This is a genomic window from Aeromicrobium sp. 9AM, from assembly GCF_902506105.1.
Lineage (GTDB): Bacteria > Actinomycetota > Actinomycetes > Propionibacteriales > Nocardioidaceae > Aeromicrobium.
Window position 1 is genome coordinate 1225762 of sequence record NZ_LR733304.1, and the last position, 57671, is coordinate 1283432.

55 protein-coding genes (2 of these 55 only partly in view) are annotated in these 57671 nt (G+C 68.4%); 18 read left to right on the top strand and 37 right to left on the bottom strand.

Annotated elements, in window-relative coordinates; translation table 11 throughout:
- The 9 genes in view from BOSE46_RS12320 to BOSE46_RS12360 are tightly spaced (at most 47 nt apart) and all read right to left on the bottom strand, a layout consistent with a single transcriptional unit that may run on beyond the window.
- Positions 1-184, bottom strand: the 5' portion of a protein-coding gene (locus BOSE46_RS12320) for a metal-sulfur cluster assembly factor (RefSeq protein WP_159540517.1). It extends 179 nt beyond the left edge of the window; 184 of the gene's 363 nt are visible here — the first part of the coding sequence; it begins with the start codon at positions 182-184; its stop codon lies beyond the left edge, outside the window.
- The gene (sufU, locus tag BOSE46_RS12325) at positions 181-645 is read right to left on the bottom strand and encodes a Fe-S cluster assembly sulfur transfer protein SufU (protein WP_159542707.1); all 465 of its coding nucleotides are present in this window, start codon (positions 643-645) and stop codon (positions 181-183) included. Before sufU ends, BOSE46_RS12320 begins: the two co-directional genes overlap by 4 nt.
- 14 nt (positions 646-659) lie before the next feature.
- Complete coding sequence (locus BOSE46_RS12330; protein ID WP_159540518.1) at positions 660-1916, bottom strand: cysteine desulfurase; 1257 nt, start codon at positions 1914-1916, stop codon at positions 660-662.
- Positions 1913-2677, bottom strand: coding sequence for a Fe-S cluster assembly ATPase SufC (gene sufC, locus BOSE46_RS12335; RefSeq protein ID WP_159540519.1), 765 nt, complete (start codon positions 2675-2677; stop codon positions 1913-1915). Before sufC ends, BOSE46_RS12330 begins: the two co-directional genes overlap by 4 nt.
- A gap of 5 nt (positions 2678-2682) precedes the next feature.
- The gene (locus BOSE46_RS12340; RefSeq protein WP_159540520.1) at positions 2683-3000 is read right to left on the bottom strand and encodes a non-heme iron oxygenase ferredoxin subunit; all 318 of its coding nucleotides are present in this window, start codon (positions 2998-3000) and stop codon (positions 2683-2685) included.
- The gene (gene sufD / locus BOSE46_RS12345) at positions 2997-4169 is read right to left on the bottom strand and encodes a Fe-S cluster assembly protein SufD (RefSeq protein WP_159540521.1); all 1173 of its coding nucleotides are present in this window, start codon (positions 4167-4169) and stop codon (positions 2997-2999) included. The genes BOSE46_RS12340 and sufD overlap by 4 nt, the downstream gene beginning before the upstream one ends.
- The gene (sufB, locus tag BOSE46_RS12350; RefSeq protein ID WP_159540522.1) at positions 4166-5611 is read right to left on the bottom strand and encodes a Fe-S cluster assembly protein SufB; all 1446 of its coding nucleotides are present in this window, start codon (positions 5609-5611) and stop codon (positions 4166-4168) included. The genes sufD and sufB overlap by 4 nt, the downstream gene beginning before the upstream one ends.
- The gene (locus BOSE46_RS12355) at positions 5608-6294 is read right to left on the bottom strand and encodes a metalloregulator ArsR/SmtB family transcription factor (protein WP_159540523.1); all 687 of its coding nucleotides are present in this window, start codon (positions 6292-6294) and stop codon (positions 5608-5610) included. Before BOSE46_RS12355 ends, sufB begins: the two co-directional genes overlap by 4 nt.
- 47 nt (positions 6295-6341) lie before the next feature.
- Positions 6342-8465 carry an MMPL family transporter gene (locus BOSE46_RS12360; RefSeq protein WP_159540524.1) on the bottom strand — a complete coding sequence of 708 codons (2124 nt, stop codon included), beginning with the start codon at positions 8463-8465 and terminating at the stop codon, positions 6342-6344.
- 61 nt (positions 8466-8526) lie between these two features.
- On the opposite strand from BOSE46_RS12360, the gene BOSE46_RS12365 reads away from it, so the two are divergent.
- Positions 8527-9012, top strand: coding sequence for a YbaK/EbsC family protein (locus BOSE46_RS12365; protein ID WP_159540525.1), 486 nt, complete (start codon positions 8527-8529; stop codon positions 9010-9012).
- A gap of 7 nt (positions 9013-9019) precedes the next feature.
- Here the strand turns inward: BOSE46_RS12365 and BOSE46_RS12370 are convergent, their stop codons facing one another.
- The gene (locus BOSE46_RS12370; protein ID WP_159540526.1) at positions 9020-10339 is read right to left on the bottom strand and encodes a DUF2786 domain-containing protein; all 1320 of its coding nucleotides are present in this window, start codon (positions 10337-10339) and stop codon (positions 9020-9022) included.
- Positions 10340-10489: 150 nt separating this feature from the next.
- Here BOSE46_RS12370 and BOSE46_RS12375 point away from each other — a divergent pair, with 150 nt between their 5' ends.
- Both BOSE46_RS12375 and BOSE46_RS12380 read left to right on the top strand, forming a co-directional pair.
- On the top strand, positions 10490-11554 hold the full coding sequence (locus BOSE46_RS12375) for a DNA polymerase domain-containing protein (protein ID WP_159540527.1): 1065 nt from the start codon (positions 10490-10492) through the stop codon (positions 11552-11554).
- 70 nt (positions 11555-11624) lie between these two features.
- The gene (locus BOSE46_RS12380; RefSeq protein WP_236551741.1) at positions 11625-12404 is read left to right on the top strand and encodes a GTP pyrophosphokinase family protein; all 780 of its coding nucleotides are present in this window, start codon (positions 11625-11627) and stop codon (positions 12402-12404) included.
- Between the two features lie 86 nt (positions 12405-12490).
- Here the strand turns inward: BOSE46_RS12380 and BOSE46_RS12385 are convergent, their stop codons facing one another.
- Complete coding sequence (locus BOSE46_RS12385) at positions 12491-13588, bottom strand: ATP-dependent DNA ligase (protein ID WP_159540528.1); 1098 nt, start codon at positions 13586-13588, stop codon at positions 12491-12493.
- Positions 13589-13638: 50 nt separating this feature from the next.
- On the opposite strand from BOSE46_RS12385, the gene BOSE46_RS12390 reads away from it, so the two are divergent.
- From BOSE46_RS12390 to BOSE46_RS12400, 3 genes are read left to right on the top strand one after another with little or no spacing between them, the layout of a single operon-like run.
- A complete protein-coding gene (locus BOSE46_RS12390) occupies positions 13639-14559 on the top strand; it encodes an ABC transporter ATP-binding protein (RefSeq protein ID WP_236551742.1) in 921 nt (306 codons plus the stop codon).
- Positions 14556-15332, top strand: a complete 777-nt coding sequence (locus BOSE46_RS12395; protein ID WP_159540529.1) for an ABC transporter permease — start codon at positions 14556-14558, stop codon at positions 15330-15332. The genes BOSE46_RS12390 and BOSE46_RS12395 overlap by 4 nt, the downstream gene beginning before the upstream one ends.
- Positions 15323-16237, top strand: a complete 915-nt coding sequence (locus tag BOSE46_RS12400; protein WP_159540530.1) for a heme A synthase — start codon at positions 15323-15325, stop codon at positions 16235-16237. The genes BOSE46_RS12395 and BOSE46_RS12400 overlap by 10 nt, the downstream gene beginning before the upstream one ends.
- Positions 16238-16240: 3 nt before the next feature.
- Here BOSE46_RS12400 and BOSE46_RS12405 read toward each other — a convergent pair whose 3' ends face one another.
- The 5 genes from BOSE46_RS12405 to BOSE46_RS12425 all read right to left on the bottom strand — a co-directional run bounded on the left by BOSE46_RS12405 (position 16241) and on the right by BOSE46_RS12425 (position 20110).
- Positions 16241-16624: a RidA family protein gene (locus BOSE46_RS12405; RefSeq protein ID WP_159540531.1), complete on the bottom strand. Its 384-nt coding sequence runs from the start codon at positions 16622-16624 to the stop codon at positions 16241-16243.
- Positions 16621-17427 carry a hypothetical protein gene (locus BOSE46_RS12410; protein ID WP_159540532.1) on the bottom strand — a complete coding sequence of 269 codons (807 nt, stop codon included), beginning with the start codon at positions 17425-17427 and terminating at the stop codon, positions 16621-16623. Before BOSE46_RS12410 ends, BOSE46_RS12405 begins: the two co-directional genes overlap by 4 nt.
- A 192-nt stretch (positions 17428-17619) precedes the next feature.
- Positions 17620-18696, bottom strand: coding sequence for a hypothetical protein (locus BOSE46_RS12415; protein ID WP_159540533.1), 1077 nt, complete (start codon positions 18694-18696; stop codon positions 17620-17622).
- 17 nt (positions 18697-18713) lie between these two features.
- Positions 18714-19172, bottom strand: coding sequence for a GNAT family N-acetyltransferase (locus BOSE46_RS12420; protein WP_201299624.1), 459 nt, complete (start codon positions 19170-19172; stop codon positions 18714-18716).
- Positions 19173-19180: 8 nt separating this feature from the next.
- On the bottom strand, positions 19181-20110 hold the full coding sequence (locus BOSE46_RS12425; RefSeq protein ID WP_236551845.1) for a heme o synthase: 930 nt from the start codon (positions 20108-20110) through the stop codon (positions 19181-19183).
- A 102-nt stretch (positions 20111-20212) separates the two neighbouring features.
- On the opposite strand from BOSE46_RS12425, the gene tkt reads away from it, so the two are divergent.
- The 6 genes from tkt to pgl all read left to right on the top strand — a co-directional run bounded on the left by tkt (position 20213) and on the right by pgl (position 28331).
- A complete protein-coding gene (gene tkt, locus BOSE46_RS12430; RefSeq protein ID WP_159540534.1) occupies positions 20213-22390 on the top strand; it encodes a transketolase in 2178 nt (725 codons plus the stop codon).
- A 29-nt stretch (positions 22391-22419) separates the two neighbouring features.
- Positions 22420-23508, top strand: coding sequence for a transaldolase (tal, locus tag BOSE46_RS12435; protein ID WP_201299625.1), 1089 nt, complete (start codon positions 22420-22422; stop codon positions 23506-23508).
- Between the two features lie 3 nt (positions 23509-23511).
- Positions 23512-25092, top strand: coding sequence for a glucose-6-phosphate isomerase (locus BOSE46_RS21455; protein ID WP_159540535.1), 1581 nt, complete (start codon positions 23512-23514; stop codon positions 25090-25092).
- On the top strand, positions 25089-26612 hold the full coding sequence (zwf, locus tag BOSE46_RS12440) for a glucose-6-phosphate dehydrogenase (protein ID WP_159540536.1): 1524 nt from the start codon (positions 25089-25091) through the stop codon (positions 26610-26612). The genes BOSE46_RS21455 and zwf overlap by 4 nt, the downstream gene beginning before the upstream one ends.
- Positions 26613-26614: 2 nt before the next feature.
- On the top strand, positions 26615-27520 hold the full coding sequence (locus tag BOSE46_RS12445; protein WP_159540537.1) for a glucose-6-phosphate dehydrogenase assembly protein OpcA: 906 nt from the start codon (positions 26615-26617) through the stop codon (positions 27518-27520).
- Between the two features lie 109 nt (positions 27521-27629).
- Positions 27630-28331 carry a 6-phosphogluconolactonase gene (pgl, locus tag BOSE46_RS12450; protein ID WP_159540538.1) on the top strand — a complete coding sequence of 234 codons (702 nt, stop codon included), beginning with the start codon at positions 27630-27632 and terminating at the stop codon, positions 28329-28331.
- Positions 28332-28423: 92 nt separating this feature from the next.
- On the opposite strand, the gene BOSE46_RS12455 is transcribed toward pgl, so the two are convergent.
- From BOSE46_RS12455 to uvrA, 10 genes are all read right to left on the bottom strand, one after another.
- A complete protein-coding gene (locus BOSE46_RS12455) occupies positions 28424-28777 on the bottom strand; it encodes an RNA polymerase-binding protein RbpA (protein WP_159540539.1) in 354 nt (117 codons plus the stop codon).
- On the bottom strand, positions 28777-29013 hold the full coding sequence (gene secG / locus BOSE46_RS12460; RefSeq protein ID WP_082582024.1) for a preprotein translocase subunit SecG: 237 nt from the start codon (positions 29011-29013) through the stop codon (positions 28777-28779). The genes BOSE46_RS12455 and secG overlap by 1 nt, the downstream gene beginning before the upstream one ends.
- Positions 29014-29031: 18 nt before the next feature.
- Entirely contained in the window at positions 29032-29832 is an 801-nt protein-coding gene (tpiA, locus tag BOSE46_RS12465; protein ID WP_159540540.1) for a triose-phosphate isomerase, read from the bottom strand.
- Positions 29829-31028: a phosphoglycerate kinase gene (pgk, locus tag BOSE46_RS12470; protein WP_159540541.1), complete on the bottom strand. Its 1200-nt coding sequence runs from the start codon at positions 31026-31028 to the stop codon at positions 29829-29831. Before pgk ends, tpiA begins: the two co-directional genes overlap by 4 nt.
- 3 nt (positions 31029-31031) lie before the next feature.
- Entirely contained in the window at positions 31032-32036 is a 1005-nt protein-coding gene (gap, locus tag BOSE46_RS12475; protein ID WP_159540542.1) for a type I glyceraldehyde-3-phosphate dehydrogenase, read from the bottom strand.
- Positions 32037-32211: 175 nt separating this feature from the next.
- Positions 32212-33195, bottom strand: coding sequence for a DNA-binding protein WhiA (gene whiA, locus BOSE46_RS12480; RefSeq protein ID WP_159540543.1), 984 nt, complete (start codon positions 33193-33195; stop codon positions 32212-32214).
- Positions 33196-33246: 51 nt separating this feature from the next.
- Positions 33247-34224 carry a uridine diphosphate-N-acetylglucosamine-binding protein YvcK gene (gene yvcK / locus BOSE46_RS12485; RefSeq protein WP_159540544.1) on the bottom strand — a complete coding sequence of 326 codons (978 nt, stop codon included), beginning with the start codon at positions 34222-34224 and terminating at the stop codon, positions 33247-33249.
- Positions 34221-35084, bottom strand: coding sequence for an RNase adapter RapZ (gene rapZ / locus BOSE46_RS12490; protein ID WP_159540545.1), 864 nt, complete (start codon positions 35082-35084; stop codon positions 34221-34223). The genes yvcK and rapZ overlap by 4 nt, the downstream gene beginning before the upstream one ends.
- Positions 35081-37024 (bottom strand): excinuclease ABC subunit UvrC, encoded by a 1944-nt coding sequence (gene uvrC, locus BOSE46_RS12495; protein WP_159540546.1) that lies wholly within the window; start codon positions 37022-37024, stop codon positions 35081-35083. Before uvrC ends, rapZ begins: the two co-directional genes overlap by 4 nt.
- A 9-nt stretch (positions 37025-37033) precedes the next feature.
- Positions 37034-39898: an excinuclease ABC subunit UvrA gene (gene uvrA / locus BOSE46_RS12500; RefSeq protein WP_159540547.1), complete on the bottom strand. Its 2865-nt coding sequence runs from the start codon at positions 39896-39898 to the stop codon at positions 37034-37036.
- Between the two features lie 203 nt (positions 39899-40101).
- On the opposite strand from uvrA, the gene BOSE46_RS12505 reads away from it, so the two are divergent.
- Positions 40102-40758 (top strand): MBL fold metallo-hydrolase, encoded by a 657-nt coding sequence (locus BOSE46_RS12505; RefSeq protein ID WP_159540548.1) that lies wholly within the window; start codon positions 40102-40104, stop codon positions 40756-40758.
- Positions 40759-40778: 20 nt separating this feature from the next.
- Here BOSE46_RS12505 and BOSE46_RS12510 read toward each other — a convergent pair whose 3' ends face one another.
- The 5 genes from BOSE46_RS12510 to BOSE46_RS12530 are packed head-to-tail and all read right to left on the bottom strand — an operon-like array spanning position 40779 to position 43925.
- Positions 40779-41036: a hypothetical protein gene (locus tag BOSE46_RS12510; RefSeq protein ID WP_159540549.1), complete on the bottom strand. Its 258-nt coding sequence runs from the start codon at positions 41034-41036 to the stop codon at positions 40779-40781.
- Between the two features lie 18 nt (positions 41037-41054).
- Positions 41055-41357 (bottom strand): hypothetical protein, encoded by a 303-nt coding sequence (locus BOSE46_RS12515; protein ID WP_159540550.1) that lies wholly within the window; start codon positions 41355-41357, stop codon positions 41055-41057.
- A 20-nt stretch (positions 41358-41377) separates the two neighbouring features.
- Positions 41378-41614 (bottom strand): hypothetical protein, encoded by a 237-nt coding sequence (locus BOSE46_RS12520; protein WP_159540551.1) that lies wholly within the window; start codon positions 41612-41614, stop codon positions 41378-41380.
- A gap of 45 nt (positions 41615-41659) precedes the next feature.
- A complete protein-coding gene (locus BOSE46_RS12525) occupies positions 41660-42643 on the bottom strand; it encodes a hypothetical protein (protein WP_159540552.1) in 984 nt (327 codons plus the stop codon).
- 1 nt (position 42644) lies between these two features.
- The gene (locus BOSE46_RS12530) at positions 42645-43925 is read right to left on the bottom strand and encodes a cytochrome P450 (protein WP_159540553.1); all 1281 of its coding nucleotides are present in this window, start codon (positions 43923-43925) and stop codon (positions 42645-42647) included.
- 98 nt (positions 43926-44023) lie between these two features.
- Between BOSE46_RS12530 and BOSE46_RS12535 the strand changes: the two genes are divergently transcribed.
- Positions 44024-45442, top strand: coding sequence for an APC family permease (locus tag BOSE46_RS12535; protein WP_159540554.1), 1419 nt, complete (start codon positions 44024-44026; stop codon positions 45440-45442).
- A gap of 7 nt (positions 45443-45449) precedes the next feature.
- Here BOSE46_RS12535 and BOSE46_RS12540 read toward each other — a convergent pair whose 3' ends face one another.
- The 3 genes from BOSE46_RS12540 to uvrB form a co-directional block, all read right to left on the bottom strand.
- Positions 45450-46478 (bottom strand): TerC family protein, encoded by a 1029-nt coding sequence (locus BOSE46_RS12540; protein ID WP_371415512.1) that lies wholly within the window; start codon positions 46476-46478, stop codon positions 45450-45452.
- Positions 46479-46661: 183 nt separating this feature from the next.
- Positions 46662-47447, bottom strand: coding sequence for an aldose 1-epimerase (locus BOSE46_RS12545; protein WP_159540555.1), 786 nt, complete (start codon positions 47445-47447; stop codon positions 46662-46664).
- 59 nt (positions 47448-47506) lie between these two features.
- Positions 47507-49588: an excinuclease ABC subunit UvrB gene (gene uvrB / locus BOSE46_RS12550; RefSeq protein ID WP_159540556.1), complete on the bottom strand. Its 2082-nt coding sequence runs from the start codon at positions 49586-49588 to the stop codon at positions 47507-47509.
- A gap of 49 nt (positions 49589-49637) precedes the next feature.
- On the opposite strand from uvrB, the gene BOSE46_RS12555 reads away from it, so the two are divergent.
- The gene (locus BOSE46_RS12555; RefSeq protein ID WP_159540557.1) at positions 49638-50291 is read left to right on the top strand and encodes a TetR/AcrR family transcriptional regulator; all 654 of its coding nucleotides are present in this window, start codon (positions 49638-49640) and stop codon (positions 50289-50291) included.
- Positions 50292-50300: 9 nt separating this feature from the next.
- Here the strand turns inward: BOSE46_RS12555 and BOSE46_RS12560 are convergent, their stop codons facing one another.
- From BOSE46_RS12560 to BOSE46_RS12570, 3 genes are all read right to left on the bottom strand, one after another.
- Positions 50301-51686, bottom strand: coding sequence for a pyridoxal-dependent decarboxylase (locus BOSE46_RS12560; protein WP_159540558.1), 1386 nt, complete (start codon positions 51684-51686; stop codon positions 50301-50303).
- A 72-nt stretch (positions 51687-51758) separates the two neighbouring features.
- Positions 51759-52724, bottom strand: coding sequence for an SDR family NAD(P)-dependent oxidoreductase (locus BOSE46_RS12565; RefSeq protein WP_159540559.1), 966 nt, complete (start codon positions 52722-52724; stop codon positions 51759-51761).
- A gap of 98 nt (positions 52725-52822) precedes the next feature.
- Complete coding sequence (locus tag BOSE46_RS12570) at positions 52823-54244, bottom strand: acetyl-CoA C-acetyltransferase (protein WP_159540560.1); 1422 nt, start codon at positions 54242-54244, stop codon at positions 52823-52825.
- A 150-nt stretch (positions 54245-54394) separates the two neighbouring features.
- Here BOSE46_RS12570 and BOSE46_RS12575 point away from each other — a divergent pair, with 150 nt between their 5' ends.
- The 3 genes in view from BOSE46_RS12575 to BOSE46_RS12585 are tightly spaced (at most 45 nt apart) and all read left to right on the top strand, a layout consistent with a single transcriptional unit that may run on beyond the window.
- Complete coding sequence (locus tag BOSE46_RS12575) at positions 54395-55744, top strand: 3-oxoacyl-ACP reductase (RefSeq protein WP_159540561.1); 1350 nt, start codon at positions 54395-54397, stop codon at positions 55742-55744.
- A gap of 1 nt (position 55745) precedes the next feature.
- On the top strand, positions 55746-56627 hold the full coding sequence (locus BOSE46_RS12580; RefSeq protein ID WP_159540562.1) for a MaoC family dehydratase: 882 nt from the start codon (positions 55746-55748) through the stop codon (positions 56625-56627).
- A 45-nt stretch (positions 56628-56672) separates the two neighbouring features.
- On the top strand, positions 56673-57671 hold the 5' portion of the coding sequence (locus BOSE46_RS12585; protein ID WP_159540563.1) for a CocE/NonD family hydrolase. It continues 882 nt past the right edge of the window; 999 of the gene's 1881 nt are visible here — the first part of the coding sequence; its start codon is at positions 56673-56675; its stop codon lies beyond the right edge, outside the window.

Genomic DNA, 57671 nt, shown 5'->3' on the forward strand with positions numbered 1-57671 from the left:
TCATCGAGAGCACCGTGTTGCTGTGCTCGTCGACGTCCGCGCCATAGACGAGGCCGAGGTCGACGACGTTGATGCCGAGCTCGGGGTCGACGACGTCCTTCATGGCCTCGAGCACGTCTTCCTTGGTCGTCGCACCGGCAGGCGCGAGGTCGACGTCGGGCAGGTCGCTGTGGTCGGTGGTCATTTCGGGTCTCCCGTGGTTGACGATGTGGTGACGAGGGCCTGCGAGACGGCGTCCTTCCAGGCCATCCAGCCCAGAAGCGCGCACTTGATGCGGCCGGGGAACTGGGCGACGCCGGCGAACGCGATGCCGTCCTCGAGGATCTCCTCGTCGGGCTCGATCTTGCCCTTGCCGTGCATGAGGGTGTTGAACTCGTCGAGGATCGCCATGCCCTCCTCGACGTTCTTGCCGACGATCAGGTCGTTGAGCACCGAGGTCGACGCCTGGCTGATCGAGCAGCCCTGAGCGGCATACGAGACGTCCGAGACGGTGTTGCCGTCGAGGTGCACGCGCAGCGTGATCTCGTCTCCGCAGGACGGGTTGACGTGGTGCACCTCGGCCTCGAAGGGCTCGCGCAGTCCCGCGCCGTGGGGTCGCTTGTAGTGGTCCAGGATGATCTCCTGGTAGAGCGAGTCCACGTTCATCGCATCAGTCATCGCTAGCCTCCGAAGTACTTCTTCGTATGGTGCAACGCCTCGACCAGGCCATCAATTTCCTCAGTCGTCGTGTAGAGGTAGAACGACGCGCGGGTCGTCGACTGCACCCCGAAGCGCTGGTGCGCCGGCTTGGCGCAGTGATGGCCGGCGCGTACGGCCACACCGCGCGAGTCGAGCAGCTGTGAGACGTCGTGCGGGTGGATGTCGCCGAGCGTGAAGCTGATCGCTCCCCCGCGGTCGACGGCTTCCTTGGGTCCGACGATCGTGAGACCGTCGATCTCCTGCAGGGCGCCCAGGGCGTACGCCGTGATGGCCTGCTCGTGCGCCGCGACGTTGTCCATGCCGATGGCCGAGAGGTAGTCGACCGCTGCGCCGAGGCCGACCGACTGCGCGATCGGCGGCGTCCCGGCCTCGAAGCGTGCCGGCGGCGGGGCGTACGTCGACTGCGCCATCGTGACGGTCTCGATCATCTCGCCACCACCGAGGAACGGCGGCAGCTCGGCGAGCAGGTCGTAGCGGCCCCAGAGCACGCCGATGCCGGTCGGGCCGACCATCTTGTGCCCCGTGAACGCGACGAAGTCGGCACCGAGCGCCGCGACGTCGACCGGAAGCTGCGGCACGGCCTGTGACGCGTCGACGACGACCAGCGCGCCGACCGAGTGCGCCTTGGCGATGATCGCGTCGAGCGGGTTGATCGTGCCGAGCATGTTGGACACCCAGGCGACGGAGACGACTGCGGTCTGCTCGGTGATGAGCGTGTCGATGTCGTCGAGGTCGAGGCGGCCCTCGTCGGTGACGCCGAACCACCGCAGTGTCGCGCCCGTGCGCTGGCTGAGCTGCTGCCACGGCACGATGTTGGAGTGGTGCTCCATCTCGGTGATGACGATCTCGTGGTCCTGGCCGATGCGACCGGAGTCACCGAGGGTGCGGGCCACCAGGTTGAGCGCCTCGGAGGCGTTCTTGGCGAACACGACCTCGTCGCGGCTCGGCGCGCCGATGAACGCGGCGACCTTGTCGCGGCCCAGCTCGAACGCTGCGCTGGCCTCCGCACCGAGCTGGTGCATCGCGCGGGCGACGTTGGCGTTGTGCTGCCGGTAGTGGTCGTCGATCGCGTCGATGACCTGCACCGGCTTCTGCGACGTGTTGGCGCTGTCGAGGTAGACCAGCGGGAAGTCACCGGCCAGGCGACGGCCCAGGATCGGGAAGTCCTCCCTGATCCTGGCGACGTCGTACGTCTGGGTTCCCTCGACGATCGTCATGCCTGTGCCGCGGCCTTCACGTACTTGTCGTAGCCCTCGGCCTCGAGCTGGTCGGCGAGCTCGCGGCCACCGCTCTCGGCGAGACGTCCCGCGACGAACACGTGGACGTAGTCGGGCTTGATGTACTGCAGGATGCGCGTGTAGTGCGTGATCAGCAGGACGCCGCGATCACCCTGGGTGCTATAGCGGTTGACGCCGTCGGAGACGACCCGCAGCGCGTCGATGTCGAGGCCCGAGTCGGTCTCGTCGAGCACGGCGAACTTGGGGTTGAGCAGCTCGAGCTGGGCGATCTCGTGGCGCTTCTTCTCGCCACCGGAGAATCCCTCGTTGACGCTGCGCTGGGCGAACTCCTTGTCGAGCGTGACGCGCTCGAGCGCCTCGTTGACGTCCTTGACCCAGGTGCGGAGCTTGGGCGCTTCGCCGTCGATCGCGGTCTTGGCCGTACGCAGGAAGTTGGCGACCGAGACGCCGGGAACCTCGACGGGGTACTGCATCGCGAGGAACAGGCCGGCGCGGGCGCGCTGGTCGACCGTCATCGAGAGGATGTCGACGCCGTCGAGCGTCACCGACCCGCTCGTGACGTCGTACTTGGGGTGGCCGGCGATCGAGTAGGCCAGCGTCGACTTGCCGGAGCCGTTGGGGCCCATGATGGCGTGGACCTCGCCGGACTTGACCGTGAGGTCGACGCCTTTGAGGATCTCCTTGTCGCCTTCCTCGGTCTTGACCGAGACGTGAAGGTCCTTGATCTCAAGGGTGGACATGTGCTTCAGCTCCTGGGTGAGAGGTCGACCATGACGGTGTCGCCCTCGATCTGTGTGGGGTAGGTGGGTACGGGTTCGGTGGCGGGGAGGTTGACCGGCTTGCCGGTGCGGGCGTCGAAGCGGGATCCGTGCAGCCAGCACTCGATCTCGCAGCCCTCGACCTCACCCTCCGACAGCGGGATCGACGCGTGCGAGCACTCGTCACGCAGCGCGTAGATGTCTTCGCCGTCGCGTAGCAGGGCGATCTCCTCGCCGTCGACCTCGACGGCAAGCACGCCCCCCTGGGGTACGTCCGCCAGCGCGGCGGCCGCGACGAAGCTCATGCGAGGCGTCCTACGTGCTCGGCCAGCTCCTCCTCGATGGAGGCGACCAGGCGCTCCTGCAGGGACGGCACGCCGATGCGGCGGATGATGTCGTTGAAGAAGCCGTGCACGACGAGTCGGCGGGCTTCCTCCTCCTCGATGCCGCGGCTCTGCAGGTAGAACAGGTGCTCGTCGTCGAAGCGGCCGGTCGTGGACGCGTGACCCGCGCCCTCGATGTCACCGGTCTCGATCTCGAGGTTGGGCACCGAGTCGGCCTTGGCGCCGTCGGTCAGCACGAGGTTGTCGTTGCTCTCGTACGTCAGGATGCCCTCGGCCTCCTTGCGGATCAGGACGTTGCCGATCCAGACCGTGTGGGCGTCCTTGCCCTGGAGCGCGCCCTTGTACTCGACGTTGCTCTTGGTGCGCGGCGCCGTGTGGTCGACGAACAGACGGTGCTCGATGTGCTGGCCGGCATCGGCGAAGTAGACGCCGAGCATCTCGACGCTGCCGCCGGTGCCGAGGTAGTCCGCCGAGGTGCTCGCGCGTACGACATCGCCGCCGAGCGAGACCGCGATGTGGCGGAGCTCGGCGTCGCGGCCGACCCGGGCGTGCTGGGTGACGACGTGGACGCTGTCGTCGTTCCAGTCCTGGATCGTCACGAACGTCAGCTGGGCGCCGTCCTCGAGGACGACCTCGATGTTCTCGGCCCACGTGGCCGAGCCGTCGTAGTCGACGACGACGACGGCCTTGGAGAACTGGCCGGCGCGTACGAGCAGGTGCCCCGCAGCGGCCTTCTCGAGGCCCTCGCCGTGCAGGCGGATCGTGGTGGGCTCATCGATAACGGCGTTGGCCGGGATCGTCACCTCGAAGACCGACTGGGCGGCTTCCCAGGCGCGGGCCGACACGCGGTCGACGGGCACATAGCCCGAAGCGCCGCGCGCGGAGTCGGCCGCGGGCACGGAGACCGCGGTGACGCCGTCAGCGGCGTCGACCTCGACCTTGAAGTCGTCGCCGTCGAGCGGGGTGTCCTGGTGGAGGCCGCGGAGACGCTTGAGCGGGGTGAATCGCCAGATCTCCTCGAGGCCCGACGGGACCGCGTGGTCCTCGACGTTGAAGGACCCCTCAGGGTGCAGGTGAGACTCGACCGGGCTGAGCTCGAGTGCCTCAGCGACGGTTTGCGTGGCGGTCAACCGACAGCCCCTTCCATTTGCAGTTCGATCAGGCGGTTGAGCTCGAGCGCGTACTCCATCGGCAGCTCACGCGCGATGGGCTCGACGAAGCCGCGGACGATCATCGCCATGGCCTCGTCCTCCTCCATGCCTCGCGACATGAAGTAGAAGAGCTGGTCGTCGCTGAGCTTGGAGACCGTGGCCTCGTGGCCGAGCGTCACGTCGTCCTCGCGGACATCGACGTAGGGGTAGGTGTCCGAGCGGCTGATCTGGTCGACCAGGAGCGCGTCGCACTTGACCGTGCTGGCCGAGCCCTCGGCGCCCTCGAGCACCTGCAGCAGGCCACGGTAGGACGTACGTCCGCCGCCACGGGCGACCGACTTGCTCAGGATCGAGCTCGACGTGTTGGGCGCGGCGTGGACCATCTTGGCGCCGGCGTCCTGGTGCTGGCCCTCGCCGGCGAACGCGATCGACAGCGTCTCGCCGCGCGCGTGCTCACCCATGAGGTAGACGGCGGGGTACTTCATCGTGACCTTGGAGCCGATGTTGCCATCGACCCACTCCATCGTGGCGCCCTCTTCGCAGACGGCGCGCTTGGTCACGAGGTTGTAGACGTTGTTGGACCAGTTCTGGATCGTCGTGTAGCGGACGCGGGCGCCCTTCTTGACGACGATCTCGACGACCGCGGAGTGCAGCGAGTCGCTGGAGTAGATCGGCGCGGTGCAACCCTCGACGTAGTGCACGTACGAGTCCTCGTCGGCGATGATCAGCGTGCGCTCGAACTGGCCCATGTTCTCGGTGTTGATGCGGAAGTAGGCCTGCAGCGGGATGTCGACGTGGACGCCCTTGGGCACGTAGATGAACGAGCCACCGGACCACACGGCCGAGTTGAGCGCAGAGAACTTGTTGTCGCCGACCGGGATGATCGTCGCGAAGTACTCCTTGAACAGCTCGGGGTGCTCCTTGAGCGCCGTGTCGGTGTCGAGGAACAGGACGCCCTGCTCCTCGAGGTCCTCACGGATCGAGTGGTAGACGACCTCGGACTCGTACTGAGCGGCAACACCCGACACGAGGCGCTGCTTCTCGGCCTCGGGGATGCCCAGTCGGTCGTACGTGTTCTTGATGTCATCAGGAAGGTCGTCCCACGTCGCGGCCACCTTCTCGGTGGAGCGCACGAAGTACTTGATGTTGTCGAAGTCGATGCCGCTGAGGTCTGAGCCCCACGTCGGCATGGGCTTGCGACCGAACAGCTTGAGGCCCTTGAGGCGCAGGTCGAGCATCCACTCGGGCTCGCCCTTGAGCGTCGAGATGTTGCGGACGACGTCCTCGCTCAGGCCGCGCTGCGACGTGGCGCCGGCATCGGTCTTGTCGGACCAGCCGAACTCGTAGCGGCCGACATCCTTGAGGCCGGGGTTGGCCTCTTCGATGGCATTGGGTGCGTTGGTCTCTGACGTTGTCGTCATGAGGGCAACCTCTCTGCTGGGGTGGTCTTTGGCAGGTGGGTCGTGCAGACACCATCGCCATGGGCGATCGTGGCGAGTCGCTGCACGTGGGTGCCGAGGAGACGCGCGAACATCTCGGTCTCGGCCTCGCACATCTGGGGGAACTCCTCGGCCACGTGGGCGACCGGGCAGTGGTGCTGGCACATCTGGGTGCCTGCGGGGGTGGAGCCGACCGATGCGGCGTAGCCGTCGGCGCTGAGCGCCTCGGCGAGCACCTGGGGACGCTGGTCGGGGTCGGCCATGGCCAGGAGCGGGCGGTAGCGCGCCTCGGTGTCGGCGAGCCGGTGGCGGGCGAACTCCATGACGGCGTCGTCTCCCCCGGTCTCGGCAAGGTAGCGCAAGGCGCCGGCAGCCAGCACGTCGTACGCGTGGCCGAAGTGGTCGCGACCGGCGTCGGTGATGACGAAGACCTTGGCCGGGCGGCCGCGTCCGCGCTGCCCGGTGACTCGCTGGTCGCGCGTCGCGAGGACACCGTCGGCCAGGAGCTGGTCGAGGTGCCGGCGTACGGCGGCGGGCGTCAGGTGCAGCTGGACCGCGAGGTCAGCAGCCGTCGACGGGCCGTTCTGGAGGATCGTCGTGGCGACCCGCTCCCGGGTCGGAGCGTCGTCAACCACCGACGCGTCGTCCGAACCGGTGTATTTCACAAGACAAGTGTGCCTTTATTCACCAAGCCGATTCAACGAAGGTGAACCTAACCCCGTACGTCGACGCGAACAGCCTTGTCCGCCGCCGTCTCGTCGCCGTGACCGGGCCACCAGGCGTGGTGGCCGATCAGGGCTGTGAGGGCAGGGGTCAGGAACATCGCCATGACGAATGCCGACACGAAGATGCCGAACGACAGCGCGAAGCCCATCGACGTGATGAGCGAGTTACCGCCCAGCATCAGGGCCGCGAACGTGCCCGCGAGGATGACGCCGGCTGCCGCGATCGTGGGACCCGCATGGCGTACGGCCTGCGCTGCCGCGTCGCGTGGATCTCGTCCCTCACGCGCCTCCTCGCGCAGCCGCGCGATCATCAGGATGTTGTAGTCGGTGCCGAGCGCCACGACGAACAGGTAGATGTAAATCGGCAGCATGAAGATCAGGCCGTCGAGACCTTGGATGTGCTGGAACACGATGACGGTGGCGCCGAGGGTCGCCCCGAAGCCCAGACCGACCGACGCCATGAGGTACCACGGCGCGACGAGGCTTCGCAGCAGCAGGGCCAGGATGATCATGATCACGACCGCGGCGACCGGGAAGACGACCGAGTAGTCGCGGTTCATCGCCTTGTGCATGTCGACGAACACCGACGTGGTGCCGCCGACGAACGCTTCGCTGCCGTCCGGCGCAGCCGCATGCGCGGCGTCCCGGATCGGGCCCTTCACGTCGGCGATCGCCGCGTCAGAGGTCGGGTCATGGTCGAGCAGCGCGTTGTAGACCGCAGTCTGCCCGTCCTTGGACAGGACTCCCGGCGCAACCTGGGCGATGCCCTCGGCCTTGCCGAGGTCGGTCGCGAACGCATCGACCGCGGCTTGGTCGAGCTTGCTGCTCGAGTGCAGCAGGACCGTCGTCGGGTCGGTCACTCCGGCGGGCAGGCCCTTCTCCAGGGTCTTGATCGCCTTGGTGGACTCGACGTCCTTGGGCAGGCTCGAGTTGAAGTCGAACGACGGGTTGAAGCCGATCGTGAACGATGCCAGCACGGCGAGCAGCAGTCCGGCGGCTCCGGCGAACTGCCCGGGGTGCTTGCCGAGGGCGTTGCCGATCGAGGCGAAGCGGGTGCCGGCGGGCTCATCACGCCACTTCTTCGACGGCCAGAACAGAGCTCGGCCGAGCAGCGTCAGCAGCGCCGGCACGAGCGTGAGCGCCGCCAGCAGGGTCACGGCGACGGCAATTGCCAGCGCCGGGCCGATCGATCGGAAGATGCTGAGGCTGGACAGCACCAGCGCCATGAACGACACGATGACCGCGCCACCGGCAGACGCAATGGCCTCGCCGGCGCGCTCGAGCGCGGCACCGATGGCGATCTTGGTGTCCTCGCCCGTGCGTAGGCGTTCGCGGTAGCGGAACAGCAGGAACAGGATGTAGTCCGTGCCGATGCCGTAGAGCACGACGATCAGAATGACCTGGATCGAGCTGTCGGCCTTGAGGTCGAAGATGTCGTTGGCCCAGGCGATCAGCCCGGTCGCGATGAACGACACCAGGGTCACGACGACGATCGGCAGCAGGCAGATGATGACGCTGTGGAAGATCAACGCCAGCAACACGATGATCAGGACGATGGTGGCCAGCCCGACGATCTGCATCGTCTTGGCGGAGGAGTCCTCTGAGTCGAGGGTCTGGGGCGCGGCTCCGGTCATGCGAAGCTGGAGGTCGGTGTCCTTGACCAGCGGTTTCGCGTCCTTGCGCAGCTCCTTGGCCGCGTCCATCGACTGGGTGTCATAACCCGTCGCGTCGTCGGCCAGCCCGATCACAGCAATCTGGACGAGCTTGTTGTCCGACGGCGGCTGGACGGCACCCGGGCTGAACGCCTTGGCGAGCGTGCCGTTCAGGTCATCGACGACCGACTCGACCTTGGCGCTGTCCTCGGCAGTGAGCTTGCCGCCGTCCTTGCGGTCGAACACCAGGATCGCGCCGGGCTGGTCCTGGCCCGGAAAGGCCTTGTCCTGGAGGTTCGCCGCCTCGATCGACTCGTAGTGCTTGGGCAGGAACTCGGACTCGTCGGTGGTGGCCTTCAGACCAGGCGCAGCCGAGATCACGACCACCGCGAGGGCGATCCAGATGCCGAGGACGATCCAGGGACGACGAGTTACGAAACGACCGAGAGCGGAGAACATGTCTCAAAAACTATCGTTGCAAGGGTCAGCCGCCCACGCGGGGTCGGATACGTTTCCCAACATGAACGAGCATCCCTCGATAGCCCGCTTTCGCGCCGAGCTCTCCAGCCGCGGCGGGACCGGTCGGATCGTCGTCCTGCCCGACTCGGTGCACACGGCGGCGCTCGCGGCTGAGGCGCTCGGTTGCGAGGTCGGCGCGATCGCCAACAGCCTGCTGTTCGCCGCGTCGACCCGGGCGGGTGAGACGGTGCCGGTCCTCGTGCTCACGTCCGGCGCGCATCGGGTCGACACCGACAAGGTGGCGGCCGCGATCGACGTGCTCGCCCTCAAGCGGGCCAAGCCGGAGTTCGTGCGCGAGCACACCGGGCAGGTCATCGGCGGCGTGTCGCCCATCGCCCACCCGGGGCCGATCCGGACGTTCCTGGACCCTGCACTGCGGGCGTACGACGAGATCTGGGCGGCCGCTGGCCATCCCGCTGCCGTCTTCTCCACGACGTACGACGAGCTGCGCGTGATGACCGGTGCGCGGGAGATCGCCGTCAACTGACGGGCCGTCAGCCCTCGATGGATCCTGCGGGCAGCGTGGCAGCATCGGCGGCTCGAGTGCCGGCATCCCATCCGTCGGCGTCGAACATCGCGCGGCGCGATCCGGTCGTGACATGCGGGAAAAGCCGTTCGAACTCACCGTCGATCGCATCGGCACGACGCTCGAACACCGGGACCAGGTCGGCTCCGTAGGTCGCCGCAGCCTCGGCGAAGGACGTGGCGAGCCGCTCGCCGATTCGCGTCGCATAGGCGCTGAGGAACGCCTTGCGGAACGACGACGACCTCTCCCCTGCACTCGGCCTGGCGCGCTGCCCGGCTTGCGTCATGGCCCTCGTGGCCTGCACCAGGGTCGAGGTGAACAACATCTCGACCTGCTCGAGATCGGTCGGCACACCCAGGAGCGTCATGCACGAAGCGAAGTCGTTCCACACTGCGCGCACCTGGTTGGCCCGGGCGATCACGTCGAGCAGGCGAGCCTTCTCCAGTGCGTACGGATGGTCGATCAGGACTCTGATGCCTTGGACGTCGACGATCTGCCCTGCCTCTTCGGCCAACAGCGCCTCGTCGATCGCGTGCCGGGTCATGATGTCCTGGGCCTTGGCCGTGAAGGCTTCTGCTTCAGGAGCGAACTCGGTCGATTCAGCCTTGGCCAGCAGCGCTCGGACGCGTGCGACCGTCTTGGCGTGCTCCTCACTCGCGGGCGCCGATGCCGTTCGTCGAGCGCGCCCCCACTGGGACGGCGGGGGCGTGAGCAGCTGAGAGCGCGGCAGGTCGTGCATGAAGTCGAGCGCGATCAGGGCAATCACCCAGTCGGCTTCTGACGCGTCGCCGCCTGGGCTCAGCAGGCTCGCCGAATCGCCGGCGCCGCCCTGGCGGGCGGCGAGCAGGCTGAGCTGGACCCGCCAGACGTCTGGAGCCCGCTGCATGGCGCGGGACCGCTGGGCGTCGACGAGTACTGCGCGGGCAAGCCAGCCCGCTGCTGAGAAGGACGTACGCCTTCGGGCGGCGTGCACCAGATCCTGGGGCTGCCAGCCGTACTCCCACGCCTGGGCCAGCCGTGACAACACCTCGTCGACCACCAACGCGGCCGGGTTGACCTGTGGACTGTCGGCATCAGCCGCCAGTTGGTTGAGCTGCCTGATGCGAGACCCGGCGGCTCTCGGCGCCGCGACCGCGTAGCGAGCGGCCATCGAGATCAGATCGATCAGCTCGGCCTGCGTGACACCCGGTCGCCAGGTGCCTGTGCCGACTGCATGCGACGCGGGCCGAGGCGTGCTCCCGTGCGTTCGTCGACGGGCCTCACGGCGCTTGCGGCTGTTCTTCCCCATTCCTCCATCCTTGCGGCATGGGCGGACGTCTGGCCAGACCAGATCGACGCCAGTGGAGATCGGAGCGTAGCGACGGTAGCTGTGGAGATCGCCCTTCCGCACAGGACCAGCCTCACAGGACCAGGCCCCACCCCGCCATAGAGTGATGCCATGGCGAGTGATGCGGTCGAGATCGAGGCCGGCGGGCGCAGCGTCCGGGTCTCGAGTCCCACCCGGGTGATCTACGAGGCGACCGACTTCTCCGCCGAGGTGAGCAAGCTGATGGTCGCCGAGTACTACGTCGCGGTCGAGGACGGTCTCATGCGTGCGCTCCGCGACCGCCCGGTTGCCCTGGAGCGCTGGCCCAAGGGCGTGCGCGAGGGCATGGTGATGTCGACACGGGCCGACAGCCACGGCGACGCGTTCTACCAGAAGCGCATGATGCGCGGCGCTCCCCCGTACGTCGAGAGCACCCGCATCCTGTTCCCGTCGGGTCGCATCGCCGACGAGATCTGCATGACCGAGATCGCCACGGCGGCCTGGGCGGCCCACATGGGTGCCATCACGTTCCACCCGTGGCCGACGCGTCGCGACGACAACGACCGGCCGGACGAGCTGCGCATCGACCTCGATCCATTCGGGTCAGCCACGTTCGCCGACGCCGTACGCATCGCGGGTGTCGCACGGGAGCTGTTCGACGAGCTCGGCATCCGGGCGTTCCCCAAGACCAGTGGCAAGCGCGGCATCCACGTCTACGTACGCATCGAGCCCTTGTGGACGTTCACCGACGTCCGGCATGCCGCGATCGCGCTGGCCCGCGAGCTCGAGAAACATACGCACGGGGTCACCACTGCGTGGTGGAAGGAGGAGCGCGAGAACAACGTCTTCGTCGACTTCAACCAGAACTGCCGCGATCGCACGATCGCCTCGGCCTACAGCCTGCGGCCCGCGCCCGGTGCGACCGTCTCGACGCCGGTCACGTGGGACGAGCTGGCGACCCTCGACGACCCGCGGGTGTTCACGCTGCACACCGTGCCTGACCGGCTGGCCTCGCAGGGCGACGCGTGGGCGGAGATCGACGACGTCCACCACTCACTGCGCCCGCTCCTCGACCTCTGGGACGCCGATCCGGTCGAGATGCCGTACCCGCCGGAGTACCCGAAGATGCCGGGCGAGCCCAAGCGCGTACAGCCGAGCAAGGACACCCGCAACAAGAAGCAGGTCGTCGACGACTGACGCGGACATCCTGTGCCGATCCACGGGGGCTGCACAGGCGGTTCCGGGGTCATCTGCCTACAGTGGGCAAGTGGACCCGACGCCAGCGCGGATGGATCTCGGTCGCCTCATCGAGCGAGCCGATGGCGACTTTGCCTCCCAGGACGCACAGCAGCTCCGCCAGGACTTCACCCGCTTCATGATGCGCTACAAGTTCGGCATGGAGGAGATCGTCACCAAGCTGTCGATCCTGCGCGACGAGTTCGCCCACCTGCACGACACCAACCCGATCGAGCACGTCTCGTCCCGGCTCAAGAACCCCGAGTCGATCGTCGAGAAGATGGGCCGCAAGCAGTGCGAACCGACCTTCGAGTCGATCGCCGAGCGGATCACCGACATCGCCGGCGTGCGCGTGACGTGCAGCTTCGTGTCGGACGTCTACACGATCTTCGACCTGCTGACCGGCCAGTCGGACGTACGAGTCGTCGAGGTGCGCGACTACATCAAGACGCCGAAGCCGAACGGCTATCGCAGCCTGCACGCGTTGATCGAGGTGCCGGTGTTCCTCAGCGACGGTGAGGTGCCTGTCTTGGTCGAGGTGCAGATGCGCACGATCGCGATGGACTTCTGGGCGAGCCTCGAGCACAAGATCCACTACAAGTACCGCGAGGACGTGCCCCAGTCACTCCTCGACGGGCTCAAGGAAGCCGCCGAGACCGCCGGCGAGCTCGACGCGACGATGGAGCGGCTGCACACCGAGGTCAAGACCGCGGGCGAGCTGCCCGCAGCCCTCAAGGACGAGCTGACCAAGAACACCAACGCGGTGCCCGACGATCAGCTCATCCAGCGGTTGCGTCGCCTCAGCAGCTGACCCACCGAGATTTGGCGGAGTACCAACCGTTCGAGGCCTCAAGCATGGCGCAAACGGTTGATCCGCCGCCAAACCTCGGCGCCGCGTCAGGTGAGGATCTTGCTCAGGTCGTATTTCGCGACCTCTTCGAGCTGTTCGTACGTGCAGGACTGCGGCTCGCGGTCGGGGCGCCAGCGCTTGAACTGCGCCGTGTGGCGGAACCGCGCACCGTCGCCGATGCCCTCCATGTGCTCGTAGCCGACCTCCGCCACGCGAGTCGGCGCAAGGGTCACGAATGACAGGTCCTTGGTGCCGGACCAACGGCTCTGGCCGCCCGGCAGGCGTGAACCGGCCTGGGCGTCGGCGTCCTGCCACTTGCCCCACGGGTGCTCGGAGGTGTCGACGATCAGCGGCTCGAGCTCGGCGATCAGCTCCGCCCGGCGGGCCTCGGTGAACGAGGCGGCGACGCCGACGTGCTGCAGCTGCCCGTCGTCGGCGTAGAGCCCGAGCAGCATCGAGCCCAGCAGCGGACGCTCGGGGGTCGAGGTCTTGTGCAGCCGATAGCCCGCGACAACGACGTCGGCCGTGCGGGCGTGCTTGACCTTGAGCATCGTGCGGCCGTTGGGCGCGTATGGCTTGGCGAGCGCCTTGGCGACGACACCGTCGAGCCCGGCTCCCTCGAAGGTGCCGAACCACTCCTCGGCCTCTGCCGCATCGGTCGTCGTGCGCGTCACGTGGATCGGGTCGGCTGCCGCGGCCAGCGCCTCCTCGAGACGGGACCGACGTACGGAGAACGGCGCCGTCAGGAAGGACTCGTCGTCGAGCGCCAACAGGTCGAACGCGACGAACGATGCCGGCGTGCGCTCGGCCAGGGTCACGACCCGGGACGCTGCCGGGTGGATGCGCTGCGACAGGGCGTCGAAGTCGAGGCGGCCGTCGATCGCGATGAAGATCTCGCCGTCCAGCACGCATCTGTCGGGGGTCTGGGCCTTGATCGCCTCGACCACGTCCGGGAAGTAGCGCGTCAGAGGTTTGGTCGAACGGCTCGCGAGCTCGACCTCGTCGCCGTCTCGGAACACGATGCACCGGAAGCCGTCCCACTTGGGCTCGTAGGACAGGCCACCCTCGACCGAGTCGGCAGCGGGAACACCCTTGACCGACTTGGCCAGCATTGGTTGGAGCGGGGGCATGACGGGGAGATCCATGAGCGACAGCCTAAGGCTGGGCCCCGACAGCCGACACCTACACTGATCAGGTGAATCAGCCCGCCGTCGAGGTCGTCGATCTCGTCATGCGATACGGCTCGGTGACCGCAGTCGACGGCCTCAGCCTGACCGTCGAGCAGGGCACCGTCACCGCCATCCTGGGACCCAACGGGGCGGGCAAGACCACGACGATCGAGACCTGCGAGGGTTTCCGCAGCCCCCAGAGCGGCACGGTCCGCGTGCTGGGCCTCGACCCGATCACCGACGGCCGCAAGCTCAAGCCTCGCGTGGGCGTCATGCTCCAGTCCGGTGGCGCCTGGTCGGGCGCACGGGCGTACGAGATGCTGCGGCACATCGCATCGCTGCACGCGCACCCCCTCGACGTCGACCAGCTGATCGAGCGTCTCGGCATGCACGGCTACGGGTCCACGCCCTACCGCCGGCTCTCCGGCGGGCAGCAGCAGCGCCTCAACCTGGCCATGGCGATCGTCGGGAGGCCCGAGCTGCTGTTCCTGGACGAGCCGACGGCAGGCCTCGACCCGCAGGCCCGCCACGCCACGTGGGACCTGGTGTCGGAGCTGCGCGACAGCGGCGTGACGACCGTGCTGACGACGCACTTCATGGACGAGGCCGAGACGCTGTCCGACCAGGTCCACATCGTCGACGAGGGCCAGGTCATCGCGTCCGGCACGCCCCAGGCGCTTGCCGCGTCGGGCGCCAAGAACACCGTACGTTTCACCGCTCGTGCCGGCCTCGACGTCGTGAACCTCATGCACGCGCTCCCCCACGACACCAAGGTCGACGAGGTGAGCCCCGGCGCGTACGTCATCTCCGGCGACGTCGACCCGGCGCTGCTCGCCACGCTGTCGGCCTGGTGCGCCGGCGAGGGCGTGCTGACCGAGTCGGTGCTCGTCGAGCGGCAGACCCTCGAGGACCGGTTCCTCGAGCTGACCGGCAAGGCGCTGCGATGACGAACCTCGACCTCTCCCCCATGCCGGGCGCCGCCGCCACCCCGGCCATGCTGCGCTCGCAGGTCGCGATGGAGCTGCGGCTGCTGTCGCGCAACGGCGAGCAGCTGCTGCTGACGCTCGTCATCCCGCTGATGCTCCTCGTGCTCGGCACCCGGTCCAACGACGTGGTCGACCTCGGGGCCGGCCGGCCGATCGACATCATCACGCCCGGCATCCTCGCCCTGGCCGTTCTCTCGACGTCGTTCACCTCGCTCGCGATCGCCACCGGGTTCGAACGGCGTTATGGCGTCATCAAGCGGCTCGGCGCCTCGCCGCTGCCCCGCTGGGGCCTGATGCTCGGCAAGGTCGGCGCGATCGCGGTCGTCGAGATCGCCCAGCTCACGTTGTTGTCGGTCGTCGGCCTGTTGCTCGGCTGGGACCCGCAGGGTGGGCTGACCGCGTTCGCGCAGATGGTCGTGCTCGCCGTGCTCGGCACCGCGGCGTTCGGCTCGCTCGGCCTGCTGATAGCCGGCACGCTTCGTGCCGAGGCGACGCTCGCGGTCGCCAACCTGGTCTACGTGTTGCTGCTCGTCGGTGGCGGCCTGCTCGTGCCGCTGAGCCGCTATCCGGAGGCGGCGCGCCACGTGCTCGAGCTGCTGCCGTCCGGGGCGCTGGGACAGGGTCTGCGCGACTCGTTCGTCGGCCAGGGCCCTGGCGCCTTCTCCATCGTGGTGCTGATCGTGTGGGCCGTGTGCTGCGGCCTCGGAGTCTCAAGGACGTTCAAGTGGGAGTGACAGCAAGCCTTCGGGCGCCGGTCCAGTCGTCGGTCGAGAAGTGGGCGTGGGCTGCCGTCATCGCCAACACCGTGATCGTCCTGACCGGCGGCCTCGTACGCCTGACCGGTTCGGGCCTCGGCTGCCCGACGTGGCCCAAGTGCACCGACGAGTCGTTCACGCCGCACCGCGAGCTTGGCAGCCACGGGGTCATCGAGTTCGGCAACCGCATGCTGACCTACGTCCTGGTGGCCGTCGTGGTCGGCCTCTACGTCGCGATCCGGCGCTGGGCCGCTGCCACGCAGGAGCAACGCCGCCTCGCGCTGGTGATCATGCTCGGCGTGCCGTTCCAGGCCGTCATCGGCGGCATCAGCGTGCTCACCGACCTCAACCCGTGGGTCGTCTCGCTGCACCTGGTCCTGTCGATGCTGCTGGTCGCCACCTCGATCCTGCTGGTCTTCCGCGTACGCGGGGTGGCCTCGGGCGGGCTCGTCCGCGCTGCCACCGGCCGGGTGATCTCGATGTACGTCGTCCTGTGGGTCGTCGTCTACCTCGGGACCGTCGTGACCGGAAGCGGCCCGCACGCGGGTGACGCCGACGCACCGCGCAACGGGCTCGACCCGCACGTCATGAGTCACGTGCACGCCGCGAGCGTCTATGTGCTGGTCGCGCTGACGGCGCTGCTTTGCTTCGAGCTCCGCAAGCTTCCCGAGGGACGGCTCGCGCTGCTGCTGCTCGCCGTCGAGCTGGCCCAGGGCACGATCGGGTTCGTCCAGTACTTCACCGACCTGCCGATCGCCCTGGTGGCCGCGCACCTCGTCGGTGCCGCCGCGCTGATCGCCACCGGCACCTACGTGCTCCTTGCGATCGTCTCGGCCACGCAATCCGCGCCGGCGCCCCAGACGTCGGGTCGTCGCCCAGCCTGACGATCAGTTCTCGACGTAGGCGGTCATCATGACCGACACCAGCACGTTCGGGATCTCCGGTCCGAACCGCGCCACCGCACGGGCCGGTGGGTCGGACGCGAACACCTCGGCGTACGCCTCGTTCATCCCGTCGAAGTCGGCCGGGTTCGCGATCAGGACGGTCACCTGCGCGACATCGTCCAACGTCGCTCCGGCGGCTTCGAGGACGAACCCGCAGTTTCGGAGGGCTTGCCTCGTCTGCTGCTGGATCGTGTCCCCGGCGAGCGCCTGCGTCGTCACGTCGATCCCGACCATGCCTGACACATGGATCGTCGAGCCGGATCGCACGCCTTGGCTGTAGAGCGGCGAGGCCGGGGCTCGATCGGTGGCGATGACCTGTCGCGTCATGCGTGGACCTTGCCCGGGAACCGCGGAGCCTTCTCCGCCGGAGCGACCGACCCGATCTCGCTGAGGTCGATCGGCTCGAGCTCGTAGCCGAACGTGTAGCGGTTGCTGGGGTCGAGCTCGCGGATCAGCGCGACCAGCGCCCGCTGGATCTCGATGAGCCGGCGATTGTCGCCCTCGGACACCTTGCCCATACCGGCGTCGACCGGGGCGAACCAGGCGCGGAAGTCCTCGTCCGTGCGGTAGCGCTTGGTGAACGCGGCGTAGCCGTCGACGTGAGGCAGCCGCGTCGTGGAGTCCGGGATGAACTCCCACGACACCATGAGCTCGCCGATCGCCCGCTGCTCGGCCGCGAAGAACAAGAACCCGTCGCCGGACTCGCTGCGGCGCAGCGTCGCCGTCACCCCGTCGATGAGCTGCTGCACGGACTCGTCGCGGCGGCCCTTGCCGCTGGACGACAGCACGGCTTCGCGCCGCGCCTCGATCCAGCCGAAGTAGTGCGCGAACAGGAACGCCGTGCTCGTGACGGCGTAGTCGCCATGACTCTCATAACGCTTGACCAGTGGCACCCAACCGGTCTCGACGATGTTGTAGATGCGGGACTGCAGCTCGGCCGCGGCTTGCGCGAGCGGCTCGTAGACCTTCTCGGCCGCCTTGATGGCGGTCTCCTCGTCCTTGCGCCGCTCGGCCTCGATGCGGAGCCGGTGCCCCATCTTGGCGGTGCGCACCGAGAACCAGCCGGAGAGCACGACGCTCACCAGGCTGAACATCAGTCCAATCAGGGCAACCGTCTGTTGACTGGTCATGCCCCGCATCCTAGGGCGTGTCTCTCCTTTGGGGGTCGAATCGCGAGCGTGGCATCCGCGCTCGATCCGGCAAGGCCGACGACTGAGGCGCACCGGGGTTGTGCGGCGAAGGAGGAGAACGCCGCCGGTCGAGATGCGGGGCCGCGCAAGCCGGCCCCCAAAGGAGAGAGATGTCCTAGGGCGAAAAGGGTGTCAGGACGGGTCGTTCGGCCCAGTACGCCAGCGGTCGGCGTCGATGGCATAGACCCAACGGCGACCGGGCCACTCGGTCAGCGACCACAGCCATCGGCGCTGGGGCAGGTAGGTGATGTCCTCGGGCCCGGTGGGCAGGACACCGCGATGGCGCGTGAAGTCACCCGGCGTGCCCGACCAGAGATCGCCGGGATTGCCCTCGCCGTTGCTCGACGTGACGAACCACGTGCCGTCCGCGACGACCGCGCCCTGCATGCGCGCGATCTGCCGGTCGTGGAAGTCGACGGGCACGGCCCGCCCGTCGTCATCCGTGCCGAGCAGCTCGGTGTCGCGATCGATCGGGTAGCGGATCAGCCGATGGCTGCCGCCCTTGCGCCCGTACTCACCGCCGACGAGATGGTCCTCGTCGCCGGCCCGGTCCAGCGACATGAACGAGTACGTCATGCGGTCCTCGCCCTCGTCCTGCTCGGCCACGTAGAGCGTGTACTGCGGCAGGGCGTAGCGGTAGCCCTTGGTGCGCACCCGGTTGCGGACGCGCACGATGTCGTCGAGCCGGAAGACCCGCACACCGTTGGAGCTGCCTGCGACGAACAGGTGCTTGCCGTACCAGACGATGCCGCCGGCGTGCACCCGTACGGGACGCAGCCGGTGGAACCAGAGGAAACGCCGCGGCTCGACGAGCAGCACGTGCCGGTAGCGCGGCGGGCCCTCGCCCTCGTCCGACCAGTCGATGACCGAGATGCGGGAGCCGAAGTGCAGCCAGCCGAGCCAGCCGTGGCCGTACCAGCTGGCCATCACGACATCGTGGCCCTCGAACATCCCGCCGGACGGGTCGGCGCCGTATGCGTCTGCGGATGTCGTGATGCCCTGGGGGAACCACCGGTGGGTGTCCTGATCGTCCTTCTGCCACGCCATCCCCGCGATCGGCGCCTCGCCCGGCACCGTGACGTGCTCGCCCACGCGGTTGAGGTCCGCGAGGACTCCGCGGAGGCCGACCCGCCTGAACCGGCCGAAGAACCGCTCCGAGAGGTTGAGCTCCCGCGCCGCCGCGACGAGACGGTACCCCGGAGAACTCACCCGGCCAGCGTACGCAGTCAGGGCTCGCGCAGCATCTTGCGGCAGCCCTCGCCGTCGACGCCGTCCTGGAGCACGAAGCCGTGGCGCTCGTACGCCGTGATGGCGGCCTGGTTGCCGTCCATGACCCGGAGGCTCAGCGGCCGGCCGGCGCTCCACTCGACGATCCGCTCGATCAGGGCTCTGCCGATGCCGCGCCGCCGCGCCTCGGGCGCGACCCACATCGAGATGAGCTGGGCGGCTCCATCGACGACCTGGCCGGCGACCATGCCGACCGGGCGCTCGCCGTCGTACGCGATGAAGCACGGGCCGTCGGCGAGCCGGTCGCGCCAGCGCTCTTCGGTGTCGTTGGGTCCGGTCCACATCGTCGTCGACGACGAGAACGCATCAGGATCCTCGCTGAGCGAGCGTTGCCGGAGCAGGCGCCAGTCCGCCCAGTCGTCGGGGGACGCGAGGTGGATCGCCGGGCCCGCGGACACCGCCGTGCCTAGCGCAGGAAGGGGTCGACCGCGGCGGCCACGAACAACAGCGCCAGGTAGGCGTTGGAGAAGTGGAACAGCCGCATCGGCTTGAGGATCGCGAGGTCCTCGGTGTCCATCGCACGGGACTTGAGGTCGTATGCCTCGACGAGGAACACGATGCCCAGGGTGATCGCGACCGCGGGATAGAACCAACCCGTCGGCGTGATCGGCCACAGCAGCAGCGAGGTGGCGACCATGACCCAGGAGTACGCGACGATCTGCTTGGCAACCTCGGCCGACGTGGCCACTGACGGCAGCATCGGGACGCTTGCCGCCGCGTAGTCCTCGCGGTATCGCATCGCGAGCGACCAGAAGTGCGGCGGCGTCCAGAAGAACACGACCAGGAAGAGCACGACCGGTGCCCAGGCCAGCTCGTTGGTGATCGCGGTCCAGCCGATCAGCGCCGGGAAGCAGCCCGCGGCGCCGCCCCAGACGATGTTCTGGGTCGTGCGGCGCTTGAGGATCATGGTGTAGCCGACGACGTAGAACACGTTGGCGGCCAGCGCCAGCATCGACGACAGCGGGTTGACCAGCAGCCACAGCCAGACGGTCGACACGACGCCGAGGGCGAGCCCGAACCAGAGCGCACCTCGGGTGCCCACCTGGTGACGCGGCAGAGGCCTGCGGGACGTACGGCGCATGAGCTGGTCGATGTCGGCATCGACGACGCAGTTGAGCGCGTTGGCGCTGCCGGCCGAGAGCGTTCCGCCGACCACCGTGGCGACGACGAGCCATGCCGACGGCACGCCCTGCTCGGCCAGGAACATCACCGGAACGGTCGTCAGCAGCAGCAGCTCGATGATGCGCGGCTTGGTCAGCGCGACGTAGGACTTGACGACGTCGGTGAATCGCGGCGTTGTGGGTACGTCAGCGCCGTTGGCCTGTCTCACGTCCACGGCGGTCACGTGCAGCAGTCTAAAGGACGCGAGTAGGCTCGACGTGACGGCCCATGAAGCCGTTCGACCCAGACCCTCGTTCGAACAACAGGAGCCAGAGCTGTGACGTCCGGAACCCCCTCGCTGGAGTGGACAGACCTCGACAAGAAGGCCGTGGACACCGTCCGTCTCCTGGCCGCGGATGCCGTGCAGAAGGTCGGCAACGGCCACCCCGGCACCGCCATGAGCCTCGCCCCCGTCGCCTACCTGCACTACCAGCGCCTGCTGCGCCACGACCCCACTGATCCGCACTGGGTCGGCCGTGACCGCTTCATCCTCTCGTGCGGTCACTCGAGCCTCACGCAGTACATCCAGCTCTACCTCGCGGGCTACCCGATGACGCTGGACGACCTCAAGAGCCTGCGCACGTGGGGCAGCCAGACCCCCGGCCACCCCGAGTACAACCACACGCCCGGCGTCGAGGTCACGACCGGCCCTCTGGGCCAGGGTGTCGCCAACGCCGTCGGCATGGCCATGGCGGCCCGCCGCGAGCGTGGCCTGCTCGATCCCACCACCGCCGCCGGCGAGAGCCCGTTCGACCACCGCATCTATGCCATCGCGTCGGACGGCGACCTGCAGGAGGGCGTCTCCGGCGAGGCGTCGTCGGTCGCCGGCGTCCAGAAGCTCGGCAACCTGACGCTGTTGTGGGACGACAACCGCATCTCGATCGAGGACGACACCAACGTGGCGTTCACCGAGGACGTCGCTGCCCGCTACGAGGCGTACGGCTGGCACGTGCAGACCGTCGACTGGACCAACGGCGGCACCGGCTACGTCGAGGACGTCGAGGCGCTGTGGGAGGCCTACCAGGCCGCCCAGGCCGTCACCGACAAGCCCAGCTTCATCCGGCTGCGCACGATCATCGCGTGGCCGGCGCCCAACGCCCAGAACACCGGAGGCTCCCACGGCTCCGCCCTCGGCGACGACGAGATCAAGGCGACCAAGGAGCTCCTCGGCTTCGACCCCGAGAAGACGTTCATCGTCGACGACGACGTCATCGAGCACACGCACAAGGCCCGCGACCGCGGCGCTGCGGCGCGCGAGACCTGGCAGAAGACGTTCGACGCCTGGGCGACTGGCTCTCCGGAGGGCGCGGCCCTGCTGGAGCGGCTGTCCAAGCGTCAGCTGCCCGATGGCTGGGACGCCGACCTCCCGACGTACGAGGAGGACGCCAAGGGCGTCGCGACCCGCGTCGCGTCCGGCGAGTTCCTGTCGGCCGCAGTCGGCAAGCTGCCCGAGCTGTGGGGCGGTTCGGCCGACCTCGCCGGCTCCAACAACACGACGCCCAAGGGCGAGCCGTCGTTCCTGCCGCCCGAGCACTCCACCGCCAAGTTCCAGGGCGACTGGTACGGCCGCGTGCTGCACTTCGGCATCCGTGAGCACGCCATGGGCGCGATCATGAACGGCATGGTCCAGCACGGGCTGACCCGCCCCTACGGCGGCACGTTCCTCGTGTTCAGCGACTACATGCGCGGCGCCGTACGCCTCGCTGCCCTGCAGGAGCTGCCCGTCACGTACGTCTGGACGCACGACTCGATCGGCCTCGGCGAGGACGGACCGACCCACCAGCCGGTCGAGCACCTCGCAGCCCTGCGCGCGATCCCCGGCCTCGACGTCATCCGCCCGGCCGACGCCAACGAGACCATCGCTGCCTGGCGCACCGTGCTCGGCAACACCGATCGGCCCTCCGCACTGGCGCTCAGCCGGCAGAACCTGCCGACGTTCCCCCGCGGCAAGGACGGTTGGGCTCCGGCGTCCGACGTCGCCAAGGGCGCCTACACGCTGATCGACGCCGACGGCGAGCCCGACGTGATCCTGGTGTCGACCGGCTCCGAGGTGCAGATCGCGGTCAAGGCCCGCGAGCTCCTCGCCGCCGACGGCATCTCGGCTCGGGTCGTCTCGATGCCGTGCCGTGAGTGGTTCGAGCAGCAGGACAGCTCCTACCGCGACAGCGTCATCCCGCCCAAGCTCCGCGCCCGGGTCTCGGTCGAGGCCGGTGTCTCGCTCGGCTGGAGCGACGTCGTCGGTGACGCCGGACGCAGCGTGAGCCTCGAGCACTACGGCGCATCGGCCGACTACGCCACGCTCTACGACAAGTTCGGCATCACCGCCGAGGCCGTCGTCGCAGCCGCGAAGGACTCGATCGCTGCCGCCGCGGGCGAGCCGTCCGCGCCTTTCCGCGCTCGACCGGCCGGCCCGGTCGGTCCCGGCGACAATGCCGACGCTCCCGACACCCACTGACCCGCACAACTGAATTCCAAGGAGACATCATGAATGACCGTCTGCAGGCTCTCGCCGACGCGGGAGTATCGATCTGGCTCGACGACCTCTCACGCGAGCGCATCGAGACCGGCAACCTGGCCTCGCTCGTGGCCGACTCCGGCGTCGTCGGCGTCACCACGAACCCTACGATCTTCGCCGCCGCCATCGCCAAGGGCGAGCGCTACGCCGAGCAGGTCAAGACGCTCCAGGCGTCCGGTGCCGACCTCAAGACCACGGTGTTCGAGCTGACCACGACCGACGTCCAGAACGGCTGCGACATCATGCGGCCGGTGTTCGACGCCACCAACGGCGTGGACGGCCGGGTCTCGATCGAGGTCGACCCCGACCTCGCCAAGGACACCGACGGCACCGTCGACCTCGCGAAGCGCCTCTGGGACCGCATCGATCGTCCCAACACGCTGATCAAGATCCCGGCGACCGTCGAGGGCCTGCCCGCGATCGCCGCGACGACCGCAGAAGGCATCAGCGTCAACGTGACCCTGATCTTCTCGCTCGAGCGCTACCGCGGCGTCATGGACGCCTACCTCTACGGCCTCGAGCAGGCCGACGCCAACGGCAAGGACCTCTCGACGATCCACTCGGTCGCGTCGTTCTTCGTGAGCCGCGTCGACTCCGAGGTCGACAAGCGCCTCGCCGACGACAGCCCCCTGCGCGGCAAGGCGGCCATCGCCAACGCACGGCTCGCCTATGAGGCGTACGAAGAAGTCTTCGGCTCCGACCGGTTCAAGGCACTCGCGGCCAAGGGCGCCAACGCCCAGCGTCCGCTGTGGGCGTCGACCGGCGTCAAGGACCCGGCCTACCCCGACACGATGTACGTCAGCGAGCTCGTCGTCGCCAACACCGTCAACACGATGCCCGAGAAGACCCTCGACGCGTTCGCCGATCACGGTGAGGTCACCGGCGACACGGTGCACGGGACGTACGACGAGGCGCGCCAGGTCATCGCCGACCTCGAGGCCCAGGGCATCAAGTACGACGAGGTCGTCGAGCTGCTCGAGGTCGAGGGTCTCGACAAGTTCGAGACCTCATGGAACGAGCTGCTCGAGACGGTCCAGACCGAGCTCGACAAGGCCTGACCCGTGGTGCAGATCGCGCTCACGGTTCCTGCCCAAGGCGAGTTCGACACGGCGCTCCGCGATGCCATCGAGCAGCGCGTGGCGTCCCGCATCGCCGCCCAGGACGCCACCCTGTGGGGTCCTGACGCGGAGTCCGAGGCCAGCATCCGGCTCAGCTGGACGCAGCTCCCGGAGGCCTCACGCCCGCTGGTGGCCGAGATCGCGGAGCTGCGTGAGCAGCTGGCGGCCAAGCGGCTCGACCGGGTCGTCCTGTGTGGCATGGGCGGCTCGTCCCTCGCGCCCGAGGTCATCTGCGACACCGCAGGCGTCCCGCTGACGGTGCTCGACTCGTCGCAGCCCGACATGGTGCGTGCCGCGATCGCCACGAGTCTCGACCGCACGATCGTGGTCGTCTCGAGCAAGTCCGGCGGCACGGTCGAGACCGACAGCCAGCGACGGGCGTACGAGCAGGCGTTCAAGGACGCCGGCCTCGACCCCGCCGACCACATCGTCGTGGTCACGGATCCGGGCTCGCCGCTCGACGACGAGGCCACCAAGGCCGGCTATCGCGTGTTCCGCGCCGACCCGCACGTCGGTGGCCGCTACTCGGCGCTCACGGCGTTCGGGCTGGTCCCGAGCGGTCTCGCCGGCGCCGACATCGGTGCCCTGCTCGACGAGGCCGCTGGTGCCGAGGCCGCGCTCTATGCCGACGACGCCGACAACCCCGGGCTGCGGCTCGGCGTGCTGATGGGCGTCGCCAACCGGCACCGCGTCGACAAGCTCGTGATCGCCGACCAGACCCGGCACGGCGTCGGTGACTGGATCGAGCAGCTCGTCGCCGAGTCGACCGGCAAGCTCGGCAAGGGCATCCTCCCGGTCGTCGTGCCGTTCGAGAACGCGGTCAACTTCAACCCGAGCACCGCCGACTCGATCCTGGTGTCGATCGGCAGCACGGACGCTCCGGAGGCCCAGTCCGGCTGGGCCGCGGCGCTCGACGCCAGCCTCGGCGCGCAGATGCTGCTGTGGGAGGTCGCCGTCGTCGTGGCCGGCCTGATCATCGGCATCAACCCGTTCGACCAGCCCGACGTCGAGAGCGCCAAGCAGGCGGCTCGCGAGCTGCTGTCCGGCGGTGGCGAGGTGCCGACCCCGGACGCGACCGACGAAGGCATCGACATCTACGGCGAGGGTGCCACCGTCGCAGACGCCGTCAGCGCGCTGCTCGGCAAGCTCGACCCGGAGCACGGCTATCTCGCGGTGCAGGTCTATCTCGACCGCATCGCGTACGCCGACTTCGCCGGGGTCCGTGAGGTGCTCGCTGAGCGTCTCGGCCGTCCGGTGACGTTCGGCTGGGGCCCGCGGTTCCTGCACTCGACCGGCCAGTATCACAAGGGCGGCACGCCCAACGGCGTGTTCCTGCAGGTCACCGGCACTCCGGCCGAGGACCTCGCGGTGCCGGGCCGGGACTTCACGTTCGGCTCGTTCATCGACTCGCAGGCCGCCGGCGACGCGGCGGTGCTGCGCGATCACGGCCGGCCCGTGCTCCGCCTGCACCTCAGCGACATCGGCACGGGTCTCCAGCGCGTACGGGCGGTGCTCGCCCAGTGAGCCTTGTCGACAACCCGCTGAGGGACCCCAAGGATCGGCGGCTCCCCCGCATCGCTGGGCCCTGCAGCCTGATCCTGTTCGGCGTCACCGGCGACCTGGCCAAGAAGAAGCTCGTCCCGGCGATCTACGACCTCGCCAACCGCGGCCTCCTGCCGCCGGGATTCGCACTGGTCGGCTTCGCCCGGCATGACTTCGGCACGTCGAAGTTCGCCAGCATGATCAAGCAGGCGGCCAAGGACGGTGCTCGTACGCCGTGGAGCGAGACCGTGTGGAACCAGCTCGCCGCCGGCATCCGCTTCGTCCCCGGTGAGTTCGACGACGACGAAGCCTGGGAGCGCTTGGGCAAGACCATGGCCGAGCTCGACGAGCAGCAGGGCACCGGTGGCAACCACGCGTTCTACCTGTCGATCCCGCCCGGCCTGTTCCCCGTCGTGGTCTCGCAGATCAAGAAGCACGGCCTGGCCGAGTCCTCCGAGGGCTGGCGCCGTGTCGTGATCGAGAAGCCGTTCGGCCACGACCTCAAGTCTGCCGAAGAGCTCAACCGCATCGTCGCCGAGGTGTTCCCACGCCAGTCGGTGTTCCGCATCGACCACTACCTCGGCAAGGAGACGGTCCAGAACATCCTGGCCTTCCGCTTCGCCAACGGCATGTTCGAGCCGATCTGGAACAACCACTACGTCGACCACGTGCAGATCACGATGGCCGAGGACATCGGCATCGGTTCGCGCGCCGGCTACTACGACGGCATCGGCGCAGCCCGTGACGTGATCCAGAACCACCTGCTGCAGCTCATGGCGCTCATCGCCATGGAGGAGCCGGTCTCGTTCAACGCGTCGTCGCTGCGCATCGAGAAGCAGAAGATCCTCGCCAACGCCCGTCCCCCGGCCCGCATGGACCTGCACACGGCTCGCGCGCAGTACGTCGGCGGCTGGGCCGGCGGCGAGCACGTGCTGGGCTACAAGGAGGAAGACGGCATCCCGCAGTCGTCGATGACCGAGACATACGCCGCGATGCGGATCGACGTGCTGACCCGTCGCTGGGCCGGCACGCCGTTCTACCTGCGCGCCGGCAAGCGCCTGGGCCGGCGCGTCACCGAGGTCGCAGTCGTGTTCAAGCGGGCGCCGCACCAGCCGTTCAACAAGAACGACATCGAGGAGCTCGGCCAGAACGCGCTCGTCATGCGGATCCAGCCCGACGAGGGCGTCACGCTGCGCTTCGGCGCCAAAGTGCCCGGCACGACGATGGAGATCCGCGACGTCAACATGGACTTCGCCTACGGCGGTGCGTTCGTCGAGAGCAGCCCCGAGGCGTACGAGCGGCTGATCCTCGACGTGCTGCTGGGCGATCCGCCGCTGTTCCCCCAGCACGAGGAGGTCGAGCTCTCGTGGAAGATCCTCGACCCCGTCATCGAGCACTGGGACCGGCAGAAGACCATCGACACCTATCCGTCCGGCACCTGGGGCCCTGAGTCGGCCGACAAGATGCTGGCGCGCGACGGCCGCAGCTGGAGGCGTCCCTAGTCATGGAAATTGCACTCGAGAAGACCAACTCGTCCCGCATCGCCCGCGCGATGGTCAAGGCGCGGGTCGCTGCCGGCAGCCCCGCCATGGACATGGTGCTGACGTTGCTCGTCGTGACCGACGACGAGAACGTCGGCGAGGCGCTCAAGACCGCGACGACACTGTCGCGCGAGCACCCGTCGCGCGTCATCGGCGTGATCCTCGGTGACGGGCGCGGCGCCGCCGAGCTCAACGCCAAGGTGCGGGTCGGTGAGAACTCGTCCGGCGAGTCGATCCTGCTGCGCATCTCCGGCGAGCTCACCAAGCACGCCGAGTCGGTCGTGCTGCCGCTCCTGCTGCCGGACTCCCCCGTGGTCGTCTGGTGGCCGGGCAAGCCGCCGACGGATCCGTCGCAGGACGCCATCGGCCAGCTGGCTCGTCGCCGCCTGACCGACGCCGAGGCGACCGACTCCCCCATCAGGTCGCTCAAGAACGTCGCCCGGCACTACGTCGCCGGCGACACCGACCTGTCGTGGACCCGCCTGACCCCGTGGCGCGCGCTGCTCGCCGCCGCGCTCGACCAGTCCGACGGCAAGGTCACGGGCGGTACGGTCATCGCCGGCAGCGGCAACCCCGCAGCCACGCTGCTCGTCGCGTGGCTCGAGAGCCGCCTCAAGGTCGACATCAAGACCCGCAAGAGCGACAGCGGCGCCCAGATCATGTCCGTCGTCCTCCACACGCCCAACGGCGATGTGCTGATCGAACGGATCACGGATCACTCGTGCCACTTCAGCGTGCCCGGCTCCTCGCCTCGCGAGGTGCCGCTCGGCCCGCGTACGCTCGCGGAACTCCTGGCCGAGGACCTGCGCCGGCTCGACGCCGACGACGTCTACGAGGCCACGATCAAGCACATGCTGGCGGAGGCATGAGCGAGCGCAGCTGGGGGTCCCCCCGCGAGCTCTGCGAGCAGGGGGCGCGAACCAAGGGGCTGTCATGCCGCCACCTTCGTATCGTTGGCCTTTTGACGAAGGTGTCGGCATGACGATGATCGAGGAGGTCTACCCGGACGCTCCGGCGCTCGCGGGGGCGATCGCCGACCGGCTCACGGGTCGCATCGCGCTGATCCAGGCCGAGGGACGACGCCCGAGCATCGTGCTGACCGGCGGGACGATCGCCATCGACGCCTACGAGCTGATCCAGAGCGAGCTCATCGACTGGACCCAGGTCGACTTCTACTGGGGCGACGAACGATTCGTCCCGGATGGCCATGCCGACCGCAACGACCAGCAGGCGCGAGACGCCTTCCTGGACCGCCTGGGCGTGCCCGCCGCCAACATCCACTCGATGCCGGCGCACGGGTGCGACCTCAGCACGGCTGAGGCGGCCGATCAGTATGCTGCCGCGCTGCCTTCGGCGCCGTTCGACGTCACGCTGCTCGGCGTCGGTCCCGACGGGCATGTCGCGTCCCTGTTCCCCGGCTTCGACCAGCTGCACGAGACGGAGCGGCTCGCGGTCGAGGTGTTCGACTCTCCCAAGCCGCCACCCGTACGCATCTCGCTGACGTTCCCGGCCCTCAACAACTCCGAGGCGGTGTGGTTCATCGTCGCCGGCGAGGGCAAGGCCGGGGCGGTCGCCCAGGCCCTGGGCGACGGAACGCTCGAGGACACCCCTGCGCGTGGCGCTCGCGGTCGTACCGAGACGGCCTGGCTGCTCGACGAAGCCGCCGCCTCCCAGCTGTAGCGGTGACCTAGGGCCCACCGCGGCCTCTCGGCGGTGACGTAGGGCCCAGGATCATCGCGATCCTGGGCCCTACGTCACCGCTCAACGCGGGATCAGAAGATGACTTCGCCGGTCTTGCGCTTGGTGCGCAGGAGGTCGATGGCTTCCTTGAGGATCTCGTCGGCCTCGGTCTCGGAGCGACGCTCCTTCACGTACGCGAGGTGCGTCTTGTAGGGCTCGATCTTCTTGGCAGTCGGCCGATTCTCGGCGTCGACGCTCGACGGCATGCCGCACCGCGGGCAGTCCCACGACTCCGGCACCTCGGCCTCGATCGCGAACTGCAGCTCAGTCGTGTGGTTGTTGATGCAGAAGAACGTCACGAACTGACGCGGAGCGGCTTCACCGCGCTCAGCCTCGCCCATGGGGCCAGAGCCGATACGGCTGCCCCGGATAGCACCTGCTGCCACTAGTTGCTCACCTTCAGTAGCAGGCCGAGTGCGAAGATGCACACGACCCAGACGACTGCGATACCGACCGTGATGCGGTCGAGGTTGCGTTCGGCGACCGATGAGCCGCCGAGCGAGCTGGAGACGCCGCCACCGAACATGTCGGAGAGACCGCCTCCGCGTCCCTTGTGCATGAGGACCAGGACGATCATCAGCACGCTGCTGATCGCCAGGATTACGGAGAACGTCAAAATCACGAGATGGGGCCTTCGTTGTCAGGCGCCGGACAGGTCCGGCATGGCATAGAACCGGGCGATCCCGGCGAACTCCTCCGCTTGGAGGCTTGCTCCGCCGACCAAGGCTCCGTCGACATCCGACTTCGCCATGATGGCGGCGATGTTCGCCGCTTTCACTGATCCGCCGTAAAGGATACGCAATGCTCCTGCGACTTCGGGCGACCAGGTCTCCTCGACACGCGAACGGATTGCTGCGCAGACCTCCTGCGCGTCCTCCGGAGTCGCGACCTCACCCGTGCCGATCGCCCACACGGGCTCGTACGCGATGACGACCGAGGCCATCTGCTCGGCGGTGAAGCCCGCCAGCGAGCCGTCGACCTGGTCCAGCGTGTAGGCCACGTGCGTGCCGGCCTGGCGGATCTCGAGACCTTCGCCGACGCACACGATGGGGCTCATGCCGGCCGCGAGGGCCTTGCCCGCCTTGATGTTGACGAGCTCGTCGCTCTCGGCGTGGTACTCGCGGCGCTCGGAGTGTCCGACGACGACGTAGGAGCAGCCGAGCTTGGCGAGCATCGAGGCGGCGATCTCACCGGTGTAGGCGCCGCCGTCGTGCTCGGAGACGTCCTGGGCGCCGTAGCCGATCGCCAGGTGGTCACCGTCGACGAGCGTCTGCACGCTGCGGATGTCGGTGAACGGCGGGATCACGACGACCTCAGCCTTGTCGAAGTCGTGCTTCTTGTCCTGCAGGGTCCAGGCGAGCTTCTGGACCAGCACCACGGCTTCCTGGTGGTTGAGGTTGGACTTCCAGTTGCCGGCCATGAGTGGCTTGCGGGCGGTCATGCATCGTCCCCTTCGAGGATGGCGAGTCCGGGCAGCGTCTTGCCCTCGAGGTATTCGAGGCTCGCGCCTCCCCCGGTGGAGATGTGTCCGAAGTCGCTGTCGGCGAAACCGAGCTGGCGTACGGCCGCGGCGGAGTCGCCACCGCCGACGACCGAGAGGCCGTCGACCTCGGTGAGCGCCTGGGCGACCGCCTTGGTGCCGGCTGCGAAGGCCGCCATCTCGAACACGCCCATCGGGCCGTTCCAGAACACCGTCTTGGAGCCGCGGATGATCTCGGCGAACGCCGCCGAGGAGTCCGGACCGATGTCGAGACCGAGCTGGTCGCTCGGGATCGCATCAGCTGCGACGATCGTGGCGGGCGCGTCAGCGGCGAACTCCGGCGCGACGACGATGTCCGTCGGCAGCACCAGGCGTACGCCCTGCTTGGCGGCCTGCTCGATGTAGCCACGGGCGATGTCGAGCTGGTCCTCCTCGAGGAGCGACTTGCCGACCTCGTGGCCCTGCGCCTTGAGGAACGTGAAGACCATCCCGCCACCGATCAGCAGGTTGTCGGCCTTGTCGAGCAGGTTGTCGATCACGCCGAGCTTGTCGGAGACCTTGGACCCGCCGAGCACCACGGTGTAGGGGCGCTCGGGGCTCTCGGTGAGGCGCTTGAGCACGTCGACCTCGGCCTCGACCAACCCACCGACGGCTGACGGCAGCTCACGAACGATGTCGTAGACGCTGGCCTGCTTGCGGTGCACGACGCCGAAACCGTCGGACACGAACACATCGGCGAGGTCGGCCAGCTTGCCGGCGAACTCCCGCCGCTCGTCCTTGTCCTTGCTCGTCTCGGCCTCGTTGAACCGTACGTTCTGCAGCACGGCGACCTGGCCGTCCTGGAGCGCCGACGCGATGCGGTTGGCCTCGGGGCCGACCGTGTCGTTGGCGAACAGCACCGGCGCGCCGAGCAGCTCTGCGAGCCGCTCGGCGACCGGCGCCAAGGAGAACTTCGGGTTGGCCACGCCGTCGGGACGACCCAGGTGGGCCGTCACGAGGACGCGGGCACCTGCGTCGGCAAGACGCTTGATCGTCGGCACGCTCGCGCGTACGCGACCGTCGTCGGTGATCGTCGTGCCGTCGAGCGGCACGTTGAGGTCACTGCGGACGAGAACGCGCTTGCCGCGCAGGTCTCCCAGGTCCGAAACAGTCTTCACAGCTCAGAGCGACGATCCGACGTGGACGACGAGGTCGGCGAGGCGGTTGGAGTAGCCCCACTCGTTGTCGTACCAGCCGACGACCTTGACCTGGTCGCCGATGACCTTGGTCAGGCCCGAGTCGAAGATGCACGACGCGGGGTCCGTGACGATGTCTGCCGAGACGATCGGGTCCTCGGTGTAGACGAGGAAGCCCTTCATGGCGCCCTCAGCGGCGTCCTTGACGATTTGGTTGACCTCTTCGACCGTGGTCTCGCGCGAAGCGGTGAACGTCAGGTCCGTCGCCGAACCCGTCGGCACCGGCACGCGGAGCGCGTAGCCGTCGAGCTTGCCCTTGAGCTCCGGCAGCACGAGGCTGACGGCCTTGGCGGCGCCGGTCGACGTCGGGATGATGCTGAGGTTGGCGGCGCGGGCGCGACGCAGGTCGCTGTGCGGCGCGTCCTGCAGGTTCTGGTCCTGCGTGTAGGCGTGGATCGTCGTCATGAGGCCGCGCTCGATGCCGAGACCGTCATTGAGGGCCTTGGCCATCGGGGCGAGGCAGTTGGTCGTGCACGACGCGTTGGAGATCACGCTGTGGGCGGCCGGGTCGTAGAGCTCGTGGTTGACACCCATGACGACCGTGACGTCTTCGTTCTTGGCCGGGGCCGAGATGATGACCTTCTTGGCACCGCCGTCGATGTGGGCCTTGGCCTTGGTCGCGTCGGTGAAGAAGCCGGTCGACTCGATGACGATGTCGGCGCCGACGCTGGCCCAGTCGAGCTTGGCCGGGTCGCGCTCCTCGAACGCGGCGATCTTCTGGTCGCCGACGTAGATGAAGCCCTCGTCGTAGGTGACGTCGGCGTCGAGACGGCCGAGGATCGAGTCGTACTTGAGGAGATGGGCGAGCGTCTTGTTGTCCGTCAGGTCGTTGACGGCGACGATCTCGATGTCTGCACCGGCGGCACGAGCCGCGCGGAAGAAGTTACGGCCGATACGGCCAAATCCATTGATACCTACGCGTACGGTCACGGGGAACGTGTCTCCTGCGGGTCGATGTGGGTGACATGCGTAACCCTACCGAGTTGCCCTCACTACCGGCGAGTCACCTCAGGGCCGTGAGACTGGCGGTTCCTAGCGACGAAGTCGCGGTGGGGGTCCCCCCACGAGTTCTACGAGTAGGGGGGGGAGCGCAGCGACCGAAGGATCAGCCCTCGGCGAGGCGCTCGTCACCGAGCGTCGCCTCTGTGTCGGGCACGCCCAGCTCCTCGGCCCGCTTGTCGGCCATCGCGAGCAGCCGGCGGATGCGACCGGCGATCGCGTCCTTGGTCAGCGCCGGCTCGTGCAGCTGTCCGAGCTCCTCGAGGCTGGCCTGGCGGTGCTCGACCCGCAGGCTGCCGGCCATCTTGAGGTGGTCGGGCACCTCCTCGCCGAGGATCTCCAGCGCCCGCTGGGCGCGCGCACCGGCGGCGACAGCAGCCCTGGCCGAGCGGCGGAGGTTGGCGTCATCGAAGTTGGCCAGCCGGTTGGCGGTCGCCCTGACCTCGCGGCGCATGCGGCGCTCCTCCCAGGCCAGCAGCGACTCATGCGCGCCGAGCCGGGTCAGGAGCGCACCGATCGCCTCACCGTCACGGATGACGACGCGATCGACGCCACGCACCTCGCGCGCCTTGGCGCTGATGCCCAGGCGACGGGCGGCGCCGACCAGTGCGAGTGCCGCCTCGGGGCCAGGGCAGCTGACCTCGAGGGCCGACGAGCGGCCCGGCTCGGTCAATGAGCCGTGTGCCAGGAACGTTCCGCGCCACGCGGCGACAGCATCGCACGACGAGCCGGAGACGACCTGGGGCGGCAGACCCCGGATGGGCCGGCCGCTGCCGTCGACGAGCCCGGTCTGGCGGGCCAGCGCCTCGCCGTCCTTGGAGACCCGCACGACGTAGTGGGTGTCCTTGCGGATGCCGGCGTTCTGCATCACGAGGACTTCGCTCTCGTGGCCGTAGATCTCGGCGATGTCCTTGCGGAGGCGGCGGGCCGCTGCTCCGGTGTCGAGCTCGGCCTCGACGACGATGCGTCCGGAGACGATGTGGAGCCCGCCCGCGAATCGCAGGATCGACGACACCTCGGCCTTGCGGCAGCACGACTTCGTGATCGTGGTGTTGGCAAGCTCTGCCTTCACCTGAGCCGTCATTGCCATGCGGCCGAACCCCTGTCTGTCAACGTCTTGTTCTGGGAGAAGAGTGTCACTCTATGCCGTCCTCATGACCCTGGCGAAGGCGGCTGCGAGCCGTCCTGGGTCGTGCTGGTCCGATCCTGGGCTGGCCGCCACGTCCGCGACATACAACCGCGCACCGAGCGACCGGGCCGTCGACTCCAGCGTGCCACGCGTGTCAACGAGGCTGGTGTCGGCGATGACAGCATCCAACCCGAGTTCGGGCGCGTGCGCGGCCAAAACCTCGAGATGGTCCGTGGGTGTGAGTCCTTCGGTCTCGCCCTCCTGCTCGAGCAGGTTGAGCACCAGGATGCGCTTGCCGTTGGTCTTGGTGAGGGCGTCGCGCAGCCCAGGGACGAGCAATGTCGGCATGACGCTGGTGAACCAGGACCCGGGGCCGACGACAACCCAGTCGGCGGCCTCGACGGCTGCCACCGCCTCTGGGCAGGCCGGCGGGTCGCTCGGGTCGAGGCGGACGCTGACGACCTGACCGTCCGTCGATGACACCTCGACCTGCCCGCGTACGAGCGTCAGCCGGTCGGGAGCCGAGCGCAGGTGCACGTCGGCCTCGATGTCGAGCGGCACGGCGGCCATGGGCAGCACCCGGCCCTGCGCGCCGAGCAGCTCGCCGACGAGGTCGAGCCCCGTCACGTGGTCGCCGACCTGGTCCCAGATCGCGGCGATCAGCAGGTTGCCAACGGCGTGGTCCTTGAGCGGGCCGTTGCCGGAGAACCGGTGCTGCAGGACCGCCGCCCACGTGCGGCCCCAGTCGTCGTCCCCACAGAGGGCGGCCAATGCCATGCGGAGGTCGCCAGGCGGCAGCCCACCCAGCTCAGCGCGGATGCGGCCGGACGATCCACCGTTGTCGGCGACCGTCACGACTCCGGTGAGGTCGGTCGTCAGCCGGCGCAGCGCGGACAGGCTCGCCGCGAGGCCGTGCCCGCCGCCGAGCGAGACGACCTTGAGGTCACCCTCGGCACGCCCGGCGACATGCGCAGGTCGCGCCGTGCTCACTCGCGCCCCAGGTCGCGGTGGACCACCAGAGTGCGTACGCCGTGGGCGCGCAGCCGCTCGGCGAACGCCTCGGACATCGCAACGCTGCGGTGGCGCCCGCCGGTGCAACCGATGGCGATGGTCAGGAAGTGCTTGTCCTCGCGCAGGTAGCCGTCGGTCAGGAGGGCGACGAGGCCCTCGTACTGCTCGAGGAACTGCGACGACCGGGGCTGGCGCAGGACGTAGTCGCGCACGGGCTGGTCGAGGCCGCTCATCGGCCGCAGCTCGTCGACCCAGAACGGGTTGGGCAGGAAGCGCAGGTCGGCGACCATGTCGGCGTCGATCGGCAGGCCGTACTTGAACCCGAACGACATCACCGAGGCGCGCAGGCCACCGGAGTCGGGATCCTCGAACGCCGCCCGCACGCGTTGGCCCAGCTGGTGCACGTTGAGGTTGGACGTGTCGACCACGATGTCGGCCCGGCCGCGGATGCGGTTGAGGAGCTCGCGTTCGCGCTCCAGACCGTCGACCAGCCTGCCCTCGAGGCTCAGGGGGTGCGGGCGGCGGGCGGCCTCCTGGCGGCGTACGAGGACCTCGTCGGCCGCCTCGAGATAGAGGATCTTGGTGTGGACACCGTTGTCGCGCAGGTCCTCGAGCGCCTCGACCAACCCGCCGAAGAACTGCCGCGAGCGCGCGTCGACCACGACGGCGAGCCGGTCGATGTCCTTGGACTCCTGCACCGTCTCGACGGCCTGGGACAGCAGGCCGGGCGGCAGGTTGTCGATGACGTAGTAGCCGAGCTTCTCGAGCACCTTGGCCGCTGAGCCTCGCCCTGCTCCGGTCATGCCGGTGACGAGCACGAACTGCGTCAAGGTGGTCAACTGTCCTCCAGGATCTCGCCGGTTGCCGTGTTGACGGCCGGTACCTGCTCGCCGGTCGCGAGCGCCTCCACGATGGATTGTGCCGTAGCCGCGCCGATGCCGGGCACGGTTGCGATCTCTTCTGCTGTCGCCGCTCGCAGCTTCTTGACCGAGCCGAACGTCTTGAGCAGCGCCTTGCGCCGCGCGGGGCCCAGGCCGGCGACCGGGTCGAGCACGCTCTCGATCATCGACTTGCTGCGCCGGCCGCGGTGGTGCGTGATCGCGAAGCGGTGCGCCTCGTCGCGCAGGCGCTGCAGCAGGTAGAGACCCTCGCTCGTGCGCGGCAGGATCACCGGGTCCTCGTCGTCGGGCAGCCAGACCTCCTCAAGGCGCTTGGCCAGGCCCACGAGGGCGATGTCCTTGATGCCGAGCTCCTGCATCGCGGCGTGTGCCGCAGCGACCTGCGGCGGCCCACCGTCGACGACCACGAGGGCCGGTGTGTAGGCGAAGCGGCGGGGCTTGCCGGTCTCGGGATCGATGCCCGGGCCTTCCTCGTCGTTGCCCTCGCGCGCCTTGAGCAGCTGCGTGAACCGCCGCGTGATGACCTCGTGCATCGCGGCGACGTCGCTCTGGCCCTCGTTGCGGATCGTGAAGCGGCGGTACTCGGACTTGCGGGGCAACCCGTCCTCGAACACGACCATCGACGCCACGGTCTCGGTGGCCCCGAGGTTGGAGATGTCGTAGCACTCGATGCGCAGCGGTGCGGTCTCGAGATCGAGCGCCGCCTGGATCTCCTCGAGCGCGAGGCTCCTGGCCGTGAGGTCGGAGGACCGCTTCATCTTGTGGCGCATGAGGGACTGCTTGGCGTTCTGCTCGACGGTCTCCATGAGCGCTCGCTTGTCGCCCCGCTTGGGCACCCGGATCGTGACCGGGCCCTCTCGGCGCTCGCTCAGCAGCTCGGTGACCGTCGCGGCGTCGGCCGGCAGGGTCGGCACGAGCACCTCGCGCGGGATCGCCGAAGCCGCCGAGTCCTCGTAGAGGGTCATGAGTGCGCTCTGCACGAGCTCGGGGAACGCGGCCTCGTCTGCCTTCTCGGCGACCCAGCCGCGCTGACCGCGGATGCGGCCGCCGCGCACGGAGAAGATCTGCACCGCGACCTCGAGCGGGTCGTCGACGAAGCCCAGCACGTCGGCGTCGGTGCCGTCGCCGAACACGACGGTCTGCTTCTCCAGCACCCGCCTCAGGGCACCGAGGTCGTCGCGGAGCTTGGCGGCGAGCTCGTACTCCTCGTTGTCCGACGCCTCCTGCATCCGCTGCTCGATGCGCCTGGTGAATCCCGCGGTCTGGCCGCCCATGAAGGCCAGGAAGTCGTTGACGATCGCACGGTGCTCGTCGGCGTCGACCCGGCCCACGCACGGTGCCGCGCACTTGCCGATGTCGCCGAGCAGGCACGGCCGGCCGATCGCCTTGGAGCGGCGGAACACGCCGGCCGAGCACGACCGCATCGGGAACACCCGAAGCAGGGTGTCGACGGTGTCGCGGATCGCCCACGCGTGACCGTACGGGCCGAAGTAGCGGACGCCCTTGCGCTGCGCGCCGCGCATGACCGTGACGCGCGGGAACTCCTCGCTGACTGTCACCGCCAGCCAGGGGTATGACTTGTCGTCGCGGTACTTGACGTTGAACCGCGGGTCGAACTCCTTGATCCAGGAGTACTCCAGCGCGAGCGCCTCGACCTCGGTGCTGACGACGGTCCACTCGACGGAGCTCGCGGTCAGGACCATCTGCTGGGTGCGCTGGTGCAGCCCCGAGATGTCCTGGAAGTAGGAGCTCAGCCGTGGGCGCAGCGACTTGGCCTTGCCGACGTAGATGACCCGGCGCTCGGCGTCACGGAACCGATAGACGCCCGGCTCGACGGGGATCTCACCGGGTGCCGGCCGATAGCTTGCGGGATCTGCCACCGACCCAGCCTACGAGGTGACGAGTAGCGGCTTGAGGAACGTGCCGGTGTGGCTGTCGGGGCTGTTGGCGATGTCCTCGGGCGTGCCCTCGGCGATCAGCAGACCGCCACCGCTGCCGCCCTCGGGGCCCATGTCGATGACCCAGTCGGCGGTCTTGATGACGTCGAGGTTGTGCTCGATGACGATGACCGAGTTGCCGGTGTCGACGATGCGCTGCAGCACGCCGAGGAGCTTGCGGATGTCCTCGAAGTGCAGGCCCGTCGTGGGCTCGTCGAGGACGTAGACCGTGCGACCGGTCGACCGCTTCTGCAGCTCCGCCGAGAGCTTGACGCGCTGCGCCTCGCCGCCGGACAACGTGGGCGCGGACTGCCCCAAGCGTACGTAGCCGAGGCCCACGTCGACGAGTGTGCGCAGGTGACGCGCGATCGCCGGGATGGCTTCGAAGAACTCGACGGCCTCCTCGATCGGCATCTCGAGCACCTCGGCGATCGTCTTGCCCTTGTAGTGCACCTCGAGCGTCTCGCGGTTGTAACGGGCGCCGTGACAGACCTCGCAGGCGACGTAGACGTCGGGCAGGAAGTTCATCTCGATCTTGATCGTGCCGTCGCCGGAGCACGCCTCGCAGCGGCCGCCCTTGACGTTGAACGAGAAGCGGCCCTGCTGGTAGCCGCGCATCTTGGCCTCGGGCGTCTGCGCGAACAGCTTGCGTACGTGGTCGAAGACGCCGGTGTAGGTCGCCGGGTTGGAGCGCGGGGTGCGACCGATCGGCGACTGGTCGACGTGGATGACCTTGTCGACCTCGTCGAGCCCAGTGATGGTGCGGTGGCGGCCCGGGATCGTACGTGCGCCGTAGACCGTGCGGGCGAGCTGCGTGTAGAGGATGTCGTTGACCAGCGTCGACTTGCCCGAGCCGGACACGCCGGTGACCGCGACGAACATGCCGAGCGGGAACGTCACGTCGATGTCGCGGAGGTTGTGCTCCTTGGCGCCGTGCACCGTGAGCTCGCGACCCTTGACCCGCTTGCGGCGCTTGTCGGGCAGCGGGATCGACTTGCGGCCGGACAGGTATTGGCCGGTCAGCGAGTCGTCGCTGGCGTAGAGCTCGTCGACCGGGCCGGACACGATGACCTGTCCCCCGTGCTCGCCGGCGCCCGGTCCGATGTCGACGGCCCAGTCGGCCGCGCGAATGGTGTCCTCGTCGTGCTCGACCACGATCAGCGTGTTGCCGAGGTCGCGCAGGCGCAGCAACGTCTCGATGAGGCGGTGGTTGTCGCGCTGGTGCAGGCCGATCGACGGCTCGTCGAGGACGTAGAGCACGCCGACCAGCCCGGCGCCGATCTGGGTGGCCAGGCGGATGCGCTGCGCCTCGCCGCCGGACAGCGAGCCGGCGGCCCGGTCGAGTGCGAGGTAGTCGAGGCCGACGTCGAGCAGGAACCGCAGGCGCTCGTTGATCTCCTTGAGCACGCGCTCGCCGATCTGACGCTCGCGGTCGCTCATCTCGAGCGTCTGGAGGTATTCGGACGCCTCGCTGATCGACAGCGCGCAGACCTCGGCGATGTTCTTGGCGCCGAACTTCTCGGACTCGAGCGTCACGGCCAGGATGACCGGCTTGAGGCGGGTGCCGTTGCAGACCCGGCACGGGACCTCGCGCATGAAGCCCTCGAGGCGTTCGCGGTTGGTCTCGGAGTCGGTCTCGTCGTGGCGGCGCTCGAGGTAGGTGATCGCGCCCTCGAACTCGGTGTAGTAGGACCGCTCGCGGCCGTAACGGTTCTTGTAGCGGACGTGCACCTTGGTCGGGTGCCCGCGCAGGATCGCCTCGCGTACGTCCTCGGGCAGGTCGCCCCAGGGCGTGTCGGCGCTGAAGCCCAGCTCGTCGGCGAGTGCGCCGATCAGCCGGGAGAAGTAGTCGGCGACGTGCGCCGACGACCACGGGGCGACGGCACCCTCGTTGAGGGACTTGGCGTCATCGGGGACGACCAGCTCGGGGTCGACCTCCATGCGGGTGCCGAGGCCGTGGCACTCGGGGCAGGCGCCGAACGGGGCGTTGAACGAGAACGACCGGGGCTCGAGCTCGTCGACCTCGAGCGGGTGGTCGTTGGGGCACGCGAGCTTCTCGGAGAACCGGCGCGTGCGGTGCTCGTCGTCCTCGGGCAGGTCGACATAGTCGATGATGACGAGCCCGTCGGCCAGGCCGAGTGCGGTCTCGACCGACTCGGTGAGGCGCTGCTTCTGGCTGCCCTTGACCTGCAGGCGGTCGACCACGACGTCGATCGTGTGCTTCTTCTGCTTCGCGAGCTTGGGCGGCTCGTCGGCGAGCATGTGGGTCTCGCCGTCGACGATCGTGCGGCTGAAGCCCTGCGACTGCAGCTGGCGGAACAGCTCGCCGTACTCACCCTTGCGGCCGCGGATGATCGGCGCGAGCACCTGGAAGCGGGTGCCCTCGTCGCCGGCCATGATGCGGTCGACGATCTGCTGCGGGGTCTGACGCGCGATCGCCTCGCCGCACACCGGGCAGTGCGGCCGTCCGGCGCGGGCGTAGAGCAGGCGGAGGTAGTCGTAGACCTCGGTGATCGTGCCGACGGTCGACCGCGGGTTGCGGCTCGTGGACTTCTGGTCGATCGAGACCGCGGGCGACAGGCCCTCGATGAAGTCGACGTCGGGCTTGTCCATCTGGCCGAGGAACTGCCGGGCGTATGCCGACAGCGACTCGACGTAGCGGCGCTGGCCCTCGGCGAAGATCGTGTCGAACGCCAACGACGACTTGCCCGAGCCCGAGAGCCCCGTGAACACGATCAGCGAGTCTCTCGGGAGATCGAGTGAGACGTCCTTGAGATTGTGCTCTCGTGCGCCGCGGATGACGAGGCGGTCGGTCACTGGCTCCCCTGAAATGATTGGCGGTTGCGGGCAGAATCTTGGCCCACTCCATTGTATGGAGCAGGTCCGACAGAAACCCGCCGAGCGACCGTACGTTCGCTCACAGCGTCCTCTTCCCCTCCGGGCGGTGACCTAGTCGCCCATCCGTCCACCTGATGGGCGACCAGGTCACCGCTCCGCGACGGGTCTGGCAGGCTGGGCGCATGACGTACACGGGAGAGGTCGAGGTCGGCGGTCCGGCGGACGTGCAGGTGGCCGGCGACCTGATGATCACCAAGGTCGCTGTCGGCGAGATGAACAACAACGCATACCTCTTGCGCTGCGTCCTCACCGGCGAGCAGGTTCTGATCGACGCGGCGAACGAGCTTGAGACGCTGCTCGGCCTCATCGGCAGCGACGGCCTGGCCCGGGTCATCACGACCCACCGGCACGGCGACCACTGGCAGGCGCTCGCCGCGATCGTCGAGCGCACCGGCGCGGAGACCGTCGCCGGCGAGGACGATGCTGACGAGCTCCCGGTGCCGGTGACGACCCGCGTACGTACGGGTGCCCGCGTGCGGGTCGGCTCCTGCGAGCTCGAGGTCATCGAGGTCGTCGGTCACACGCCCGGCTCGATCGTCCTGGCGTACGACGACCCCGACGGCATCGTGCACCTGTTCACCGGCGACTCGCTGTTCCCCGGCGGCGTCGGCAACACGTTCGGCGATGCGGGCGCCTTCGCCACGCTGATCGACGAGGTGGAGACCAAGATCTTCGGCGCCTATCCCGACGACACCCACGTCTATCCCGGCCACGGCAACGACACGACGCTCGGCGCGGAGCGACCACACCTGCAGGAGTGGCGCGAGCGCGGCTGGTGACCCTCGGACCGGGCCGGGTCCTAGTGTTTCGGCCCCGCGTCAGGATCACGGTCGTCGCCATCACCGCTCTCGGCGACGTCCTTCTTGCGCTGGATCTCCATCTTGACGATGTTCGCCTCGTGCGCAGCGGGGTGGAAGATCTCCTGCATGACCCCGAAAGCGCCGGATGCTCCTGAGGCACCGGTGGCGGAGTTGTGCTCTGCGCGGCCGGCGACGAACGGCACACCGAAGACGAACACGACGATCAGGACGACGACGATGATCGCGGCGGTGAGCATGCCTGCAGCGTACGCACCTCAGCCCGGCCCGGGTTCGACCCTCACGAAGGAAGTGAATCCGAGCAACCACCCGAGCTCCGCGAGCAGGCCGTGCGGCATCACCGGCGCCACGTGCACCGGTACCGTTGCGGTGGGACGCGGATCGGCCCAGGGACCATTCGGGATGACGACGCGCGGCACGGGCAGCGGCTTGAGCCGAACCACCGCGGGGTGGTGACGCGTGACCGTTCGTTCATCGGACGCGCTCACGACCCAACCGACACCGAACGACACGGCCACCAGCGCGACGATCGCCGCGGTCGCGGGCAGCGCACGGCGCATGTCCCGGACCATAACCACCGTCAGCGGTGGTGACCCTGGCTCTCGAACGCCGCCTGGGCGAACGCGAGCAGCAGGCCGGTCACGGCCGCCAGGATCGCGACGGCAACCGCGATGTAGCCCCACGGCTCACGGTCGACGTCACCGCCCCGCGCGAACCCGACGACGATCCCTGCGCCCGCCGCGATGAACACGACGAGTGCGGTGTACATGCCCCACCGCCGGTGATGCTCGTGGAGCGTGATGTTCCTCCGCGCCATGCCTTCATCGTGCGCTCAGTCCCGCGCGGATGCAAGGGCCAGGGACTACTCGTCGCGGGGCAGTGAGACGTACACGGCGTTGACGGCGACGGCCTGCTCGAGCTCGGTCGACAGGCCGGCGAAGAACTGCGAGCGGTACGTCTCGTCTGTGACCGCGTAGACCGTGAAGTACAGCCCCGCGAACGACGCGAGGAAGACGGCGACCTGGAACAGCTCGTTCGTCAGCGGCAGGTGCTTGCCGAACCGCGACGGCAGGTCGGTCACGTGGTCTTGCTGCGTCCACGACATGACCGTGTCGTTGGAGATCGTGAGATGCCCGAAGACCACGAAGAAGACGAACAGGCCCAGGCTCAGCAGCAGCACCTGGATCGCCTGGTTGAACAGCAGCACCAGGACCAGGTTGGCGCGCGCGAATCGCGGTAGGTCGGCCGGCGCCGCAGAGATCTGTCTCGCCGCCTCGGCTGCGGGGGTGCCGACGCAGCAGTCTGCGAGTCGCTCGCCGGCGACCTCGCGCTCGACGCGACGCACCTCTTCGGGCAGGCGTACGAGCAGGAAGACCGTCGCGATCACGGCGAAGAACGCCACCGCCGACCACAGCACGTTGCGGGACATCAACGCTGCGACCTGCCACACCTCGGCATTGATGAACAGGAACGTCACCGCGAGCAGAAGCAGCGGCAGGGCGCGGGTCAGCAGCGGGAACATCAGGCCGAGCGATCCGAACGTACGACGTACGGCCCAGCGGAACATCGTGCCCATGCGGAGCAGTCGCCCGGCGAACAGCCCGAGGAGCGCCAGGAATGTCGCGATCCCCGCGACCGGTCCCCACTTGGGATCCGTCGCGAGAACCCCCACGGCGACGCCGACGGCGATCGACGTCGCCACGATCAGCACGATGACGGCGGTGATCCGCTTCCTCGACAGCCACTTCTCGATCCGGTCGGCGTGATCGCCGGAGAAGTAGGGCAGTCCGTGGTCGTCGAACCAGTCCTCGATCTCCGCGGCCGTCTGCGCGTGGGTGCTGGGCACGTCAGAAGGTGACGGGCAGCTCGTCGACGCCGTACACGAAGGACAGCTGCCGGAAGCTCAGCTCTTCCTGCGGCTTCGCGAGCGCGAGGTCGGGGAATCGTTGGAACAGCTTGGGCAGGGCGATGCGCAGCTCCATGCGGGCGAGCTCTGCCCCGATGCAACGGTGGATGCCGTGGCCGAACGCCAGGTGACCGCTGGCCGGGACGCGATAGGGGTCGAACTCGTCGGGCCGCTCCCCTGCCGAGCTGGGGTCGCGGTTGGCGCCGCTCAGGGAGGCCAGGACGACGTCACCGGCCTTGAGCTGCTTGCCGAACAGCATCATGTCCTGCTTGGCGAACCTCGGGAACGCGACCTGCACGACGGCCAGGTAGCGCAGGAGCTCCTCGACGATCCGGTCGACGTCCTCGGGATCGCCCTTGCGGATCAGGTCGGCGTACGCCGGGTCGCGCAGCAGCACGATCGTGCCCAGCGCGATCATGCCCGCGGTCGTCTCGAATCCGCCGGTGAAGACGCCGTCGGCCAGTCCGGCCAGGTCGACGTCCGAGATCAGGTCGCCTTCGTCGCGCAGGATCTGCCCGATGAGGCCCGGTCCGGGCTCCTTGCGCTGCTTCGCCACCGCCTCGAACAGAAACTCGCGCTGCTCGGAGACCGCGCCGAACGCCGCCGCGCCGCCGTTGGTCGCGTCGAAGCGGGCGCTGCCGAGCTTCTCGAACGCGTCACGGTCCTCATAGTCGAGGCCGAGCAGCGCGCAGATCGTCTGGAACGGCACGGGGAAGGCCAGGTGCTTGGCCATGTCGGCGCCCGAACCCTCGGCGGCGAGCTTGTCGAGCTGGCCGTCGACGATCTGGCCGATCATCGGCTCGAGCCGCGCGAGCCGGCGCATCGTGAACTCCGGCGTGACGATCTTGCGCAGGCGGGTGTGCAGCGGCGGATCCGTGAACCCCAGGCCGCCGATGTCGTCGGACGTGGCCGGGCCGTCGCCGTGGAACATGTGGCGGATGTCGTTGGAATAGGAGTCACGATCCGTGAGGATCTGTCGCGATTCCTCGTAGCCCGTCACGAGGTATGCCCGGAAGTTGAACGGCAGGTCGAGCTTGTGCATCGGCTCGGTCGCCCGGATCTCGGCGATCCGCGGCACCGGATCCATGCCGTTGCGCTGCAGCGGAACCTTCGTCGGCTCCGGGATGAAGGAGATGCGGGACAGGTCGATGCCCTTTTTCTGGATGCGTCGGACGACCAGCTTGCCGACCCAGCCGGAGATCTTTGCCCTCACGTCAACCACGGGTCGAAACTACACTGCCCGGTTGCGGCTCGGAGCCACTCGGGGGAGGGTGAGACGCAAGTTGTGCCTGTTCACGGCACGCACACAAGGGGGCCACCATGAGTACCGACACGTCAGATCCGGGTCAGCAGACCGAGCTGCGAAGGGTCATGGGCCCCAAGCTGCTCCTGCTCTTCATCGTCGGTGACATCCTCGGCACCGGCGTCTACGCTCTGACCGGCCAGGTCGCCGCTGAAGTCGGCGGCGCGGCCTGGTTGCCGTTCCTCGTCGCGTTCATCGTCGCGACGCTCACGGCGTTCTCCTACCTCGAGCTCGTGACGAAGTATCCCCAGGCCGCAGGGGCTGCCCTGTACGTCCACAAGGCCTTCGGCGTCCACTTCTTCACCTTCATCGTCGCGTTCGCGGTCATGTGCTCCGGCATCACGTCGGCGTCGACCGCATCACGCGCTTTCGCCGCCAACCTCGCCACCGGGGTCGAGTGGGACGCCAGCAACACCGAGATCATGCTGATCGCCCTGGCCTTCATGGCCCTGGTCATGGCAGTCAACCTGCGGGGCGTCAGCGAGAGCGTCAAGGCCAACGTCGTGCTGACCCTCGTCGAGCTGTCCGGGCTGGTCATCGTGATCCTCATCGGTTGCTACGCCATCGCCGGCGGCGATGCCGACTTCGGTCGCGTCGTCGCGTTCGACACCCCGGACGACAAGAACGTCTTCCTGGCCGTGACGACAGCGACCTCGCTGGCGTTCTTCGCCATGGTCGGGTTCGAGGACTCGGTCAACATGGCCGAGGAGTGCCACGAGCCGCACAAGATCTTCCCGCGGATGATGCTGACCGGGCTGGGGATCACTGGCACGATCTACATCCTGATCTCGATCTGCGCCGTCGCACTCGTGCCGGTGGGCACGCTCGCCGGCAGCGACACGCCACTCATCGAGGTCGTCAAGGCCGGGGCGCCCGACTTCCCGATGGACAAGATCCTGCCGTTCATCTCGATGTTCGCGGTCGCCAACTCGGCGCTGATCAACATGATGATGGCGAGCCGCCTTCTCTACGGCATGTCCAGGCAGGGCGTCATCCCGAAGTCGTTGTCCAAGGTGCACGCGAAGAACCGGACCCCATGGGCATCGATCCTGTTCACCACCGCGCTGGCATTCGGCCTCATCGCGTACGTCTCGAACGCGAGCGACGACGCGATCGCCGTGCTCGGCGGCACGACGGCGCTGCTGCTGCTCGGGGTGTTCGCGGTCGTCAACGTCGCGGTGCTCGTGCTGCGGCACGACCGGGTCGACCGTCCGCACTTCCGCACGCACACCGCGATCGCCGTCGCGGGCGCGCTGTCGTGCCTCTATCTCGTGACTCCGCTGTCAGGGCGCGACAGCGAGCAGTACGAGGTCGCGGGCATCCTGCTGGGGATCGGACTCGTGCTGTCGGTGCCGATCTACCTGTTCCGCAGGGCGCACGGCGAGGACCTCGAGATCACCGATCCCGAGGACATCCCGCCGCACGAGCTGCCGTAGCGGCCGGTCAGCCCTGGCGCTCTCGTCGCGACGAGACCGTCAGGCTGACCACCGCCGTGACCGTCAGGATGCCGACGATGACGCCGAGGCTCAGCAGCGTCGGGATCTCGGGCACGTCGAAGTGCTCGCCGCCGTTGATGAACGGCAGCTCGTTGGTGTGCAACGCGTGCAGCACGAGCTTGACGCCGATGAACGCCAGCAGGATCGCGAGGCCCTGCGACAGGTAGATCAGTCGCTTGAGCAGGTCGCCGAGCAGGAAGTAGAGCTGGCGCAGACCCATCAGCGCGAACACGTTGGCCGTGAAGACGAGGTAGGGCTCCTTGGTGAGCCCGTAGATCGCGGGGATCGAGTCGAGCGCGAAGAGCAGGTCCGTCGTGCCGAGCGAGAGGATCACCAGGAACATCGGCGTGATGAACGTCTTGCCGTTCTCCTTGATGAACAGCTTGAGACCGTGCCACTCGTTCTTGGTGTTGAAGAAGCGGCGGGCAAAACGTACGACGCCGTTCTCACCGTCGTCGTCGTGCTCGGTGTCCTTGACCAGCGTGTACGCGGTCCAGAGCAGGAACGCACCGAAGATGTAGAAGATCCACGAGAACTGCTCGATCGCGACGGCGCCGAGCGCGATGAAGATGCCACGGAAGACCAGCGCGATGATGATGCCGACGAGCAGCGCCTCCTGCTGCAGCTTCCTCGGCACCTTGAAGCTCGCCATGATGATCAGGAAGATGAACAGGTTGTCGATCGACAAGCTGTACTCGGTCAGCCAGCCGGCGAAGAACTGCAGGCCGAAGTCGCCGCCCTTTTCCGGGACGTTGTGGTGGATCGTCACCCAGATGCCGAACGCCACGGCCATGCCGATGTAGCCCGCGAGGTAGATCGCGCACTCCTTGAGCGTCGGCTCGTGGGGCTTGCGCGCCACGATGATGACGTCGAAGAGCAGGACCGCGACGGTCACACCGATGGTCACGAACCACTCGGTCTGGGACACCGACATGCCGACGGTGTCGGCCGAGCTCTCGGCAAGGGGCAGGATCACAACAGGTACCTCCGGTCGTCAGGACGCCGGAGGTCTCTTCCGCCGCGTCCTGCGGCCCGCAACACCGGGAGACTGCAGGGAGTCTCCGTGATGACGACGTTGCGATCGGGGAATACTCCCCTCCTGCGTCCATTCTTGCAGCAGAGGCACCGAACCCTTGAATCGGGCGTCATGCGTCATGCGTCATGCCATTCGGGCGCGCAGCTCGAGCCAGACCCCGTGTGGCCACGGACCGGCGGGCTGTAGGGTCGGGTGGTCGAACGCGTCCGGCGGTGCGGTCTGGGGCTCGACACACACCGTGTCCGTGGGCTCGTCGTAGACGACCCACCACGGCGCGGACGACGAGAGCGTGACCTCGAGTGCTCCCGGCCAGGTCAGCACGGGCGCCGCGGCGAGCTGGAAGCAGTCGTCCCACGGTCCCGGCGTCGGTTCGACCAGTCGGCCCGTCGGCAGACCATCGGCCCCGCGCTCGACCATGACAGTGGGCTCGAGCGATGTCACGAGCTCCGGTCCGCTGTCGAGCCGGCGCCTGAACCACGGGTGCAGGCCGATCGAGCACGGCGCCTCGGCGTCGTCGTCCCAGGACAGCTCGATCCGCAGACCGTCATCGAGGAGCTCGTAGGTCAGGGTGGCAACGCCCTCGGTCGGCCAGGGCTCGTCGATCGCCAGCTCGTACACGCCGTCGCCCACCTGCTCCCAGACCGTGACGTGGCCCAGGCCGTGCAACGCGTGCGCGCCGTCGGTCTGCGGCAGCTGGTACGTCTGACCGTCGAGGTCGAGCCGTCCGTCGCGTACGCGGCCGGACCACGGGACCATCGGGAAGCAGCCGTCGGCGATGGCCGGATCGATGCGCGGGTGGCGCGAGGCGGCGAGGATCTCGTGCCCGTCGATCGTCAGGCTGGTGAGCCGGGCGCCGCGGGCCGGGTCGATGACGGCGCGGACGCGGTCGTTGTGCAGGACATCGGTCACGAGAGCATCATGCCCGCTGGCGGTCTCGTCCTTTCGACAAGCTCAAGGAATGCTGGGGCCTAGACCCCGGCTTGGAGCATGCTGCGCAGCTCCTTCTTGAGGTCACCGATCTCGTCGCGCAGGCGCGCGGCCACCTCGAACTGCAGTTCGGCGGCAGCAGCGCGCATCTGCTCGCTGAGCTGCTCGATGAGATCGGCGAGCTCACCCGACGGCAGGTTGGCGAGATCGGCCGTGTGCCCCAGCGGAACCGGCGCACCCTTGCGTCGCTTGTCGCCCGTCGCCGCCAGCAGGTTGGCCGTGTCGGCGTCCTCGCGGGCGAGCATGTCGGTGATGTCGCCGATCTTCTTGCGCAGCGGGGTCGGGTCGATGCCGTTGGCGGTGTTGTAGGCGACCTGCTTCTCGCGACGGCGGTTGGTCTCCTCGATCGCCCAGCCCATCGAGTCGGTGATCGTGTCGGCGTACATGATGACCTGGCCCGAGACGTTGCGGGCCGCGCGGCCGATCGTCTGAATCAGCGAGCGGCCGGAGCGCAGGAAGCCTTCCTTGTCGGCGTCGAGGATCGCCACGAGGCTGACCTCTGGCAGGTCAAGGCCCTCACGCAGCAGGTTGATGCCGACGAGGACGTCGTACTCCCCCATCCGCAGCTCACGCAGCAGCTCGACACGCCGCAGCGTGTCGACCTCGCTGTGCAGGTAGCGCGTGCGGATGCCCGCCTCGAGGAGGTAGTCGGTGAGGTCCTCGGACATCTTCTTGGTCAGCGTCGTGACGAGCACGCGCTCCTCGCGGTCGGTGCGCGTGCGGATCTGCGTGATCAGGTCGTCGATCTGGCCCTTGGTCGGCTTGACGATGACCTCGGGGTCGATCAGGCCGGTCGGGCGGATGATCTGCTCGACGACGTCGCCCTGGACCTTCTCCATCTCGTAGTTGCCCGGCGTGGCCGACAGGTAGACCGTCTGGCCGATGCGCTCGAGGAACTCGGCCCACTTGAGCGGCCGGTTGTCCATCGCGCTGGGCAGCCGGAAGCCGTGCTCGACCAGCGAGCGCTTGCGCGACATGTCGCCTTCGTACATCGCACCGATCTGCGGGATCGTCACGTGCGACTCGTCGACGACCAGGACGAAGTCGTCGGGGAAGTAGTCGAGCAGGCAGTGACCCGGCGTGCCTGGGCCGCGGCCGTCCATGTGACGGGAGTAGTTCTCGATGCCGGCGCACGTGCCGACCTGCTGCATCATCTCGAGGTCGTAGGTCGTGCGCATGCGGAGCCGCTGCGCCTCGAGCAGCTTGCCCTCGCCCTCGAGCTCGGCGAGTCGCTCCTCGAGCTCGACCTCGATCGTGCGCATCGCACGGTTCATGGTCTCCTGACCGGCGGCGTAGTGCGTCGCCGCTCCGACGTAGAGCTCCTGGTCGTCGCTCAGCACCTCACCCGTCAGCGGGTGCAGCGTCATGAGCCGCTCGATCTCGTCACCGAAGAACTCCACGCGTACGGCGTGCTCCTGGTAGACCGGGAAGATCTCGACCGTGTCGCCCTTGACCCGGAACGTGCCGCGGGTCGACGCGACGTCGTTGCGGACGTATTGGGCCTGCACGAGCGTGCGCAGCAGCTGCTCGCGCGGCAGCTCCTCGCCGACCTTGAAGCCGATCATCCGCTCGAGGTATTCCTGCGCCGAGCCCAGACCGTAGATGCACGACACCGTGGCGACGACGATGACGTCGCGGCGAGTCAGCAGCGACCAGGTCGCGGAGTGGCGCAGGCGCTCGACCTCCTCGTTGACCGACGAGTCCTTCTCGATGTAGGTGTCGCTCTGCGCGATGTAGGCCTCGGGTTGGTAGTAGTCGTAGTAGGAGACGAAGTACTCGACCGCGTTGTTGGGCAGCAGCTCGCGCAGCTCGTTGGCGAACTGGGCCGCCAGCAGCTTGTTGGGCATCATCACGAGCATCGGGCGCTGCAGCCGCTCCGCCAGCCAGGCCGTCGTGGCGGTCTTGCCGGTGCCGGTCGCACCCAGCAGGACGTTGTCCTTGATGCCGGCGTTGATGCGACGTTCGAGCTCGTCGATCGCCGCCGGCTGGTCGCCGGCGGGCTGGTAGTCGGAGACGACCTCGATGGGCGCCACCTGGCGCTGGAGCTCTGACACGGAACGCATACGACGAGCCTACGTCTCGCCACCGACAAAGCCCTCTAAAGTGGCTGTCATGCCCGTCTCGGAACGCCGCGCTGAGCGCAAGAGGGAGATCCTCGACGCCACACGCGCGCTGTTCGACGAGCGCGGCGTACGCGATGCGCAGATCGAGGACATCGCCCGAGCCGTCGGCATCAACCGGGCGATCATCTACCGGCACTTCTCCGGCAAGGAGGAGCTCTTCGCCGAGACCCTCGTCGGCTACCTCGACGAGCTCGACAAGACGCTGACCGCGGCTGACGACCATTCGAACGAGCCGGTCGACCGGCTCGAGGGCCTGGTCGTGGTGTTCCTCGACTTCGGCTCGGCCTATCCCGCGTTCGTCGACTGTGCGCAGGCCCTGTTGCGACGGCGCGGCGACGAGCTGATGGAGGAGGTCAGCGAGCGCGTCATGTTCGACCTCGGCCGTGCGATGGCCTCATGCCTGCACCACGTCGTCGACGTGCTCGAGGCGGGCGTCAAGACCGGCGAGTTCCACGTACGCGATCCCTATCTGCTGGCCAACGTCTTCTACACGCTGGCGCTCGGCGTCATGAACCTCACGACGCTGCAGCTGTCGGTACGCGAGCAGAATCCCGGACTGCCGGCGGTCGACGCGGTGCCGTTCGACGAGGTCAAGGCCTACCTCCAGCAGGCCGCCGTCGCGATGGCGCGCGGCTCCTCCTGACGCCGAACCTCAACTCGCCGCGGCAGCGCGCACGGCGTCGACCGACAGGCGTACGTCGCGGGCGTCGGTGGACCAGTTGCTGACCGAGATCCGCAGCACGTCACGGCCGCGCCAACGCGAGCCCGACATCCACGTCGTGCCGTCGGCGATCAGTCGCGCGGTGACCTCCCGCGTACGTTCGTCGCTGCCGAACGACACGCACACCTGGGTGTAGACGACGTCGTTGAGCACCTCGACCCCGTCGATCGCCGCCAGGCCGCTGGCGATCTCGCCGGCGTTGGCCACCAGCCCGTCGACGAGGCCGGTCACGCCTTGCCGGCCCAGGGAGCGGAGCACCGCCCACACCGGCACGCCGCGCGCGCGACGCGACAGCTCCGGGACCTTCTCGTACGGATCACCGGGCCCGGTCTCGTCGGGCACGAGGTAGCTCGCGTGGACGCCCATCGCCGCCCGCATCGCGACTGAGTCGGCGACGATCGCGAGACCGCAGTCGTACGGCACGTTGAGCGTCTTGTGCGCGTCGGTGGTCCAGGAGTCGGCGCCGGACAATCCCTCGACGAGGTCGCTCAACGCCGGTGACGCGGCCGCCCAGAGGCCGAACGCCCCGTCGACGTGCACCCAGGCCCCGCGTTCGTGAGCCAGCGCGACCGCCTCGGCGAACGGGTCGAACGCACCGGAATGGACGTTGCCGGCCTGCAGGCAGAGCACGATCGGCTCGCCCTGCGGTATCGCCGCGAGCGCCTCGGCCAAGGCATCCACGCGGATGCGGCCCTGCTCGTCGGAGCCCACCGGCTCCGGCTGCCCGAGCCCGAGATAGCGCAGCGCGAGATCGATCGTGTCGTGCCGCTCGGCACCGACCAGCACGTGGACCTTGGGTGCGCCGGTGAGCCCGTCGCGCTCGACGTCCCATCCTGCAGTCGCGAGCACCGCGTGGCGGGCGGCCGCGAGGCAGGTGAAGTTGGACATCGTCGCGCCGGTCACGAAGCCGACGTCGGCCGTCGACGGCAGGTGCAACAGCTCCAGCAGCCAGCGCGCGGCCGACTCCTCGAGGGCCGCGGTCGCCGGCGTCGAGTAGCGCATGCCGGCGTTCTGGTCCCAGCCGCTGACCATCCAGTCGGCCGCGAGCCCGGCCGGCAGCGTGCCGCCCATGACCCAGCCGAAGAACCGTCCCGAGCCGATCGCCATGAGCCCGGGATCGGCCTTGGCCGCGAGCTCGTCGACGACCTCGGCGGGATCCTTGCCATCGTCAGGCAGCGGTCCCCCGACGTCTTCGAGCAGGTCGGTGGCCGTGACTCGTGGCCCGACCGGGCGCTCGTCGATCGACGACAACCATCGGCGTACGTGCTCGTACGCCCTGGCCAGTGACTCGTCGTACGTCTTGCTCTGTGCCGTCATGTGCCGGCTCCCTCGTGGTTGGCCCTATCGTGCCCACGAGAGTTGCGCGGGTCAAGGAACCACTCAGGGCTGTCACCCGAAGGCGTCGACTCCGGTCAGCTCGGCCGAGAACGCCCACAGCCGCTCCGCCTCGGAGGGATCGATCGCCCAGTCCTTCACACCGGTGTAGACCTGATCGTCGGTCCACGGCGCGGCGACGTCGACGTCCTCCAGGTAGACGCCTCCGATGCCGTCGAGCTGCGGCGAGGTCGCCGCCCACACCTGGGTCGCGGCACCGGCCGCGGGTGACTTGAACCGCGGATCGATCAGGTTGCCCCGCTCGTCCAGATAGCCCGCCTCGATCTGCTCGGCCATCGACATGTGACGCACGAGCGCGGTGAGTATCGCGCCGGGATGCACCGCGTACGCCCGTACGCCCGCGTCCCGGCCCAGCGCGTCGAGCTGGACGGCGAACAGCGAGTTGGCCGTCTTGGACTGCCCGTACGCCAGCCACTTGTCGTATCCCTGCTCGAAGTGCGGATCGTCCCATCGAATGGGCGAGAAGTGATGGCCTCGTGAGCTCACCGAGACGACTCGCGCGCCACCCGGCTCGATCGCCGGCCACAGCCGGTTGACGAGCGCGAAGTGGCCGAGGTGGTTCGTGCCGAGCTGCGACTCCCAGCCGGGGCCGACGCGGGTCTCGGGCGCGGCCATGACGCCGGCGCTGTCGATCACGATGTCGAGCGTGCGGTTGGTCGCGAGGAACCGGTCGGCGAACGCGCGTACGCTCTCGAGCTCGCCCAGGTCGAGCTCATCGACCGTCACGCGATCAACACCGTCGAGCTGCTCCCGGGCTGTCTCGATCCGGCGAGCCGGCACGATGACCTCGGCGCCGGCAGCGACGAGCGCACGGGTCGTCTCGATCCCTATCCCGGAATAGCCACCGGTCACCAGTGCGACCTGGCCGGTGAGATCCATGCCCTTGAGCACGTCGTCGGTCGTCGTCGTGGCGTCGAATCCCGAGGGAAGCGGCTGTTGTGGACTCGTTGATGTCGTCATGTCGCCGACGCTAGGTGCTGGAGCGCGCTCCACCGCAAGCCCGGAGAAAGAGGACGCCACCCACCCGAGGGTGAGTGGCGTCCTGTGGACGTACGGCCTCAGGCCTCGAGGATCGCGACGACTCCCTGGCCACCGGCGGCGCAGATCGAGATCAGGCCGCGGCCCGAGCCCTTCTCGTGCAGCAGCTTGGCGAGGTTGGCGACGATGCGTCCGCCCGTCGCGGCGAACGGGTGCGCCGTGGCGAGCGACGAGCCCTTGACGTTGAGCTTGCTGCGGTCGATCGAGCCCAGCGGCGCGTCGAGGCCCAGCTTCTCCTTGCAGAAGTTGGGGTCCTCCCACGCGGCAAGCGTCGTCAGCACCTGGCTGGCGAACGCCTCGTGGATCTCGTAGAAGTCGAAGTCCTGCAGCGTGAGGCCCTGGCGGGCGAGCATGCGCGGCACGGCGTACGCGGGAGCCATCAGCAGTCCCTCGGCGCCCGACACGTAGTCGACGGCTGCGGTCTCGTAGTCGACGAAGTAGGCCAGCGGGGTCCAGCCGTGCTTCTCGGCCTCGTCCTCGGACGCCAGCAGCACGGCCGAGGCGCCGTCGGACAGCGGCGTGGAGTTGGCCGCCGTCATCGTCGCGCCTTCGCCCTTGCCGAAGACCGGCTTGAGCTTGGCGAGCTTGTCCAGCGACGAGTCGGGACGCAGGTTGTTGTCCTTGGTGACGCCGAGGAACGGCGTGATCAGGTCGTCCTGCCAACCCTCGTCGTATGACGTGGCCAGGTTGTGGTGCGAGGCGACGGCGAGCTCGTCCTGGGCCTCGCGGGTGATGCCCCACTCCTTGGTCGTGATGGCCTGGCTGTCACCCATCGACAGCCCGGTGCGGGGCTCGGAGTTGCGGGGCTGGTCGGGCGCGAGGTAGGCCGGGCGGATCTTGGCCAGCGCGGCGAGGCGGCCCTTGTTGTCCTTTGCACGGTTGGCCTCGAGCAGGATCTTGCGGAGCTTCTCGCCGACCGCGAGGGGCGCGTCCGACGTGGTGTCGGCGCCGCCGGCGATGCCCGACTCGATCTTGCCGAGCGCGATCTTGTTGGCGACCAGCACGGCGGCCTGGATGCCGGTGTCGCAGGCCTGCTGCACGTCGTACGCGGGAGTGTCGGGCGACAGCTTGGAGCCGAGGACGGTCTCACGCGCGAGGTTGAAGTCGCGGCTGTGCTTGAGGACGGCGCCGGCGGCGAACTCGCCGACCCGCTCACCCTCGAGGCCGAATCGGTCGACCAGGCCGTTGAGCGCCGCGGTGAGCATGTCCTGGTTGGATGCGTTGGTGTAGACGGTGTTGGAGCGCGCGAACGGGATGCGGTTGCCGCCGATGACGGCGACCCGGCGCACGGTCTGGGCGCCGGTCGCGGCAGCGGCGACGCTCGACACGGTCTCGGCCGCCTTGGTTGCAGGCGACTTTGCTGCGGGGGCCTTCTTGGCCGGTGCCTTCTTGGCTGGCGCCTTCTTCGCGGGGGCCTTCTTGGCTGGGGTCGTGTCCGCCATGGCGGTCTCCTCGATCTTCGTGAACGATGGTGGTTCTGAACGTGATGAGCGCCGCATCCACCGCGGTGGACTGGCACTGATTCATGAGGTTACAGTTTCAGGAGCATTCCAGATACCAATGGTATCCGAGAGATAGGACACACCCAAGTCATGGCAGATCGCTATCAGTCCCTCGCTCACAACCCGATCGGCAAGTTCATCGTCAAGAACCTTGGCCTGCCCAATCCCCCGGTGCTCGAGCGTTGGAACGAGGGCGATCCGCTGGTCAAGGGCACGGTCCTCATCGGCGCCGCCGCGGGTGGCACGCTCGGCAAGAAGCTCACCGCGACGCTGAAGTCGAGCGGCATCACGTCAGTGGGCGTGCGCGCCGACGGCAAGACGTACAAGGGCCTCGTCTTCGACGCCACCGGCATCAGCGACACCGCCGGCCTGGCCGACATGCAGCAATTCTTCACCCCCGCGCTGCGCAGCCTCGCTCGCTCGGGCCGCCTCGTCGTCATCGGCACCCTTCCGGAGCAGGCCGGGTCCGAGACCGCCGCGATCGCCCAGCGCGCCCTCGAGGGCTTCGTACGCTCCGCGGGCAAGGAGGTCGGCGGCAACGGCAGCACGGCCAACCTCGTCTACGTCGGTGCCGGCGCGGAGGACGCGCTCGGCTCGACGCTGGAGTTCCTGCTCTCCCCCAAGTCCGCGTTCGTCGACGGCCAGGTCATCCGGCTCGGCCTCACCGAGCTCGTCGACGCCGACAAGGTGGCCGACCCGGCCAAGCCGCTCGCCGGCAAGGTCGCCCTGATCACCGGAGCCTCCCGCGGTCTCGGCGAGGCCATGGCGCGCACGCTCCACCGCGACGGCGCCGCGATCGTCGGTCTCGACGTGCCGCAGCTGTCCGGTGAGCTGGAGGCCGTCATGGCCGAGCTCGGCGGCACCGCGATCGCCGAGGACATCACCTCGCCCGAGGCTCCCAAGGTCATCGCCGCCGCGCTCAAGAAGGCCCACGGCGGCGTCGACATCGTCGTGCACAACGCCGGCATCACCCGCGACAAGCGGCTCAAGAACATGAAGACCGAGAACTGGAACCTCGTGATCGACATCAGCGTGGGCGCCCCGCAGCGCATCACCGCGGAGCTGCTCAAGCAGAAGCTCATCCGTCCCGGCGGCCGCGTCATCGGCATCTCGTCGATCGCCGGCATCGCGGGCAACAACGGCCAGACGAGCTACGGCACGGCCAAGGCCGGCGTCATCGGCTTCGTCAACGACCTGTCCAAGCGGGTCGCCAAGGACGGCATCACGGTCAACGCGATCGCGCCGGGATTCATCGAGACCGACATGGTCAAGACCATGCCGCTCGGCATCCGCGAGGCCGGTCGCCGGCTCAGCTCGCTGTCGCAGGGCGGCCAGCCGATCGACGTCGCCGAGGCCATCGCCTGGTACGCCAACCCAGGATCGTCCGCGATCTCCGGCAACGTCGTGCGGGTCTGCGGCCAGGCCCTGATCGGAGCCTGACATGGCGACCCGTACGTTCGACAAGGCGCCGTCGACCGCGCCGATGATGCTCAAGGCGGTCCTGCCGGCCCTTCCCGTGATCGGCGGGCTGCCCGGCATCAAGCACGCCAAGGGCTCCGTTCCCGACATCGTGCTCGAGCGCAAGGGCGTCGTGACCGACGTCAAGCACCTCGAGGCGTACAACGAGGTGTGCGGGTTCCCGCTCGGCGACCAGCTTCCGGCGACCTACCCGCACATGGCAGCGTTCGGGCTGCACATGGCGTTGATGACCGACACGGCGTTCCCGTTCGCGCCGATGGGCCTGGTGCACCTGCGCAACACGATCCGCCAGCACCGCCCGCTCGGCGTCGCCGAGGCGTTCGACGTGTCCGTCCGTGCGGCCGACCTGCGCCCACATCCCAAGGGATCGCTGGTCGACCTGGTCACCGAGGTGTCGGTGGCGGGCGAGCTGGTCTGGGACGAGGTGACGACCCTGTTCTCGCGCCACAAGGGAGGCAGCGCAGAGACGTCGAAGCCGTCGCTCGGCGGCGTCGAGGCCCCCAGCGGCGTCGTGCACTGGAAGCTTGCCGGCGACCTGGGCCGCCGCTACGGCTCGGTGTCAGGTGACCGCAACCCGATCCATCTCTATCCGCTGACCGCCAAGGCGTTCGGCTTCCCCACCAACATCGCGCACGGCATGTGGACCCTGGCCCGCAGCCTCTCGGCGCTGCAGAACAGGCTGCCCGACGCGTTCGCGGTCGACGTCGAGTTCCGCAAGCCGATCCTGCTGCCCGGCACGGTCGTCTTCGGGTCGGAGCTCGAGGGCGCCGACATCGTGTTCGGCGTCAAGGGCGCCAAGAAGCCCGTCACGCACCTCGTGGGACGGGTCACGACAAAACCGTAACTCTGAGTTACGCTGTCGAGCACTCACTGACCCTGGAGGGCATTCGTGCGTACTCGACACGTCATCATCCGCCTGCTGACCGTCCTCGCGCTGACACTCAGCGTGATGGGCTTCTCGTCCTCTCTCGCCACCGCGACGGCAGCCACGACGTGGCAGCCCCGCGCCGAGGAGTACCCCAACACGGTGACCGAGCGGGACGTGGCGATCCCGATGTCCGACGGCACGATCCTGCGCGGCGACGTCGTGCGCCCGGCCGACGCTGACGGCAAGGCGATCGACAAGCGGTTCCCGGTCATCGTGACGATCACGGCGTACAACAAGACCGTCACCGCCTCGTCGGGCGGCCTGCTCGGCGGCGACTCGGCCTATCTCGTCAAGCGGGGATACGTGCAGCTCACCGTCGATGCGCGCGGCACCGGCAGCTCCGAGGGCGTCTGGCGGGCGTTCGACGCTCGCGAGAACCAGGACGGCGGCGAGATCATGACGTGGGCGCACTCGTCGGAGCGCCCGTGGAGCAACGGCATCACCGGCATGAGCGGCCCGTCATACATGGGCATCAGCCAGCTGTGGGCCGCCGCGGCGCAGCCTCCCGGCCTCAAGGCGATCTTTCCCCAGGTGCCCGGCGCGGACGTCTACCGCGACGTCGTCGCCTCGGGCGGTCAGCTCGACGTCGGCTTCATCCCACTGTGGCTCGGTCTCGTGACCACGACGGGCCTCATCCCGCCGGCCGTCCTGGCCACGAGTCCCGAGTCGGCCATCAAGGAGCTCCTGGACCACCTCACGGGCGCGGGCACCTTCACCGTCCCGCTGCTGCTCAGCGCGCTCCTCGGCGGCGATCCGGCGTACGACGGGGCGTTCTACAAGGAGCGCTCGGCCATCAACGTGATCGACAAGGTCAAGGTGCCGGCATTCTTCGTGTCCGGCGAGTACGACCTGTTCCAGCGCGGCACTCCCCTGCTGTTCGAGAACCTCAACAAGCGCGGCGTCCCGACCAAGATGATCGTCGGCCCGTGGGACCATCTGCAGGCCTCGAGCGGTGCCGGG

Bases quoted from the DNA above. Each gene is read 5' to 3' on its own strand.
- BOSE46_RS12505 (WP_159540548.1), top strand. From the start codon at position 40,102: ATGACGTACACGGGAGAGGTCGAGGTCGGCGGTCCGGCGGACGTGCAG.
- BOSE46_RS12360 (WP_159540524.1), bottom strand. From the start codon at position 8,465: ATGTTCTCCGCTCTCGGTCGTTTCGTAACTCGTCGTCCCTGGATCGTC.
- BOSE46_RS12560 (WP_159540558.1), bottom strand. From the start codon at position 51,686: ATGACGGCACAGAGCAAGACGTACGACGAGTCACTGGCCAGGGCGTAC.
- BOSE46_RS12445 (WP_159540537.1), top strand. From the start codon at position 26,615: ATGGAAATTGCACTCGAGAAGACCAACTCGTCCCGCATCGCCCGCGCG.
- BOSE46_RS12510 (WP_159540549.1), bottom strand. From the start codon at position 41,036: ATGCTCACCGCCGCGATCATCGTCGTCGTCCTGATCGTCGTGTTCGTC.
- BOSE46_RS12370 (WP_159540526.1), bottom strand. From the start codon at position 10,339: ATGGGGAAGAACAGCCGCAAGCGCCGTGAGGCCCGTCGACGAACGCAC.
- BOSE46_RS12535 (WP_159540554.1), top strand. From the start codon at position 44,024: ATGAGTACCGACACGTCAGATCCGGGTCAGCAGACCGAGCTGCGAAGG.
- sufU (WP_159542707.1), bottom strand. From the start codon at position 645: ATGAACGTGGACTCGCTCTACCAGGAGATCATCCTGGACCACTACAAG.
- BOSE46_RS12395 (WP_159540529.1), top strand. From the start codon at position 14,556: ATGACGAACCTCGACCTCTCCCCCATGCCGGGCGCCGCCGCCACCCCG.
- BOSE46_RS12520 (WP_159540551.1), bottom strand. From the start codon at position 41,614: ATGGCGCGGAGGAACATCACGCTCCACGAGCATCACCGGCGGTGGGGC.
- BOSE46_RS12575 (WP_159540561.1), top strand. From the start codon at position 54,395: ATGGCAGATCGCTATCAGTCCCTCGCTCACAACCCGATCGGCAAGTTC.
- tpiA (WP_159540540.1), bottom strand. From the start codon at position 29,832: ATGACCGCCCGCAAGCCACTCATGGCCGGCAACTGGAAGTCCAACCTC.
- BOSE46_RS12385 (WP_159540528.1), bottom strand. From the start codon at position 13,588: ATGGATCTCCCCGTCATGCCCCCGCTCCAACCAATGCTGGCCAAGTCG.
- BOSE46_RS12565 (WP_159540559.1), bottom strand. From the start codon at position 52,724: ATGACGACATCAACGAGTCCACAACAGCCGCTTCCCTCGGGATTCGAC.
- sufB (WP_159540522.1), bottom strand. From the start codon at position 5,611: ATGACGACAACGTCAGAGACCAACGCACCCAATGCCATCGAAGAGGCC.
- BOSE46_RS12340 (WP_159540520.1), bottom strand. From the start codon at position 3,000: ATGAGCTTCGTCGCGGCCGCCGCGCTGGCGGACGTACCCCAGGGGGGC.
- BOSE46_RS12330 (WP_159540518.1), bottom strand. From the start codon at position 1,916: ATGACGATCGTCGAGGGAACCCAGACGTACGACGTCGCCAGGATCAGG.
- BOSE46_RS12405 (WP_159540531.1), bottom strand. From the start codon at position 16,624: ATGACGCGACAGGTCATCGCCACCGATCGAGCCCCGGCCTCGCCGCTC.
- tal (WP_201299625.1), top strand. From the start codon at position 22,420: ATGAATGACCGTCTGCAGGCTCTCGCCGACGCGGGAGTATCGATCTGG.
- BOSE46_RS12515 (WP_159540550.1), bottom strand. From the start codon at position 41,357: ATGCGCCGTGCGCTGCCCGCGACCGCGGCGATCGTCGCGCTGGTGGCC.
- BOSE46_RS12410 (WP_159540532.1), bottom strand. From the start codon at position 17,427: ATGACCAGTCAACAGACGGTTGCCCTGATTGGACTGATGTTCAGCCTG.
- BOSE46_RS12580 (WP_159540562.1), top strand. From the start codon at position 55,746: ATGGCGACCCGTACGTTCGACAAGGCGCCGTCGACCGCGCCGATGATG.
- BOSE46_RS12365 (WP_159540525.1), top strand. From the start codon at position 8,527: ATGAACGAGCATCCCTCGATAGCCCGCTTTCGCGCCGAGCTCTCCAGC.
- BOSE46_RS12375 (WP_159540527.1), top strand. From the start codon at position 10,490: ATGGCGAGTGATGCGGTCGAGATCGAGGCCGGCGGGCGCAGCGTCCGG.
- sufC (WP_159540519.1), bottom strand. From the start codon at position 2,677: ATGTCCACCCTTGAGATCAAGGACCTTCACGTCTCGGTCAAGACCGAG.
- whiA (WP_159540543.1), bottom strand. From the start codon at position 33,195: ATGGCAATGACGGCTCAGGTGAAGGCAGAGCTTGCCAACACCACGATC.
- BOSE46_RS12555 (WP_159540557.1), top strand. From the start codon at position 49,638: ATGCCCGTCTCGGAACGCCGCGCTGAGCGCAAGAGGGAGATCCTCGAC.
- BOSE46_RS12570 (WP_159540560.1), bottom strand. From the start codon at position 54,244: ATGGCGGACACGACCCCAGCCAAGAAGGCCCCCGCGAAGAAGGCGCCA.
- uvrB (WP_159540556.1), bottom strand. From the start codon at position 49,588: ATGCGTTCCGTGTCAGAGCTCCAGCGCCAGGTGGCGCCCATCGAGGTC.
- pgl (WP_159540538.1), top strand. From the start codon at position 27,630: ATGACGATGATCGAGGAGGTCTACCCGGACGCTCCGGCGCTCGCGGGG.